Consider the following 44,131-nt stretch of genomic DNA (forward strand, 5'->3'; position numbering starts at 1 on the left):
GCCGACGGTCATGTGGTCCGCGATCCCGCCGAGGTGACGGCGGACGAGACCCTGCGCGCGCGGGTCTCCGAGGGGGAGTTCACCGTACGGGTACGGGTCGACGCTTCCGCGGCCGCGGACGCAGACACAGGCGCAGACACGGACGCGGACGCGGACCGATGAGCGGCATACGGACCCGTATGAACCCCCTCATGAACCATGAACAGGGACGAGCCGACAGGGATGGACACATGACGGGCGAGGCGGCGGCACCGGCGGACGAGGCGCTGGGCTACGAGCAGGCGCGGGACGAGCTGATCGACGTCGTCCGGCGGCTGGAGGCGGGCGGGACGAGCCTGGAGGAGTCCCTCGCCCTGTGGGAGCGCGGTGAGGAGCTGGCCAAGGTCTGCCGTCGCTGGCTGGAGGGCGCCCGCGCCCGGCTGGACGCGGCCCTCGCGGAGGAGGCCGCCCAGGACGCGGACGCGGCGGACGGCGGCGAGGAGTAGCGCGCGCGGAAGAGCGCACCCGCCCGCCCCGTCAGGACGTCTTCAGCGCCTCCGCCATCTTCGTGAGCTGTGTGAAGGACGCGGTGCCCGCGACCACCGTGGTGGCACCCTTGGCGCCCTCGTTGACCAGGGCGTCGTAGCGGCCGCCGGTGTACCGGGTCCAGGTGCGGCCGGCGATCTCCTGGGTGACCTTGGTGGCCCGGGAGCCCTGGCTGGCGTCGTCGATGAAGTCCTTGCGCTTGGCCGTGGACTGCTCGACGGCGATGTACTGGCCGTCGGGGTCCTGGAAGCCGAGGTGCCAGCGGTCGCCCTCGTCGGCGCGGTAGCGGACCGAGGTGGCCTTCCAGGTGTCGGGCAGGCCCTCGGGCGCGGCCACCGGGTAGGAGGCGGCGCGGCGTGCCGTGATCAGTTCCACGCGGTAGTCGACCCGCTTGATGTCGGGGGCGTGGTCGTCGTGCGGGACGAAGAGGTAGGCGACCGCCGCCGTCGCCACGATCACGATCAGGGAGAGGATCGTGCCCCGGACTGTCTTCTGCTTGCCGTTCGAGCCTGCCACGCCCCCTATCGTCGCAGGTGCCCGGAGCGCTCATCCGTGGGGTCCCCTGCTCATAGTGCCTACCCGGGGATAGAGTCATGGCCATAACCCTCATCCGGCCGTCGTCGTATCAGAAAGGTGCGCTCCGATGACCGAACATCATCACTTGCCGTCCGAGCTCGACGTTCCCTCCGAAGCTCCCGACCGCAACCTCGCCCTCGAACTGGTCCGGGTGACCGAGGCCGCCGCGATGGCCGCGGGCCGCTGGGTCGGGCGCGGTGACAAGAACGGTGCCGACGGCGCGGCCGTCCGCGCCATGCGCACGCTCGTCTCGACCGTCTCGATGAACGGCGTCGTCGTCATCGGCGAGGGGGAGAAGGACGAGGCCCCGATGCTCTTCAACGGGGAGCGCGTGGGCGACGGGACCGGCCCGGAGGTCGACATCGCCGTCGACCCGATCGACGGCACCACCCTGACCGCCAAGGGCATGCACAACGCGATCGCGGTACTGGCCGCCACCGAGCGCGGCGCCATGTTCGACCCGTCCGCCGTGTTCTACATGGACAAGCTGGTCACCGGCCCGGAGGCCGCCGACTTCGTCGACATCGACGCGCCGGTGTCGGTGAACATCAAGCGGGTCGCCAAGGCCAAGCGGGCGACGCCCGAGGACGTCACCGTGGTCGTCCTGGACCGGCCGCGGCACGAGGGCATCATCCGGGAGATCCGGGAGACCGGGGCCCGGATCAAGCTGATCTCCGACGGTGACGTCGCCGGTTCGATCCTGGCGCTGCGCGACGGCACCGGCATCGACCTGCTGCTCGGCGTCGGCGGCACGCCCGAGGGCATCATCTCGGCGTGCGCCGTGAAGTGTCTGGGCGGCACCATCCAGGGCAAGCTGTGGCCCAAGGACGACGACGAGCGGCAGCGGGCGCTGGACGCCGGGCACGACCTCGACCGGGTGCTGACCACCGAGGACCTGGTCACCGGCGAGAACGTCTTCTTCGTCGCCACCGGCATCACCGACGGCGAACTGCTGCGCGGGGTGCGCTACCGCTCGGAGACGGCGACGACCGACTCGATCGTGATGCGCTCCAAGTCGGGCACGGTCCGCCGGATCGACTCCGAGCACCGGCTGAGCAAGCTGCGCGCGTACAGCGCGATCGACTTCGACCGCGCCAAGTAGCCCGCGCGCAGCAGCGGCAGCCGGTCGGCGGCGGTCGTAGCACGTGCGCGTACGACCATGTCCACGGCCATGGGGGCGCTCCCGGTGCGGAGGGGGCGCCCCGCAGTCGTACCGCACGCTCCGGACGGTTTCCGCCGCGACAGGGACCGGACAGCGACAGGCGACCGGACAGCGGCGGGAGACCGGACGGCGGCCGGAGACCGGGAGCGGCGGAGCCGGTGTGTCAGCCTGCCGCCGCTATGCGGCCCGTGGCGCGGGCGGCGTTCTTCAGCTCCACGTCGCGCCGACGGCGGCGGGCCAGGACGACCCGGCGCTCGGCGGCGGTCAGGCCGCCCCAGACGCCGTACGGCTCGGGCTGGAGCAGCGCGTGCTCGCGGCACTCGACCATCACCGGGCAGCGGGCGCAGACCCGCTTGGCGGCCTCCTCGCGCGAGAGCCGGGCGGCGGTGGGCTCCTTCGAGGGCGCGAAGAACAGCCCGGCCTCGTCGCGCCTGCACACCGCCTCGGTGTGCCAGGGTGCGTCTTGGTCCCTGTCTCGCGTCGGCACCCGCTGGGCCGGAACGACGGCGATCTGCGGGGACGAAGGCGGCGGTTGCAGCACGGTCTACTCCTGACGACGGCTTCGCGAGCGAGAGACGATGCAGCAAGGCCTACCCGCTGTGCGCGGGCCTATGCACTCAGTTGTGAACCGGCCGTTTGCTCACAGGTGCTTGCGCACATGCCTGTCGAGTTTGCGCTGCACGCGGTCGAGGATGTCCGCGACGAGCTTGCCGCGCTTGGGCCGTGCCTCCACATTGCCGAGGATGGCCCAGCCGTCGACGTAGACGACGGGGGCGTCGGGGTCGGTGGCGTCCAGGGTGTCCACCTCGAAGTTGCCGAGGACGCCGCCGCCGGTGCCGCGCAGCGAGACGTTCTCCGGGACCCGGATCTGGACATCGCCGAAGACCGAGACGGCCTTGATGACGACCTGCTGGTACTCGAAGACCGCCTCGCTGAGGTCGATCTCGACGCTGCCGAAGAACGAGTAGGCGTGCACCCTGCGCCCGGCGCGCCAGCGGCCCCGGCGGGTCGCGGAGCTGAACACCGCCACCACGTTCTCGTCGGCCTGCTGGGGTATGTCCTCGGCCGGGCGCCGGGGGGCGTAGGCCGGTGCGGGGCGGCCCTGGTGGGCGGCGGGCAGGTCCTGGACGAAGACCTCCAGCTCACCCACCGTCTTCGCGTTCAGCACCCCCTCGACGCGCTCGGCGTGCTCGTCCGCGGTCAGGCGGCCCTCGGCGAGGGCGTCGCGCAGCATGTCGGCGATGCGGTCCCGGTCGGCGTCCGAGGCGCGCAACTCCATGACGGGGGGAGCGGTCTGCTTCTGAAGGTCCACGGAAGCAGCGTACCCAAACACGATAGATCGCGACACCCCTGGGGACGAGCAACTGAGCCTGACCTCACAAGCCCGCCCCGCGCGGCAGGTCCTACGCTGTTCGGTGCCCGTCGGCGTCGACGGGCGGCCGTCCGTAGAGTGAGGAATGGGCTGAGATGCCTGAGTTCGCGTACACCGATCTGCTCCCCCAGGGTGAGGACACGACCCCGTACCGGCTGGTGACGTCCGAGGGCGTCTCCACCGCCGAGGGGCCCGACGGGCGTACGTTCCTCAAGGTCGAGCCGGAGGCGCTGCGCAAGCTGGCCGAGGAGGCGGTCCACGACATCCAGCACTACCTGCGCCCCGCCCACCTCGCCCAGCTCCGGCGCATCGTCGACGACCCGGAGGCCAGCTCCAACGACAAGTTCGTCGCCCTGGACCTGCTGAAGAACGCCAACATCGCCGCCGCCGGTGTCCTGCCCATGTGCCAGGACACCGGAACCGCGATCGTGATGGGCAAGCGCGGCCAGAACGTGCTGACCGAGGGCGCTGACGAGGAGGCCCTCTCGCGCGGCATCTACGACGCGTACACCAAGCTCAACCTGCGCTACTCGCAGATGGCCCCGCTGACCATGTGGGAGGAGAAGAACACCGGCTCCAACCTCCCCGCGCAGATCGAGCTGTACGCCACCGACGGCGGCGCCTACAAGTTCCTGTTCATGGCCAAGGGCGGCGGCAGCGCCAACAAGTCCTTCCTCTACCAGGAGACCAAGGCCGTCCTGAACGAGTCCTCCATGATGAAGTTCCTGGAGGAGAAGATCCGTTCGCTGGGCACGGCCGCCTGCCCGCCGTACCACCTGGCGATCGTCGTCGGCGGCACCAGCGCCGAGTTCGCGCTGAAGACCGCGAAGTACGCCTCCGCGCACTACCTGGACTCGATCCCGGCCGAGGGCTCGCCGCTCGGCCACGGCTTCCGGGACAAGGAGCTGGAGGAGAAGGTCTTCGAGCTGACGCAGAAGATCGGCATCGGCGCGCAGTTCGGCGGCAAGTACTTCTGCCACGACGTGCGCGTGGTGCGCCTGCCCCGGCACGGCGCGTCCTGCCCGGTCGCCATCGCCGTCTCCTGCTCGGCCGACCGCCAGGCCGTCGCCAAGATCACCGCCGAGGGGGTGTTCCTCGAGCAGTTGGAGACCGACCCGGCGCGCTTCCTGCCGGACACCACCGACGCGCACCTGGACGAGGCCGGGGACGTCGTGCGCGTCGACCTGAACCGGCCGATGGACTCGATCCTCGCCGAGCTGACCAAGTACCCGGTCAAGACCCGGCTGTCGCTCACCGGCCCGCTGGTGGTGGCCCGCGACATCGCGCACGCGAAGATCAAGGAGCGGCTGGACGCGGGCGAGGGCATGCCGCAGTACCTCAAGGACCACCCGGTGTACTACGCCGGTCCGGCCAAGACCCCCGAGGGGTACGCCTCCGGTTCCTTCGGCCCGACCACGGCCGGCCGGATGGACTCCTACGTCGAGCAGTTCCAGGCGGCCGGCGGCTCCAAGGTGATGCTCGCCAAGGGCAACCGCAGCAAGCAGGTCACCGACGCGTGCGACGCGCACGGCGGCTTCTACCTGGGCTCCATCGGCGGCCCGGCGGCCCGGCTCGCCCAGGACTGCATCAAGAAGGTCGAGGTCCTGGAGTACGAGGAGCTGGGCATGGAGGCCGTCTGGAAGATCGAGGTCGAGGACTTCCCGGCGTTCATCGTCGTGGACGACAAGGGCAACGACTTCTTCCAGGACCCGGCGCCCGCGCCGACGTTCACCAGCATCCCGGTGCGGGGTCCGGGCCTGGCCTGACCGTGCGGTGGGCCGGGCGGGGTGCGACACGCCCTCGTTCGGCCCAGTGACGGAACAACCGCACCGCCCGGCACGCTGTACCCGGTATGAGCGAATACCGTATCGAGCACGACTCCATGGGCGAGGTCAGGGTTCCCGCGGACGCCAAGTGGCGGGCGCAGACGCAGCGGGCCGTGGAGAACTTCCCCGTCTCCGGGCAGCGGATCGAGCGCGCGCACATCGAGGCGCTCGCGCGGATCAAGGGCGCCGCCGCCAAGGTCAACGCGGAGCTGGGCGTGCTCGACGAGGACGTCGCGCAGGCGATCAGGTCGGCGGCCGACGAGGTCGCCGAGGGCACATGGGACGAGCACTTCCCGGTGGACGTCTTCCAGACGGGTTCCGGCACCTCGTCGAACATGAACACCAACGAGGTGCTGGCCACCCTGGCGACCGAGCGGCTCGGCCGCGACGTCCACCCCAACGACCACGTCAACGCCTCCCAGTCCTCCAACGACGTCTTCCCCTCCTCGATCCACATCGCGGCCACCGCCGCCGTCACCCGGGACCTGATCCCGGCCCTCGACCACCTCGCGGACGCGCTCACGCGCAAGGCCGAGGAGTTCGCCGACGTGGTGAAGTCGGGGCGTACGCACCTGATGGACGCCACGCCCGTCACCCTGGGCCAGGAGTTCGGCGGGTACGCGGCACAGGTGCGCTACGGCGTGGAGCGGCTGCGCGCCTCCCTGCCCCGGCTGGCCGAGCTGCCGCTGGGCGGCACCGCCGTCGGCACCGGCATCAACACCCCGCCCGGCTTCTCGGCGGCCGTCATCGAGGAGGTGGCCCGCACCACCGGGCTGCCGCTCACCGAGGCCCGCGACCACTTCGAGGCGCAGGGCGCGCGCGACGGGATCGTGGAGACCAGCGGGCAGCTGCGGACCATCGCCGTGGGTCTGACGAAGATCGCCAACGATCTGCGCTGGATGTCCTCCGGGCCGCGCACCGGGCTCGCCGAGATCTCCCTGCCCGACCTCCAGCCCGGCTCCTCGATCATGCCCGGCAAGGTCAACCCGGTCATCCCCGAGGCCGTCCTGATGGTCGCCGCGCAGGTCGTCGGCAACGACGCGACCGTGGCCACCGCGGGCGCCGCCGGCAACTTCGAGCTGAACGTGATGCTGCCGGTCATCGCGAAGAACGTGCTGGAGTCCGTCCGGCTGCTGGCCAACGTCTCGCGGCTGCTGGCCGACCGCACCGTGGACGGCGTCACCGCCCACCGGGAGCGGGCCCGCGAGTACGCCGAGTCCTCGCCGTCGGTGGTCACCCCGCTCAACAAGTACATCGGCTACGAGGAGGCCGCGAAGGTCGCCAAGAAGGCGCTCGCGGAGCAGAAGACGATCCGTCAGGTCGTCCTGGAGAGCGGGTACGTGGAGCGCGGCGACCTCACCGCGGAGCAGCTCGACGAGGCGCTGGACGTGCTGCGCATGACGCGTCCGTGACGGCGCCGCCGCGCGCGTGTGAACCCTGCCGCCCACCGCAGCGCCCGATGGCCTTCCCACCTAATATCTCTCCATGGCAGACGACGACGCGGCGGTGAGCGAAGCGGGAGCGGGCGGCCGGGCGGCCCGCTGGGCGCCCGGGAGCCAGATCCTGTGGCGCTACCGGGAGAACGGCGGCACGGGCTTCCACATCGCGCGGCCCGTGACCGTCGTCCGGGACGACGCCGAGCTGCTCGCGGTGTGGCTGGCGCCGGGCACCGAGTGCGTCAAGCCCGTCCTCGCCGACGGCACGCCCGTCCATCTGGAGCCGCTGGAGTCCCGCTACACCAAGCCGCGCGCGGTGCAGCGGGACCGGTGGTTCGGCACCGGGGTGCTGAAGCTGGCCCGGCCCGGTGAGCCCTGGTCGGTGTGGCTGTTCTGGGAGCCGGGCTGGCAGTTCAAGAACTGGTACGTGAACCTGGAGGAACCCCTGGCCCGCTGGGCGGGCGGCGTCGACTCCGAGGACCACTTTCTGGACATCTCCGTGCACCCGGACCGCAGTTGGCACTGGCGCGACGAGGACGAGTTCGCGCAGGCCCAGCGGGACGGTCTGATGGACGCCGAGCTGGCCGGACGGGTACGGGAGGCCGGCCGGGCGGCGGTGGCGGTGATCGGTTCCTGGGGTGCGCCGTTCCGCGAGAACTGGCCGCGGTGGCGACCGGATCCGTCCTGGCCGGTACCGTCACTGCCGCAGGACTGGGATCGTACGCCCGCGCATGTGTCCTCATGAGACCCTTGATGCGCCCCCGGTCGGGAAACGTAGGATCGTCCTCCGCAAGGGCGCAGGGAGGCACATGACCGGCGCAACGTGCGCAGCCGGTGCGGAGTCTGACCGTATGTCACCGAGGGGCGGCAGGACGTGAGCGAGGGGTACGAGGGCACGACCCGAGCGGGCCGCACAGGACCCGCCGGTGGCACAGGAACAGCCTCTGACCACGCCGGAAATCCGTTCCTGGGGCACGTATTCCGGGTATCGGGTCTTCGGCGGGACGAACTGCGCGCCCGGCGCGCAGCCCCGGACGGATGGATTCGACACGCGTGACGGAGCAGCCGACCTCCTTCGAACGCCCTCAGCCGGGCGCCGACCCCACGGAGCCCCGCGGGGCGGTTCTGCGTACCCCCGAACCGCCGCAGGCGGCCTTACCGCTGCAAGCGCGGCCGGAGGACGCGGCCCCCTGCCCGGCGGCGCGCGGCGCCGACGGTGAGCCCCCGGCCGCTCCCGTGCGCCCCGGTGCGGCGCCCGCCGCGGGCGGGCCGCCCGGACCGGGGCCCGAGCACTCCCAGCCGGTGGCCGCCGAACCGGACCCGCACCGGCCGCGCCCCGTCCCGGAGGGCATCCCCGCCCAGCCGGACGCGGCGGCACGCACCGCGGAGGACGCCGAGGCGCTCTCCGTGACGGCCGACGGCGCCGCCCCCGCGCCGGGCGCACCGGGCGGCCCCGACCGGCGCGCCCAGGGCGACTCCGACCGCCGTACCGGCCAGGGGCTGCCGCCCGGACGGCCGCTGCCGATGCGGCGCGACGGGGACCGGCTGCGGTTCGTGGGCGCGGCGACGCGGCGCATCGCGCGCGGCATGGACCTGGACGAGATCGTCATGGGGCTGTGCCGGGCGACCGTGCCGACCTTCTCCGACGCGATCCTGGTCTATCTGCGCGAGCCGCTGCCGGTGGGCGACGAACGGCCGGTGGGCCCGCTGGTGCTGCGGCTGCGGCGCACCGACCGGATCCCGTCCGAGCGGGACGCCGAGGTGGGTTTCCTGCCGGTGCCCGCGCCCGAGCAGCCGGCCGAGCTGTCCGTGGTCACCAACGAGCTGTGCGAGGTGCGGCCGGGCAGCGCGCTCGGCGAGGTGCTGCGCGGGGTGCGGCCGGTGTTCACCGACACCCCGTCCGCGGGCGCCGCGCTGGCCGAACTCCTCGGCGAGGGCTCGGAGCTGGCCGTGCCGCGCGGACAGCGCACGATCCTCGCCCCGCTGCGCGGGCGGCGCCGGGTCATCGGCGCGGCGCTCTTCCTGCGCCGCCCGGACCGGCCCGCCTTCGAGGGCGACGACCTGCTGGTCGCCGCCCAGCTCGCCACGCACAGCGCGCTCGGCGTCGACAAGGCCGTGCTGTACGGGCGCGAGGCGTACATCGCCGACGAGCTCCAGCGGACCATGCTCCCGGAGACGCTGCCCCGCCCCACCGGCGTACGGCTGGCGTCGCGCTATCTTCCGGCGGCGGAGACCGCGCGGGTGGGCGGCGACTGGTACGACGCGATCCCGCTGCCCGGCAGCCGGGTCGCCCTGGTCGTCGGGGACGTGATGGGACACTCCATGACGTCGGCGGCCATCATGGGCCAGCTGCGCACGACCGCGCAGACCCTGGCGGGCCTCGACCTGCCCCCGCAGGAGGTGCTGCACCACCTGGACGAGCAGGCGCAGCGGCTGGGCACCGACCGCATGGCGACCTGTCTGTACGCGGTCTACGACCCGGTCTCGCACCGCATCACCATCGCCAACGCCGGTCATCCGCCGCCGGTCCTGCTGCATCTGGGCGGCCGGGCCGAGGTGCTGCGGGTGCCGCCGGGCGCGCCGATCGGCGTCGGCGGGGTGGACTTCGAGGCGGTGGAGCTGGACGCACCGGCCGGCGGCACGCTGCTGCTGTACACCGACGGTCTGGTGGAGTCCCGGCTGCGGGACGTGTGGACCGGCATAGAGCAGCTGCGCGAGAAGCTGGCCGCGACCGCGCAGCTCACCGGCCCGGACCATCCGCCGCCGCTGGAAGCCCTGTGCGACGAGGTGCTGGACATGCTCGGTCCGGGCGACCGGGACGACGACATCGCGCTGCTCGCCGCCCGCTTCGACGGGATCGCGCCGAGCGATGTGGCGTACTGGTTCCTGGAGCCGGAGGACTCCGCGCCCTCCCGGGCCCGCCGCCTGGCCCGCCGGGCGCTGTCCCGCTGGGGTCTGGAGGAGCTGACCGACTCGGTGGAGCTGCTGGTCAGCGAGGTCGTCACCAACGCCGTGCGGTACGCCTCGCGGCCGGTGACGCTGCGGCTGCTCCGCACCGACGTGCTGCGCTGCGAGGTCGGCGACGACGTGCCGCAGCTGCCGCGGCTGCGGCAGGCGCGCGCCACCGACGAGGGCGGCCGGGGCCTGTATCTGGTGAACCGGCTGGCCCGGCGCTGGGGCGCGACCCGGCTGAGCACCGGCAAGGTGGTCTGGTTCGAGCTGCACCGCGGCCAGCCGTAGGGACACGGACGGAGAGCCGGGAGCGGGACACCCCCCGGGGGGTGTCCCGCTCCCGGCTCTCCGCCGTCGTGCCGCGGGTCAGCCGGCGGGCTGCCGGTCGTGCAGCTGGTGCTGGTCGTGCGGCTGTTGCTGCTCGTCCGGGTCCGGGGGGTTCCCGGCGGTGCTGCTGTCGGACGGGTCGGGCGCGGTCGGCGAATGCGTCGGCGACTGCGACGGGCTGTGGCTCGGCGACTGCGACGGGGAGTGGCTCGGCGACTGCGACGACTGCGTCGGGGAGTGGCTCGGCGACTGCGAGGGCGACTGCGACGGGGAGTGGCTCGGCGACTGGGACGACGTCGGCGGCAGGCTGGGCGTCTGCTTGGCCGCGCCCTGCGTGGTGTCCAGGTCGAACTTGCTGGTGTCGCCCATGACGCCGAAGGTGTACTCGGCCCAGATCTGCGCCGGGTAGCCACCGCCGTTGATCCGGCCGCTGCCCGGGATCAGGCCGGTGGCACCGGCCAGGCTCACATGCCGGTAGGGCGCCGCCGGCTCCTCGCCGAAGAGGCCGACCGAGGTGACCAGGCCGGGCGTGTAGCCGGTGAACCAGGCGGACTTGTTCTCGTCGGAGGTACCCGTCTTGCCCGCGACCTGCTGGTCCTCGCGCAGCGGGTTGTCGGCCACCGAGGTCTTCGCCGTACCGTCGTCGACCACGCCGGTCAGCACCGAGGTGACCGTGTCGGCGGCCTCCCGGGTGATGGCCTGGCCGCCTACCGCGTCCGGCATCTCCACCTTGCGGGTGCCGTTCTCGGCCGAGGCGACGATGGTCGGGGTGACCTTCTTGCCGTGGTTGTCGAGGGTCGCGTAGATCGCCGCCATCTCCAGCGGGCTGGCGCCCATGGAGCCGAGCGTCTGGGCGGGCACGGCCTGCATGCCCTTGGTGTCCATGCCGAGCTTGTCCGCGACGGACATCACGTTCTTCATGCCGACGTCGATGCCCATTTGCGCGAAGACGGAGTTGACCGACTTGTTCATCGCGGACTGGACGGTGATCTGGCCGTAGCTGACGTGGTCCTCGTTGGGCGGGCCGAAGCCGACCTTGCTGCCGTGGTCCACGGCCTGCCGGCCGCTGGTGCCGTCGTAGACGGTGTTGGCGTCGATCGGCAGGCCGTCCTGCGTCTTGGCCTCCTCGTCCAGGGCGGCGGCGAGGATCACCGGCTTGAAGGTGGAGGCCGGCTGGAAGTCCCGCCGGGTGGCGTTGCTGGAGTAGTGCTTGAAGTAGTCCTGGCCGCCGTACAGGGCGACGATCTTGCCCGTCCTCGGGTCGACGGAGACCGCGCCCGCCTGGACGTTCTTGTCGGCCTTGCGCTTCTTCGGGTCCAGCTTGCCGGTGAGCTGCTTCTTGACGGCGCTCTCCAGCGCGGCCTGCTTCTTCTTGTCGATGTTGACCGTGATGGTCCAGCCGCGGTCGACGACGGCCGCCTCGGCCTGGGCCTGGGTGATGCCCTGTTCCTTCATCAGCTGCTGTTCGAGCTGCTTGTTGGCCAGGTCGATCAGATAGCCCTTCTGGCCGCCGAGGCCCGGCGCGCCCCTGGGCTCCTTGGGCACCGGGAACTTCATGGTTTTGCGCTTGGCGGCGTCGAGCCAGTGCTGGCCGACCATGTTGTCCAGGACGTAGTTCCAGCGGGCCTGCACCAGCCGCTTGCCGTTGGGTCCGGCGACCGCCCAGTCGTACTGGCTCGGCGCCTGGAGCAGCGCGGCGAGATAGGCGCCCTGTTCGACGGTCAGATGCTGCGCGTCCACGCGGTAGTACGCCTGCGCGGCGGCCTGGACGCCGTAGGCGCCGCGGCCGTAGTAGCTGGTGTTGATGTATCCGGCGAGGATCTCGTCCTTGGACTCGCGCCGGTCCACCTTCAGCGAGATGACCAGTTCCTTCAGCTTGCGCGTGACGGTCTGGTCCTGGGTGAGGTAGTAGTTCTTGACGTACTGCTGGGTGATCGTCGAGCCGCCCTGGGTGCCCTTGCCGGTCAGCGTGTTGAGCAGACCGCGGGTGGTGCCCTTCAGGTCGATGCCGGAGTCGTGGTAGAAGGACTTGTTCTCGGCGGCGACAAAGGTGTGCTGGACTTCCTTGGGCACCTTGTCCAGCGACACGCTCTCGCGGTTGACCTCGCCGTCCCGGGCGAGGACGGTGCCGTCGCTGTACTTGTAGACGTTGCTCTGCCGCTCGGCGGCGGCGTTGCCCTGCGGGATGTCCACGAGCATGTAGAGCACGACGAAGGCGCCGATGCCGAGCAGGCAGACGCCGAGGACCGTGCCGAGGATCTTCTTCCAGGTGAACAGCCGGCGTATGAGGCTCTTCTTCGCCTTGGCGGGCCGGGCCGCCGCGCGCCGGGCCGCGGCCCGGCCGCCCGGGGCACCGCCCGCGGGACCGGTCCCGGCACCGGGCTGCGCGCTGCCGCCTCCGACGCCGGCCGCCGGTGTCCCGGACGAGCGCCTGGGCGCCGCGCGGCGGCCACCGCGCTGTCGCGCTCGTCTCTCTTCCGCTCGTCCCATGCGTCCGTCCGCTCCGCTTCCGTCTCGGCTGTCACTTGCGTACGACGTTCAGATCAGCTCAGAAAACTAACACCGCTCTCTGTGACAAAGGGCCCCCGATCCGTGCTTTTACGGACGTGACAATCAGCACCCGCCGTCAAGTGAACCGACGTCCGGGGCCGGTTGAGGGTTGCCGTGAGCCGATAAAGTGATATCACTTAGATAAGCAGATGCTTTCGCGTTCCGCTCCATCCTGGCTGTTCCCATCTGCTCCTGACGTCCACGAGAAACGGGGGATCCACCATGTCCGCACCCACCCCACCCGCGGTGACCACGGCAGACGCGCCCGAGATGCCCGCGCCGCGGGTCCGGGAGTTCACCGCGCACAGCATCAAGGGCGGCCTCGCCCTGCTGCTCGGACTGCTCGGGCTGTTGATCGCCGGTGCGCTGATCCCGGCCGGCGCCGCCGTGACCGGCACCGGCGCCAAGGCCGCGCTGATCACCGTCGGCGTGCTCGTCGGCGTCGCGGCGCTGTTCTCCATGTGCGGGCTGAACACCGTGGCGCCGGGCGAGGCCCGCGTCGTCCAGCTCTTCGGGCGCTACCGGGGCACCATCCGCGAGGACGGCCTGCGCTGGGTGAACCCGCTCACCTCCCGGGAGAAGATCTCCACCCGGGTGCGCAACCACGAGACCGCTGTACTGAAGGTCAACGACGCCTACGGCAACCCGATCGAGCTGGCCGCGGTCGTGGTGTGGAACGTCCAGGACACCGCGCAGGCGTCCTTCGAGGTGGACAACTACCTGGAGTTCGTCTCCACCCAGACCGAGGCCGCGGTCCGCCACATCGCCATCGAGTACCCCTACGACGCCCACGACGAGGACGAGCTGTCGCTGCGCGGCAACGCCGAGGAGATCACCGAGAAGCTCGCCGTCGAACTGCACGCGCGCGTGGAGGCCGCCGGTGTGCGGATCATCGAGTCCCGCTTCACCCATCTCGCGTACGCTCCCGAGATCGCCTCCGCGATGCTCCAGCGCCAGCAGGCCGGCGCGGTCGTCGCGGCCCGGCGGGAGATCGTGGACGGCGCGGTCGGCATGGTCGAGGCGGCGCTCAGCCGGATCGCCGAGCAGGACATCGTGGAACTCGACGAGGAGCGGAAGGCGGCGATGGTGTCGAACCTGATGGTCGTGCTGTGCGGGGACCGGGCGCCCCAGCCCGTCCTCAACACCGGGACGCTCTACCAGTGACCTCCGCGACGGATCCGTCCGAGGGAGCCGCCCCCCGGCGGCGGCCGCAGCAGCGCAAGCAGGTGCTGCTGCGGCTGGACCCGTCGGTCTACGACGCGCTCGCGCGCTGGGCCTCCGACGAGCTGCGGTCGGCCAACGCCCAGATCGAGTTCCTGCTGCGCCGCGCCCTCGCCGAGGCGGGCCGCCTGCCGGGCGAGACCGGCCCGCTGCCGCGCCGCGGCCGCCCCCCGCGCAACACCCCGCCGCGCCCGCAGTAGCCCTCCGGTTCCGCTCGGGGCCGTACCCCTTCCCGATAGCGCCCGCCGCCCGTAGCGGAACCGTGACAATAGGCCCTGACCTGGGCTTTCACCCCTTCGACCACCCTTCCAAGATCCTCTACACACTGGGCGTATACATGGTGTGTATACGCGGTGTGTAGAGTGCTCCGCATGTCCATCGGTCACACCCTCCTGGGTCTCCTGGAGTCCGGGCCACGCCACGGCTACGACCTGAAGCGGGCCTTCGACGAGACGTTCGGTCACGACCGGCCGCTGCACTACGGCCAGGTCTACTCGACGATGTCGCGGCTGCTGAAGAACGGCCTCGTCGAAGTCGACGGGATCGAGGCCGGCGGCGGCCCCGAACGCAAGCGCTACGCCATCACCGAGGCCGGCATCACCGATGTCGAGCAGTGGCTGGCCACCCCCGAGAAGCCCGAGCCGTACCTCCAGTCGACCCTCTACACCAAGGTCGTCCTGGCGCTGCTCACCGAGCGCGACGCGGCCGACGTCCTCGACACCCAGCGCAGCGAGCACCTGCGCAGCATGCGGATCCTCACCGACCGCAAGCGCAAGGGCGACCTGGCCGACCAGCTGATCTGCGACCATGCCCTGTTCCATCTGGAGGCCGACCTGCGGTGGCTCGAACTCACCGCCGCGCGCCTCGAAAAACTCCGTGAGGCGGTGACCCGGTGACTCCTCCCCCCGGCTCCCTGTTGTCTGCCGAGAACCTGTACAAGGCCTACGGCGCCACCCCCGCGCTGGACGGCGCCGACTTCTCCATCCACCCCGGCGAGGTCGTCGCGGTGATGGGCCCCTCCGGCTCCGGCAAGTCCACGCTGCTGCACTGCCTGGCCGGGATCGTCACCCCGGACTCGGGTTCGATCCTCTACGACGGCCGTGAGCTGTCCACCATGACCGACGCCCAGCGCAGTGCGCTCAGGCGCTCGGAGTTCGGCTTCGTCTTCCAGTTCGGCCAGCTCGTGCCCGAGCTGACCTGCGTGGAGAACGTCGCCCTTCCGCTGCGGCTGAGCGGCACCCCGCGCAAGGAGGCCGAGCGCGCCGCGCTGAAGTGGATGAGCCGCCTGGAGGTCGACGACCTCGCCAAGAAGCGGCCCGGCGAGGTCTCCGGCGGTCAGGGGCAGCGCGTCGCCGTCGCCCGCTCGCTGGTCACCGGCCCGCGGGTGCTGTTCGCCGACGAGCCGACCGGCGCCCTCGACTCGCTCAACGGCGAGCGCGTGATGGAACTGCTCACCGAGGCCGCCCGGTCCACCAACGCCGCCGTCGTGCTGGTCACGCACGAGGCGCGGGTGGCCGCGTACTCCGACCGCGAGATCGTCGTCCGCGACGGCAAGTCCCGGGACATGGAGCGCATCGTATGACCGCCCGCCAGTGGGCCCGTGATCTCAGCATGGGCGCCAAGTTCGCCTTCACCGGCGGGCGCGAGGGCTGGACCCGGGTGCTGCTGACGGCCGTCGGCGTCGGGCTCGGTGTGGCGCTGCTGCTGCTGACCACCGCGATCCCCGACGCGCTGTCGGTGCGCCACCAGCGCGACGAGGCCCGCTCCGACTACACGTACAGCCAGAACAGGCCGGCCAAGGCCGCCAACACCTTCGTCATCTCCGACATCGACACCACCTTCAAGGACAAGGAGATCCGCGGCCGCCTGGTGGAGCCGGAGGGGCCGCGGGCCGCGCTTCCCCCCGGGGTCGGCGCGTACCCGGCGGTGGGCGACATGGTCGTCTCCCCCGCGCTGAAGAAGCTGCTGGAGTCCGGTGACGGCGAACTGCTGCGCAAGCGGCTGCCGTACCGGATCGCCGGGACGATCGGCGAGGACGGGCTCATCGGCTCGCAGGAACTCGCCTACTACGCCGGGGCCCAGGGCCTCGCGTCGTACATGGACGGCTGGAAGACGGCCCGGCTCACCGAGTACGGCTCCCCCAACCACACGCCCGAGGCGCGCGACCCGGTGCTGATCCTGCTGGTGCTGGTCGTCTTCGTGGTGCTGCTGATGCCGGTGGCCGTGTTCATCACGGCGGCCGTGCGCTTCGGCGGCGAGCGGCGCGACCGCAGGCTGGCCGCGCTGCGGCTGGTCGGCTCCGACAGCCGGATGACCCGCCGGATCGCGGCGGGCGAGGCACTGGCGGGCTCGCTGCTCGGACTGGTCTTCGGCGCGCTCTTCTTCCTGATCGGCCGTGAGGCGGCGGGTTCGGTGGAGGTCGTCGGGATCAGCGTGTTCCCCAGCTACCTCAACCCGACGCCCGCGCTGGCCGCGCTGGTCGCCGTCGCCGTCCCGGCAGCGGCGGTGCTGGTCACCCTGCTCGCGCTGCGCGGTGTGGTCATCGAACCGCTCGGCGTGGTCCGCACGGCCAAGCCCTCGCGGCGCCGCCTGTGGTGGCGGCTGGTGCTGCCGGTGGCCGGTCTGGCGATGCTCGCCCCGATGATCGGCAAGGGGCGCGGGGACGGGAACTTCAACCAGTTCCTGGTCTCCGGCGGTGTCATCCTGCTGCTGGTCGGCGTGACCGCGCTGCTGCCGTGGATCGTGGAGGCGGTCGTCGCCCGGCTGGGCAGCGGCTCGGTCTCCTGGCAGCTCGCCGTACGGCGGCTCCAGCTCAGCAGCGGCACCGCGGCCCGCACCGTGAACGGCATCTCGGTCGCGGTGGCCGGTGCCATCGCCCTCCAGATGCTCTTCGCGGGCGTCCAGGGCGACTACACCAAGGCGTCCAAGAACGACCTGGACCGGGCCCAGATCCAGGTGCAGCTCTCGCACGGGGTCGCCACCGACCCGGCCGTCGCCGACTTCCTGGCGACCCGGGGCGTGACGAGGGCGGTCGCCCTGTCGGGCGCCAACGTCAGCGCCACCTCCCACACGGCGTCCGACGGGCCCCAGCAGAGCTCCGAGGTCACCATCGGCAACTGCGCCTCCCTGCGCGAGGTGGCGAAGCTGCCCACCTGCCGCGACGGCGACGTCTTCGTCGTCCGGGGCGTCGACTACGACACCGACACCCCGGCGCTCGCCAAGTCCGGCAAGAAGCTCTTCATGGACAGCTCCCAGGGCGCGGAGCCCAGCAGCGAGGTGCGCTGGACCGTGCCGCAGGGCCTGAAGACGGTGCACGCCATCAAGGACCCCACCGGCATGGAGCACGGCGGCTTCCTGCTGACCCGCGGCGCGGTGCCGGCGGCGGTCGCGAAGAAGGCCGGCACTCAGGTCTACGTCTCGCTCGACGAGTCGGTGCGCGACGCCCGCGACCAGGTGCGCAACACCGCCGCACGGGTGGACCGGCTGGCCAACGTGACGACCTGGACGCGCAACGACGTGTCCAAGAAGTTCGCCTCGATCCGCACCGGGCTGCTGATCGGCGCGGTCTGTGTGCTGGCGCTGATCGGCGCGAGCCTGCTGGTGTCCCAGCTGGAGCAGTTGCGCGAGCGCAGGAAGCTGCTGTCGGCGCTGGTCGCCTTCGGCACCCGGCGGCGCACGCTGAGCCTGTCCGTGCTGTGGCAGACGGTCGTTCCGATCACCCTCGGACTGCTGCTGTCCCTGGCCGTGGGCCTCACCCTGGGCACGGTCCTGCTGAAGATGACGGCCACGACCGTCGGCATCGACTGGCCGAGCGTGCTGACCATGACCGGTATGGGCGCGGCGATCGCGGTCGCGGTCGCGGTGCTCAGCATGCCGCCGCTGCTGCGCATGATGCGCCCGGAGGGCCTGCGTACGGAGTGACCTCCGTCCGGCGCACCGGCGCACCGGCCCTGGGCCCCTCCCCGCACCGGGGCGGGGCCCGGGGCCGTTCTCCCGGTCAGGCCCCGGCGTCCAGGACCCGGACCGGCAGGGCGCGCAGATCGGTGCGCAGGGCGGTGGCGAGCTGGGTGTACTCGGCGGCGCGGGCGGCGCCGGTGCGCATGGCCAGGGCGATCCGGCGGGCCGGGGCGGGATCGGCGAAGTAGCCGGTGAGGAGCTGGTTGCTGCGGGAGATCTCCACCTTGAGCGCGGTGCGCGGCAGCAGGGTGCAGCCCAGGCCCCCGGCGACGAGCTGGACCAGGGTGGACAGACCGGCGGCGGTGGTGGTCACCGGGGCGTCCTCGCGCCCGGCCTCGCGGCAGATGTCCAGCGCCTGGTCGCGCAGGCAGTGCCCCTCGTCCAGGAGCAGCAGGTTCAGTTCCCTGAGGGACTCGCGGGGTATGCCCTCGCGGCCGCCGAGCCGGTGGTCGAGCGGGGTGACCAGGACGAAGTCCTCGTCGAACAGCGGCAGTTCGGTGACGCCGGGGACACCGAGCGGCACGGCGAGCAGCAGCAGGTCGAGGCGGCCGCCGGACAGCCCGTCCAGCAGGCTCGCGGTCTGCTCCTCGTGGACCTGGAGGTCGAGGTCGGGATAGCGGTCGTGGACCAGGCGCAGGACCGTGGGCAGCAGATAGGGCGCGACGGTGGGGATGACGCCGAGGCGCAGCACGCCGGTGAAGGGCGCCCGGACCGCCTCGGCGTCCTCGATCAGCGCGCCGACCTCGTCCAGGACCGCCCTGGCCCGCACGGCGAGGCGTTCACCGGCGGGCGAGAGCAGCACCTTGCGGGTCGTGCGCTCCACCAGCGTCACACCGAGGGTCTCCTCCAGGGCGGAGACGGCACCGGAGAGCGCCGGCTGGCTCATGCCGATCGCGGCGGCCGCGTCCCGGAAGTGCAGATGCTCGGCGACGGCCGCGAAGGCGCGGAGCTGGGAGAGGCTGGGCAGGGGCCTGCGCCGTGCGGCATTACCGACAGTCACTGATAACTACCTCCGATCAACACGACCGAGTGTAGCTATTTCCGTAATCAATCGAGTCTGTGCCAACATCATCGAGGTCCAACCCATGGGAAACACGAGCAATACCCGTGTTTCTTCGCTGCAAGGAGAGCGTGTGCTCACTGTCGGTGACAAGTTCCCCGAGTTCGAACTGACCGCCTGCGTCTCGCTGGAGAAGGGCGCCGAGTTCGAGAAGATCGACCACAAGACCTACGAGGGCAAGTGGAAGGTGATCTTCGCTTGGCCCAAGGACTTCACCTTCGTGTGCCCGACCGAGATCGCGGCCTTCGGCAAGCTGAACGACGAGTTCGCCGACCGCGACGCCCAGATCCTCGGCTTCTCCGGTGACTCGGAGTTCGTCCACCACGCCTGGCGCAAGGACCACGACGACCTGCGCGACCTGCCCTTCCCGATGATGGCCGACTCCAGGCACGAGCTGATGCGCGACCTGGGCATCGAGGGCGAGGACGGCTTCGCCAAGCGCGCGGTCTTCGTCGTGGACCAGAACAACGAGATCCAGTTCTCCATGGTGACGGCGGGCTCGGTCGGCCGTAACCCCAAGGAGGTCCTGCGGGTCCTGGACGCGCTCCAGACGGACGAGCTGTGCCCGTGCAACTGGAGCAAGGGCGACGAGACCCTCGACCCGGTCGCGCTGCTGGCTGGTGAGTGAGGCATGTCCCTCGACTCCCTGAAGGCCGCCGTCCCGGACTACGCCAAGGACCTGCGGCTCAACCTGGGCTCGGTCATCGGCAACAGCGACCTGCCCGCGCAGCAGCTGTGGGGCACGGTGCTGGCCACGGCCATCGCCTCGCGTTCGCCGATCGTGCTGCGCGAGCTGGAGCCGGAGGCGAAGGCGAACCTCACGCCGGAGGCGTACACGGCCGCCAAGTCCGCGGCCGCCGTCATGGCGATGAACAACGTCTTCTACCGCACCCGGCACCTGCTGTCGGACCACGAGTACGGCACCCTGCGCGCCGGGCTGCGGATGAACGTCATCGGCAACCCCGGTGTCGACAAGACCGACTTCGAGCTGTGGTCCTTCGCCGTCTCGGCGATCAACGGCTGCGGCATGTGCCTGGACTCGCACGAGCAGGTGCTGCGCAAGGCGGGCGTCGACCGCGAGGTCGTCCAGGAAGCCTTCAAGATCGCCTCGGTCGTGCAGGCCGTCGGTGTGACGCTGGAGGCGGAGGCCGTCCTCTCCGAGTGAGGGTCGCGCACACGTCCGAAGGGCCCCATCCGCTGTGCGGGTGGGGCCCTTCGCCGTCCGTACGGGCGGGCGGTGCTACGGGAGCGGCGGTCCCAGGCGCAGGGTCAGACCGTCGTCGTCGGCGCCGTGTTCCCGGACCGTCCAGGTGCGGGCGGGCAGCCGGGTGCCCGCGCGGGTGGTGTACGCCTCGACGGCGAGGGCCGCCTCGCCCGCCGCGGAGACCAGTACCTCGGCCGCCGCCTCCTCGCCGTCGGCGAAGCGCAGCCGCAGCCCGCAGGGCCGCGCGGAGGTGAGGCCGTCGACGCGCACCCGGGCGCCGGGGAAGAGATGGGTGTGGCCGACATGCGCCTCGGTCATGGGCCCCTGCCCTCCGTCCGTCCCGCGGCCCGGCCGCGCGGGGCGCGCGCTCCGGCGCGTCCGGACCCGCCGTCTCGCAGCCATCGTCACCCGGGGCCCGTCGGCGCGCACGCCGACGCTCCCGCTCCCCGGCCGCGCGCTACGTCCCCTCGGGGGCGGGCGGCAGGGTGCCCGTGGACGGCGGGGTGGTCCCGGGCGGCACGGCCGGTGCGGACGGCTCCGCCGGGGCCGCCGCGACGGGGAGGGCCGCCGGTGCCCCGGCCACGGCGGTCGCGCCCGCCGGCTGCCGCTGCGTCTGCCGCAGCGCCGCCTCCCGGGCGTACTGCCGCAGATAGCCGACCACCGTGTTGGTCACCGCCACCAGCGGCACGGCCACCACCGCGCCGCCGATCCCGGCGACCAGACCGCCCGCCGCGACGGAGAGCACCACGGCCAGCGGATGCACCCGCACCGCGCGGCCCAGGATGAACGGCTGGAGGATGTGGCCCTCGATCTGCTGCACGGCGAGGACGACGACGAGCGTCATCACCGCGGTGAACACCCCCTGGGTGACCAGCGCGACCACCACCGCGAGCGCACCGGACACCACCGCGCCGACCAGCGGGATGAAGGCGAACAGGAAGATGAACACGGCCAGCGGCACCGCCATCGGCACGTTCAGGAAGTAGATCCCGAGCCCGATGAAGATCGCGTCGATCATGGCCACGATCACCGTGCCGCGCACATACGCCGTCAGCGTGCGCCAGGCGCGCGGACCGGCCCCGGCCACTCCCGGACGGGCCGCCGCCGGCACCAGCTTCAGCGTCCACTCCCAGATGCGCCGTCCGTCGTAGAGCAGGAACAGCGTCGAGAACATGGTCAGCAGGATCCCGGTCAGGGCCTCCACGATGACCGTGACGCCCTCCAGACCGGCCGACGTTATCTGGTCGGTGTTGGCGCCGATGGCGTCCCTCAGGCTCTTGGCGATCTGGTTGATCTGCTTGTCGGTGACGTGGAAGGGGCTGTTCAGCAGCCACTTGCGCAGATCGTCGATGCCGGCCTGGATCTGGTTGGAGAGGTTGTCGATGTTCTCCATGACCTGCCAGGTCACGAACCAGCCGATCAGGCCCATGATGACGAAGCCGAGGATCGCGGTGAGCGCGGTGGCCGGTCCGCGCGGCAGCCCGTAGCGGCGCAGCCGGGCCACGGTGGGCTGGAGCAGCGCCGTGATCAGCAGCGCGGCGACGAAGGCCAGCACCACGAGCTGGACGGCGCTGATCACCTTCATCAGCACCCAGACGGTGCCGGCGAGGACGAGGACGCGCCAGCCGGCCTCGGCGGCGACCCGCACACCCCAGGGCACGGCCTGAGCGGGGTCGGGGCGGGCCGGGACGACCGTCACGTGTTCGGGTTCGGGTCCGGGTCCGGCGGCCGGTACCGGTTCGGCGGAGCGCTCGGGACCGGGCCCGGTGTGTTCCTGCTCCACCTCGGCCCGCCGCTCGTCCAACCGCTCACCCATCTCGCTCAGTCCGGCGCCGAGCCGGCCGAGCCATTGTGGAACTCGCGACATGATCCGTCCTCTTCCCCCGTCTCTGACCACCACGCCCCCTGGAGTCGTTGCGACAGACGCTACATGGCAAAAGCCCCTCCCCCTAGGACGGGGAGGGGCGGTGCGGGGTTGAGCGCGCGGGGCGGCTCAGTAGTTGTGGTTCACCATCCAGTACGACCACGCGCCGCACGGGCTGCCGTAGCGGACGTTCATGTAGTTGAGGCCCCACTTGATCTGGGTGGCCGGGTTGGTCCGCCAGTCGGCGCCCGCGGAGGCCATCTTGCCCGCGGGCAGCGCCTGGACGAGGCCGTACGCGCCCGAAGAGGGGTTGACCGCCTGGTAGTTCCAGGTGGACTCGTGGTTCACGATGTTGCTGAAGCACTGGAACTGGCCGCTCGGCACGATCTGCCGGGCGATCGCCTGCACCTGGGACACGGTGTAGGAGCCCTGGACGGGGAAGTCGGAGGCGTCCCGGGTGCTGCGGGTGGTCGCCTTCTCCTGCTCCTCCCGCTCCTTGGCCTCCTGGGCCGCCTTCTCGGCGTCCTTCTTCTTGGCGATCGCGGTCTCGGCGGCTGCCTTGCGGGCCGCCTCCTCGGCGTCCTTCTTGGCGCTGGCGTCCGCGGCGATGGCCTGGACGTCCGCCTGCTGCGTCAGGGACGCGGTCTGCACGGGGGCCTGCTGGCCCACCGGGATGTCCGCGAGGAGTGTGGCGTCGGCTGCCGTCGCCTCGACGTCGTTGTTCTGGGCGGTGCTGCCCGAGGCAACACCGACGACGCTTCCGACAGCGGTGACCGCGGTGGCGGAGGCCACTGCGAATCCCCGGACCGAGATCCGGCTCACACGGTTTCCTTCCAGCATCGCCCGCCTCGGTGACCCTGGCGGACGCGATCGTGCCCCTGGCACTGGCCTCCCAACTGCGGGGTCACGGAGGCACGGGCCCGGTGCGCAACTCCCCCTGCGGGAAGCGCCGCGTGCTGCTGCGGGCGGCATACGACGACGTTATGGAGTTGACGGTGGTGCTCAAGGGGCGCGATGCCGCTGGGGGCACAGCTGTGTCGTATGCGGGGGCCTGACAGGAAGGAGACTCTGCCGCAACCCGACGCCGCGAGGCAATTCTGCGTTGCGTGGGAAAGCTCACACCACGTTCGGCCCACGGAATATCGGGAATGGCCCCCGCACGACGGCGCCGCCCGGCTAGGCTCTCGGCCTTTGCCGGACGGCGCCGACTCCCCTGAAAGCGCCCCGGAACGGGCGAGGGGTGCGAAACAGCGTCAGATGTGCCCGTCCTCCAGCATCTCGGTCACCAGGGCCGCGATCTGCGACCGCTCGGAGCGGGTCAGGGTGACATGCGCGAAGAGCGGATGCCCCTTCAGTTTCTCCACCACGGCGACGACTCCGTCGTAGCGGCCGACCCGCAGGTTGTCCCGCTGCGCCACGTCATGGGTGAGCACCACCCGGGAGTCCGCGCCGATCCGGGACAGCACCGTCAGCAGGACGTTGCGCTCCAGGGACTGCGCCTCGTCCACGATGACGAACGCGTCGTGCAGGGACCGGCCGCGGATGTGGGTGAGCGGCAGCACCTCCAGCATGCCGCGCGCGGTGACCTCCTCGATGACCTCGCGCGAGGTGACCGCCGACAGCGTGTCGAAGACGGCCTGCGCCCACGGGCTCATCTTCTCCGCCTCGGTGCCGGGCAGATAGCCCAGCTCCTGCCCGCCGACCGCGTACAGCGGGCGGAAGACCATCACCTTCTGGTGCTGACGGCGCTCCAGCACCGCCTCCAGACCCGCGCACAGGGCGAGCGCCGACTTGCCGGTGCCGGCCCGGCCGCCCATCGACACGATCCCGATGTCCGGGTCGAGCAGCAGATCGAGCGCGATCCGCTGCTCGGCGCTGCGGCCCTTGATGCCGAAGACCTCGCGGTCGCCGCGCACCAGCCGGACGCCGCCGTCGGGAGTGACCCGCCCGAGGGCCCTGCCGCGCTCCGAATGGATCGTCAGCCCGGTGTGCACGGGCAGCGCGGCGGCCTCCGGGACCTGGACGCGGCCCTCCTCGAAGAGGACGTCCACCTGCTCGGCGGGGAGCGTCAGTTCGGACATCCCGGTCCAGCCGGAGGCGTCCGTGATGGCGAGTTCCGCCCGGTACTCCTCGGCGAGCAGGCCCACCGAGGACGCCTTGATCCGCAGCGGCAGGTCCTTCGAGACGACGGTGACGTCGTACCCCTCGGCCTGGAGGTTGCGGGCGACCGCGAGGATGCGGGAGTCGTTGTCCCCCAGGCGGTAGCCGGTGGGCAGCACGCTGGGGTCCGAGTGGTTCAGCTCGACCCGGATCGTGCCGCCGAGGTCCCCGATCGGGATGGGGGCGTCGAGGCGACCGTGCCGGACCCGGTAGTCGTCCAGCAGGCGCAGCGCCTGCCGGGCGAAATAGCCGAGTTCGGGATGGTGCCGCTTGGCCTCCAGTTCCGTGACCACGACGATGGGGAGCACGACCTCGTGCTCGTCGAAGCGGGTCAGGGCGTTCGGGTCCGCCAGCAGGACGCTGGTGTCGAGGACGTAGGTGCGCCGGTCTGGCTTGTGGCGCTTTGTGCTGGTCACCACGGAAGGACGTACCCCCTCGGATGAGGTCGGGGAGCGACGAGGTGGATGCCGGGCCGGGAGAGCGGGGGCATCGGGGCCGGTCGCCGGCCGCGATGCGCGGACCGGTGACCGGCCCGCCACGTCTTCGTCCGCGCTGTGACCGCACGGTCGGGCTGGTGCAAAGGGCCTCCCGGGCGGACGGCCCCGAGCCGCCCGCTGAGATCCGACACCCGTGGTTCGGGTGTCGGCCTGTCTGGCTTATGCCCTCGAACATGCACCGCCATGCAGGAGCACGGGACGGCGCATGGATGAACTCCTCGTGAAAACGGGTACGCGGCCTCGGGAGCGGCGTGTCGCGTCAGCCGCCGTAGCGGCGGTGGCGGGCCGCGTAGTCGCGCAGCGCGCGCAGGAAGTCGACCTTGCGGAAGGCCGGCCAGAAGACCTCGCAGAAGTAGTACTCGGAGTGCGCGGTCTGCCAGAGCATGAAGCCGGACAGCCGCTGCTCGCCGCTGGTGCGGATGACGAGGTCGGGGTCGGGCTGGGCCCGGGTGTAGAGGTGCCGGCCGATCATCTCGACGTCGACGGCCTCGGCGAGGTCCTCCAGGGAGGTGCCCCGGTCGTGGGCCTCGCAGAGCATGGAGCGCACGGCGTCGGCGATCTCCTGCCGGCCGCCGTAGCCGATGGCCACGTTGACCACTATGCCCTCGACGTCGGCGGTGGCCTCCTCAGCCTCCTTGAGCACGGCCTGCATGCCGGACGGGAGCAGGTCCATGGTGCCGACGTGGTGCACGCGCCAGCGGCCGTCGGCGGCCAGGGCGCGCACGACGCCCTCGATGATGCCGAGGAGCGGGACCAGCTCCTCCTGGGGGCGGTCGAAGTTGTCCGTGGACAGCAGCCAGAGGGTGACGACCTCGACGTCCGTCTCGGTGCACCAGCCGAGGAACTCCTCGATCTTCTCGGCACCCGCCCGGTGTCCGTGGACGGTGGTGGAACCCGCGGCCTTGGCCCAGCGTCGGTTGCCGTCCATGATGACGCCGATGTGCTTGGGCACCTGAGCGTGGTCCAGGTGGCCTTCCACCCGGCGCGCGTACAGCCTGACCAGCAGGCTGCGCAGCTTGTCGCGCAGGTTCACGTGTTCGTCAGCCCCTCCGTATGGATCGGACAGGCGCGGCCGGGGGTGTTCCCTGTCCGTGCGGCGGCCTGGTCCGTATGGCGGTCCCCGGGGGCGAAGCCTACCCCCGGCCACACCCAGGGTCCCCCAACGGGCCGCCCGCCGCCCCCGGATGCCCGGCGGCCGCGGGGCCGGGTTCCGGACAGCGGGACGGCGGCTCCGGCGGCGGGTCCGACGACGGGTCGCCGGCCGGGGGACGGCGCTCCCCGGACGGGGAGGCGGCAGGCCCCCGGACATAAAACGGGCCGGTCCGTGGGGGGGAGACGGACCGGCCCGAGGGGGGGTTTCCACCATAACCCTTCGTAAGTGATGCTGCGTGCATCAGCGCGCCACAACTACTCTCCGGATTCGCCCGGCGACGTTTCGGCAGTGATGGAATCTGCCATTCCTTACCGGATCATGGCCGGTTCACAGCGAAATCACAGGCGAAAGCGACCGAATGAGCCAGAAACCGAAGGGTTTGCGCCATCTGGGGCCCGCGTGGCGAGTCGTCCTTGCTTACCCCGCACGGGCGACCCGGGTGTTCACACCCGCTTGACGCCCGGGGCGCCTCACCCCGGGCCGGCCGGACCGGACACGGCCGCCGCCATCAGGGGGCACGGCGCCGCGCAGCCCCCTCCACTGCGCGATGCCCCTCGCGCAGCTTTGCTCGCGCGAATTTCGTTGGTCTGAACTTACGCCAGACGGAGCAGTGACGGGAGGGAAAGACGATAACGATGTGGAAACTGTGACCGGTGTGAACGGCTCCGGACCCGGTCAGAGCGGCTTGCGCGCCTCGAAGAGATGGCGCGCGCTGTACGCCACGAACGGGCCGTCCGCCGCGATCCGCCCGTGCAACTCCCGCAGCCGGTCCTCGTACGCCTCGGCCGTGAAGCCGGGGACCATCCAGACCACCTTGCGCAGGAAGTGGACGACGGCCGCGATGTCGTGGAACTCCATGCGCAGCCGCTCGGCCCGCAGCGCGACCACGTCGAGGCCGGCCGCCTCCGCCTCCGCGCGCTCCCGGCCGGGGTCCCGGGCGGTGCGGGTCTCCTCGGGCTGCGGCCCCAGGAACCACTCGACGAGTTCGAAGACGCTGGCCGGTCCCACGTGCTGGGCGAAGTACGTGCCGCCGGGGCGCAGTACGCGGACGATCTCCGCCCAGTGCGGGCGGACCGGGTGCCTGCTCGCCACCAGGTCGAAGGCGCCCTCGGCGAACGGCAGCGGCGCGGCCTCGTCGGCGGCGACCACCACGGCGCCGCGCGGGCGCAGCAGCGCGGTGGCCTTCGCCACGTTCGGCGGCCAGCCCTCGGTGGCCGCGAGCAGCGCCGGGACCCGCGCGGCCCGCCCGAGCGCGAAGTCGAACACCTCTCCGCCCCCGGTCTGCACGTCGAGCACCGCGTCCGCACCGGCCAGCCGGTCCGCCAGCGACACCGCGTACCCCCAGGAGGGCCGCTCCTCGGTGGCCCGCCCCGCGAACCACGAGAAGTCCCACCCCTCGGTGGGCACGGCGGCGCCTTCGGCCACGAGGTCCTCGAACGAGCGGGAGCAGGTGTGCGGGAGGGGGTTCGGGCGGCGGGGGTCGTGGTCCGGTGTCATGACCGCGATCTTCTCAGGAGGGGGCGCGGTTCGCCGACCGGTTCACGGGGAGCGGGGGGCGGGGAGCGGGGGGCGGTGGCGGTCAGGGCACCAGCGGGCGCACCTCTTCGGCGGTGAAGCGGAGGAAGCCCTCGGGGTCCGGTTCGTCGGCCGTGGGCTGGAGGACCACCGTGTCCGCACCGGCGTCGGCGAGGGCGCGGACGGCCTTCGCCACGGCCTGCGCGTCACCGGCCACTCCCAGGTCGGGGACGGTGTCCACGCCTTCGTTGGCCAGTTCGGCGCGCAGGCGGCGCAGGGCGTCGGGGCCGGTGGTGGTGAGGAGGTTGACGACGACGCGGTGCGGCCCGGTGCGGCCCGCCGCCTCACGCCCCTCGTCGATGAGCCGACGGGCCCGGCGGACGCCCTCCGGCGAGGTCGCGACGGTGAGGATCGTGCCGTCGGCGACCTCGCCGGACAGCCGCAGCGTGCGCGGCCCGGTGGCACCGGCGAGGACCGGGACCTCGCTGCCCGGCGGCGGGGGCCAGTCCAGGGCCACGTCGGTCAGCCGGACGTACCGGCCCTGGGTGGTGAGCCGCTCGCCGCCCAGCAGGGCGCGCAGCGCGTCCACGTACTCCCGCAGCAGGGTCATCGGGGACTCGACGCGCGCCCCGGCCTGCTCCATCCAGTCCTGCACGCCGTGCCCCACCCCGAGGAGCGCGCGGCCCGGGAAGAGCCGGTGCAGCGTGGCCGCCTCCATCGCGGCCACGGCGACATTGCGCAACGGCACGGGGAGCAGGCCGACGCCGACCCGGACCCGCTCGGTCCAGGCGAGCGCGGCGGCGGCCGTGGAGATCCCGCCCTCCAGGAAGCAGTCCTCCCACAGCCACAGCTCCTCGATGCCCGCGTCGTCGGCGAGACGGGCCATCGACCGCAGTCGCTCGGGGGGCAGTTGGGGACGGAAGACAGCGCCGAGAACGGTCATGCGGGGTTCCTCCCCAGGGACTTCGCGGCTCATGCCGTCCGCGGCGCGAGGTGTTCCCGTCAGGCCGCGGCGGCTCCCAGGAGGACGCCTGTGCACGCCCCGGCGAGCATGAACGGGCCCAGCGGCATCGTCGCCCCGCGCCCCGCCCGGCGCAGCAGCACGAGGCCGAGACCGTACACGGCGCCGTAGAACAGCCCGGCGAAGCCGCCCGTGATCAGCACCGGCCAGCCGTACCAGCCGAGCAACGCCCCGAGCGACAGCGCCAGTTTGACGTCGCCGAAGCCCATCCCGGACGGGTTGACGAGGAAGAGGACGAAGTAGGCGGCGCCCAGGGCGAGCGCGCCCAGCAGCGCGTCCGGCCAGGATCCGGCGGCGGCGGGCAGCAGCGCGGCCAGGCCCAGCAGCGCCGCGCTCCCGGCGGCGAGCGGCAGGGTGAGGACGTCCGGGAGCCGCCGCACCCGGTGGTCGACGAGCGCGAGCAGGACGCCGACCGGCGCGGCCAGCAGCCAGACCACCGCCTCCGGGCGCGGTCCGGTGGCGGCGGTGAGCGCGGCGCAGACGAGGGCGGTGGCGGCCGCGACGGCCGGGGTGCTCGGCCCGTACCCTCCGCAGGGCCCGGAGGCGGGGGCGCAGCGCGCCCGCCCCACCCAGCCGCCCAGCGCCCCGCCGAACGGATGCCCGCCGGGGCACTTTGCCCGCCACGGCGCACCGGCCTCCACCGACAGCCGGTGCGCGGCGCGGGGCACCAGCAGCCCGGCGCCCGCGCCCCACAGGGCGGCGAGGACGATCAGGAGTACGCGCACGCGGGGACCCTGGCCGGGACGGGGCTGATGAGTCTGGCGGGGCTGTTCGCCGGGCGGCTACGGTCGGCGGGGAACGTACGCGGCGCAGCGGCGGTGAGGAGGCGGCCGACGGCATGGGGACGCGATGGCGGGACGGGCGGGGCAGCCTGGTGGTGCACGGGCCCATGGACGAGCTGGGCACGGCGGGCAGGGCGGGCACGACGGGCAGGGTGGGCGAGGCCGTGGACGGGCTCGTGGTGCCGCTTGAGCTGGCCACGTCCTACCGGGCCCGGACGAAGGGGCTGCTCGGCCGGGACCGGGTGGACGGTGCGCTGCTGCTCTCGCCCGCGGGCAGCGTCCACACGTTCGGCATGCGCGTCCCGATCGACGTCGCCTACCTCGACCGGCGGCTGCGCGTCCTCGCCGTCGTCACGATGCGTCCGGGCCGCCTGGGTCTGCCCCGCCTCCGCTCCCGGCACGTCCTGGAGGCGGCGGCGGGGGCGATGGCGGGGTGGGGGCTGCGGGCGGGGGTCCGGGTGGAGGTACGGGTGTAGGTACGGGTGTAGGTCCGGGTGTAGGGGCACAGGCACGGGCGGGGTCCGTCAGCTCTGGGTGCGGGGGAAGGTGACCTCCACCCGGCGGTTCTTCTTGCGGCCGTCCTCCGTGGAGTTGTCCGCGATGGGGTAGTCCTCCGCGTAGCCGCGTACGTCGAAGGTGACGTTCGGGTCGTTCAGCTCCTGGGAGAGGACGTCCTGGACGGCGTTGGCCCGCTGCTTGGACAGGACGACGCCGTGTTCGTGGGTGCCGAGGTTGTCGGTGAAGCCGAAGACGCGGACCTGGGGGGCGTGCTGCTTCTTGATCTCCTGCGCGATGGCGTCGATACGGGAGCGGGCCTGGTCGCTCAGTTTCGCGCTGTCCTTGGCGAACAGCACCTCCGCCTGGAGCGCGAACGTCACGTCGGTGTTGGTGTCCTCGCGGCGCTCCTCACCGCCTTGGTCCTCGACGACCGACTTGATGTCCAGCACCTTGGGCGCGGCGAGGGTGGCGCCTTCCGGGAGCTTGAGGTCCGGGTCGTTCGGGTCGACCCGGACGGGCGGCGACGCGGACGCCTCGGTGCCCGGCGGGACGCTCGGATCCGTACCGTCCGCACGGACCGCCGCCGCGCCGTAGAGCTGCGCGGTGAGCAGGAGAGCGGCCGCGGCGGCGAGGACGAGGGGGCCTCGGCGGGGCGGGGTGCGGGTGGGGGTGGGGGTCTGGGTCATGGTGGCCGCCTCACCCGGAGATCTTGATGGTGCCGCTGGAGAAGGTGGGGAGTTGGAGGGTGACGTCGGTGGTGGTGGTCGGGGGGGCGGGGAACTGCATGAAGACGGGAATGGTCTGGCCCGATTCGATGGTGGTGAGATCCGTCGTGGTCAACGGCCGCCCATCGGTGTCCCGCAGCACGTAGTAGCGCTTCTTCCCCTGTGAATCCACGAGGGTGGCACCGCCGAGCGACGTCCCGTGCTTGAGGATCTCCGTCTCGTCCCCCCGGAGGGCGACCGGGACCACAGCGGACTTGCCACCGTCGTTCTTCAGGTTCCCGTTCACCGTGACGAACCCTCCGGCATCGCGCGCGGCGGAGGTGACCTGGAGGAGGAGTCCGTCGGGTCCCCGCAGTTCGGCCAGCGGAGCCTCCGACTTCCCCTCCTGGGGATTCGGGTCGGAGCCGCCTGCCTTAGAGACGGACGCCGACGCCTGGGGGTCCTTGTGGCCGTCACCGCCGCTGCCGCAGCCGACAGCCCCGAGTCCCAGGCCGACCACGGCAGCTGCTACCGCCGCCCCCCTGTAAGCCTTCGCAGTGAACCGAGTCCTCATCGCTCTGTTTCCTTCTTCACTCATTCGGCTGTCGGTCGGCCAGGTGGACGTCGAAAAGGTCCCTGGGCTCCGGGAGGTCGGTGAGGTCTTTCGGGTCCAGATCCCAGTACTTGTTGTTCTCGCACGTGAGGCGCGGCAACGTATCAGGCGGGCTGTCCGCGGCCAAAGGAACGAAATCGCAGAGCGGTTCGATCACGGCCATCGCATGCCCTTTGGAGCGCTTGTTCTCGGTGATGGGGACAACCGACTTCCCCATCGTTTCGTCGGTCTCGACGTCGACCGCGTATGCCAACGGCCCCCGGGACGTGCAGTCGAGGACGTGAGCGTGGTTCCGCTGGGCCAGTTCCTGGGCGCGCGAGCACGAGAAGTCGGTTCCCTGGGCATCCCCGTGAAAGATCTTCTCCCAGGCGTCCGGATCCAGAACGGCTTTCACCCACTCGGCGGCAAGCCGATCCCGGGTGTCCTGGGCGGCCGCGAGTGCCGCCGCGTCGGCCGCTGTCTGAGCGTTGCTCCGGTTCACCGTCGCCTGGCCGACCGCGAAGTACGCGAAAGCGAGAAAGAGCAGGCCCGCCACCACCGTGATGTAGATGGGAAAGGCCTGCCCCTTGTCGTCGCGGTAGCGCCAGGCTCGTGTCAATTGCCGACCTTGGCGATCAACCCGGTGATCTTCCCGAGAATGGTCGAGCCGATGCTGGTGCCCGTGATCGCCAGCACGATCGCCACCACCACCGCGATGATGCCCAGATACTCCACCGCCGTCTGCCCCCGGTCGCCGGTGCGGCGGCGCATCGCCGCTGTGGTGGTGTTCTTCCAGCCCTGTACGCGGACCTTGGTCGCAACCGCGGTCTTCAGCATCAGGTTGCTCATGGTGATCCCCTCCGGGTTCGGGCTCGGTGCCGGTCGCGGCAGGGGAAGGGTAGGGCGGGGCGGAGGGCCGTTCCGAGGGTCCGTGGGCCCAATTCCGGGCCCAGGTCCCGGGCGTCGGCATCCCGGGTCACCCCCGTCCCTGCGACGGGGAGTCCGGGGCCGTGCCGAGCCACTTGGCGGCGGCCTCGGCGCGGCTGGTGCTGTGCAGCTTGGCGAAGATCCGGTTGATGTGGTTCTTGACGGTCTTCTCGCTGATGAAGCAGGCGGTGGCGATCTGCTGGTTCGTCATGCCAGATGCGATGAGGTCCATGATCTCCGCCTCCCTCGCGCTGAGTCGGAACCTCGCCCTGTCGACCGGGGACGACTGTCTCACAGTCGGTTGCACTTGCGAAAGCGATTCGACAGAAATAGTGGGGAGAGCGGGAGTTGAGGCCGGAAACTCGTGTGCAATCGCATCTCCCAGACTCTCCGGCAGGGAGCCGGCCGCCGGTGCCGGGCGCTGTCGGAGCTGGTCCAGCAGGGCTCCCGCCGCCGTGGCGGTGAGGTGGGCGCGTCCGTGCGTGATGTCCCTTACGGCGTCGACCAGTTGGTCGGCGGTGAACTCGCCGTGGACCAGGTAGCCGCCCGCGCCCCGGCGCAGTGCCTCCTGGACGACCTCCGGCTCACGGCTGTAGGTGAGCATCAGGACCGGGGCGACCGGTACGAGGTACGGCAGTGCGGAGATGCCGTCCACCCCGGGCATCCGGACGTCGAGCAGGACCACGTCCGGCCGGTGCAGGCGGGTGGCCTCCCACGCCTCGCGGCCGTCGGCGGCCTGGGCCACCACCGTGATGTCCTCCCGGCCGCAGAGCAGGGCCGTCAGCCCGGCGCGGACCACCGGGTTGTCGTCCGCGACCACGACCGTCAGAGGCCGGCGGCGGTCCGGTCCGGGTTCCGGGGACGGCGGCGGGCCGGGGGGCGGGGGCGGCGTCGCGGGCGGCATCGGGGCCTCCTCTCGGGTGCGGGCGGGGTCCGGAGGCGGTGCGGGGAGAGCTGGGCGGTCAGGGGCGGTCGGGCGGGTGGGGCGGGAGGAGCGGCAGGGCGTCCAGGGGGAGTTCGACGCGTACTTCCGTGCCGGTCCCGGGCCGGTCGGCCGGGCCCACGCACAGGCGGGCGCCGATCGCGGTGGCGCGTTCGGTCATGCCGAGCAGCCCGAAGTGGCCGCTGCCACGCAGGTGTTCGAGGGTGGTGCTCGGGGGCAGGCCCCGGCCGTCGTCGCGGACGGTGAGGCGGAGCAGGCCGCCGTCGACGTCCGCGCCGACCTCGACGCGGGTCGGCGCGGCGTGGCGGTGGGCGTTCTCCATCGCCTCGGCGGCGAGGGCGAGGAGGTGGCGGGCGACGGCGGGCGGCAGCGGGGGAAGCGGAGGCGGGCAGGTCTCCGGCTCCTGACCGGCGGCCGGGGGCGTCGTAGTGGTCGAAGTCGAGGCCGAGGGCGCGGGCGCGGGCGCGGGCGCGGCCATCGTCGTGGGCGTCGTCGTGCGGCAGGTCGTCGGCACGCCGGTGCGGGCGCTGAACGCCCGTGCCTCGGCCGCCAGTTCCGCGCACAGGTCCGTCCTGCGGTCCGGATCGTGCGCGCGCCGCAGGTCCGTGAGGAGTTCCCGTGACTCGGCGGCGGCGCGGCGGGCCGAGCGGGCGACCAGGTCGGCCTGCCGCCGGATCAGGGCCGGGTCCGGGCGGACCGCCCCGGCCGAACACGCCAGGCCGTCGGCGGCCAGGGCCACACCGTGCAGGGTCTTGGCCACCGAGTCGTGCATCTCCCGTGCCAGACGGGCGCGTTCGGCGTTCACGGCCTCGGTGACGGCAAGCCGTGCCTGGACCGCGGTCAGCGTGCGGGTGGCCTCGCCGAAGCGGAGGAGCAGCGTGCGCTGGGTGGCGCCGACCGCGCCCACGATCAGGCACAGGCCGGGGAAGAGGGCGGACTGGGCCAGATCGGCGTGCGGCTGTCTGGCGGCGATGTGCACCAGCAGGAGGATCAGCGACTGGAGCGAGGCGAAGAGCGCCGCGCCGCGCCAGCTGTAGACGAGGCCGGCCAGCAGCGGGGTGCAGACACTGACGTACGCCAGGACGCTGTCCGGTCCGGCCGCGATGAGCGGGAGCGCGCCGAAGAGGGTGTCCAGGACGAGGAGGGTGGGGTGCCGCAGGAGCAGCGGGCCGAAGCGCTCCCAGTCCCGGAAGAGCACGTAGGAGCCCATGAAGGTGACGACCACCGCGGCGCCCACCAGGCGGACGGCCAGGCCGGGGGCGGCGTGCACGAGGGCGACGGGGGCGGCCAGCGCGATCATCGCCAGGCGGAACGCGAAGACATGGCGGCACATCGCTTGCAGGGCGCTGATCTGGAGCTTTTCCGGCGCGAGGGGGTGCGGGGCGGGAGCCGTCGCCAGGGCGGGGACACCCTCGGGTACCTGTACCTCTGCTGGGACCGGGACCGGCGCGGGCTCGGGGTCCCCTCCCCCTCCCCCTCCCCCCGTTTCCGGCGCCATGCGCGGCGCGTGCCGGAGTAAGCCCGTGCGGAGGTGGCGTTCCTCCGTGGTCGCCGTGGTCAGCGTGGTCGGCGTGGTCGTACGCATCTGGCCCCTACTCCCCTGTGACGGAGCCGAAGTCCACGCCGGAGCCCAGGAGGAGGCCCGCGGCGAGGAGGATGAGGGTGGCCGGGACCATGAAGGTGGTGATCATCATGGTGGCCTTGGGGACCGCGCGGGCGGCCTTGCGGCGGGCGTTCTGCGCGTCGGTGCGGCGCATGTCCTTGGCCAGGGACACGAGCGTGTCGACGATCGGCGCGCCCAGTTCCTCGCCCTGCTGGAGGGCGGTGACGAACATGGCGACCTGCTCGGAGTCGTTGCGGCGGCGCAGTTCCGCGAACGCCTCGCGGCGGCTCATCCCGAGGTCCATCTGGCGCAGGGTGATGCGCAGTTCGTCCGCCCACGGGCCCTCGTACCGGGAGGCCACCCGGTCCAGCGCCTGGCGGAAGCCGAGTCCGGCGCTCACGACGACGGCGAGGACGTCGAGGAAGTCGGGCAGCGTGCGCTCGATGACGTCGCGGCGGATGCGGATGGCCGACCAGATGCCGACCTCGGTCCAGAACGCGCCGAAGGCGAAGAGGAGGAGCGCGACGACGTACTGTCCGCGCAGCAGGGAGATCAGGCCGCCGAAGCCGCCGAGGAAGCCGTAGACCGCGCGCCGGGCCGCGTAGCGGTCGATGGTCAGGCCGCCCGGGTTGCCCGCCAGGTCGATCTTGCGGCGGTAGCGCGCGACCAGCTTGGGGCCCATCAGGCGCAGTACGGCAGGGGCGTAGCGCATGCCCAGGCGGTCGATGACGGAGCCCACCGCGCCGGTGCGGGTGGCGCCGACCTCCAGGGCGAGGGCGAGGTCGCTGGGCAGCCGGGCGTCCGCGCGGTACATGCGGACACCGGCGAAGACGCCCGCGACGCCGAGCGCCGCCACCAGGGCGAGCAGCCATGCCATCGTCGGTTCTCTCCTTCCTGTCTTCCGGTGCTTCCGACTCGCCCGCCTCCGCGGGCCGTTCTGGCGCTATACGTCGATACGGGACATCCGGCGGATGAGGAAGAAGCCGACGGCGTAGAGCGCGAAGGCGACGATCACGGCGCCCTGGCCGAGCGGGGAGCCCGTCATGCGCTCCAGGGCACCGGACTTGACGCCGTTCATCAGGAAGAGCGCGCCGACGCCGAGCACGGGTACCGCGTACGAGGTCATGTTGACCTGGGAGAGCTGGGTGCGGATCTCGCGGCGGGTCTCCTTGCGCTCCTCCAGGGTCTCGGTGAGGTTGCGCAGGGCGCCGACGACCTGGCCGCCGGCCCGGTTGGACAGGACGAGGGTGGTGACCAGGACGACGAGTTCGCGGGAGGGCAGCCGGTCGGCGAGTTCGCCGAGGGCGTCGTCCATCGAGGCGCCCAGCGCGAGCTGGTGGGCGACCTTGCCCAGTTCCTCGCCCGCGGGGGCCTCCAGTTCCTCGGCGGCCATGCCGATCGCGGTGCGCAGGGCGAGGCCGGCCTGGGTGGCGTTGGCCAGGATGCGGGCGAGTTCGGGGAGCTGGTTGATGAACTTCTCGATGCGTTTGGCGCGCTGCCAGTTGAGGAACTGCACGGCGGCCCAGACACCGAGGAGCCCGGCGAGCGGCCCGAAGAACGGAGCCAGGGCGGCCTGGCCGATCAGCCAGAGGGCCGCCACCACGGCGAGCATGCAGGCGAAGAACTCGCCGGGGGTGACGTCCAGGCCGGTGGCGGCGAGCCGCAGTTCCAGCCGACGGCCGAGGGCGGTGCGGCGCAGTCTGCGGTCCAGGGAGCGGAAGCGGCGTCTGCGGCCCGTCTCGGTGCCGCCGGTCAGGGCGAGCCGGTCGACGAGTTCGGCGCGCTGGGCCCGGCCGGAGGTGTAGGCGTGCAGGCCGACGACGGCCAGGACGCAGGCCAGCAGGGCGACCCCGGTGGTGAGGGTGACGAGGGTGCTCAGTTCCATGGGGTGGCTCCTGACCGCCTGCTCCGGACGCGTCGTGGCGGGGTGGCCGCGGGCGTCGTGGGCGTGGGCGTCGTGGGCGTCGTACTGGGCATAGGACTCATACAGCTCACACAGCTCACACAGCTCATACGGCTCATACGGCTTCCCGGGTGGCCAGTTGGTCCGTGGACCGGGCGACGCCGAAGGCCGCGGGGACGGGCTGGCTCGCCATGTGGAGGCGGTCGGCGGCGCGGCGGGGCAGCGGGTGGTGCTCGAAGGCGCCGTGGATACGGCCGTCCGCGGTCATGGGCCGGGCGGCGAAGCGGGCCACGGTGGTCAGCCGGTACGGCTCGCCGCCGTGGCTGTCGAGCAGGGCGATCTCGGTGACGCGGCGGGCGCCGTCCGCGAAGCGGGTGAGCTGGACGAGGACGTCCACGGCACTGTTGATCTGGTCGTGCAGCGCCGGGAAGGGGATCTCCACCTCGGACATGGAGGCCAGGGTCTGAAGGCGCATCAGGGCGTCCTCGGCGCTGTTGGCGTGCACGGTGGCCAGCGAGCCGTCGTGGCCGGTCGACATGGCCTGGAGCATGTCCAGCGACTCGCCGCCGCGGACCTCGCCGACCACGATGCGGTCGGGGCGCATGCGCAGGGAGTTGCGGACGAGGTCGCGAATGCTGATCCGGCCGCGGCCCTCGACGTTGGGCGGGCGGGCCTCCAGGCGTACGACATGGTGCTGCTGGAGCTGGAGTTCGGCGGAGTCCTCGATGGTGATGATGCGCTCACCGTCCGGGATCAGCCCGGACAGGGCGTTGAGCAGCGTGGTCTTGCCGGTGCCGGTGGCGCCGGAGACGATGATGTTGAACCTGGCCTGCACCAGTCCGGCGAGCAGATAGAGCATGTGCTCGTCGAGCGAGCCGAACCCGATCAGCTCCTGGAGGGTGAAGGAGCGCGGGAAGCGGCGGATGGTGAGGACGGGGCCGGTCAGCGACAGCGGCGGGATGATCACGTTGACGCGTTCGCCGGACGGCAGCCGGGCGTCGACCATGGGGTTCGTCTCGTCCACGCGCCGGTTGACGGTGGAGACGATCCGTTCGATGGTCTGCATCAGCTGCTCGTGGGAGGCGAAGCGGAGCGGGAGCTGTTCGACCCGGCCGCCGCGCTCCACGAAGATCGCGTCGGGGCCGTTGACCATGATCTCGGTGATGGACGCGTCTTCGAGCAGGGGTTCCAGGATGCCGAGGCCGAGGGCTTCGTCGACCACCCGGCGGATCAGCCGGGAGCGCTCGGCCGTCGACAGGACCGGGCCCTCGCGGCTGATGATGTGCCCGAGCACCCGCTCCAGCCGTACCCGGCGCTCGGCGGGGGCGAGCGCGCTCATCTCCGCGAGGTCGATCTCCTCCAGGAGCTTCGCCCGGTAGGAGGCGACCAGATGGGCGTCCTCGCCCCGGCTGCCTTGCTCCTGCGGGGAGTTGATGCGTGCGCGCAGACTCATGGGGGCGGGGCTCCTCGTCCTCGGTCACTGGTCGAGCGGGGGTCGTCGAGCGGCATGGTGGCGGTCTTGCGGACCGTGCCGACCGGGTTCCACAGCGGGATGACGGAGGGGATGCGCACGGTGGCCGTGACGGTGACCGTGTCGCCCCCGGCGGCGGGCGAGCAGGTGGTACGGCCGGAGAGGCCGCCGCTGACCGCCGCCGCGCACGCCGCCTGCGCGTCGTGACCGAGCGAGGCGGCGCGCGCCCCCGCCCGTGCCGCCGTACCGGCCTGGAGGGCGCAGAAGGCGACGAGTCCGATCTGGATGGCCGCGAGGCCGACCAGCAGCAGGACCGGGACGAAGCCCAGGTACTCGATGGCGACCTGGCCACGGTCGGCGCGCGCGCCGCGCCGGGACCGCCGGATCCACGGCATCTCAGCGCTTCACCTCCTCCACGGCGGCGGCATGGCCGCTCACCGGGATGGGGAACCCGATCAGACCCGGCAGCAGGACGGGGACGCGCAGGTGCACGGTCGCCGTCACATAGCCGCTCCCCCGCCCTCCGCAGTCGATCGCGGCGTCGCCGTGCCAGGCGCCCGGCAGCGCGCCCAGGGCGGCCCGCTCGCACGCGCCCTGGTAGTCGCCGGTGGCCGCGGTGCCCACCCGGGCTCCCTCGTCGGCGGCGTTCCCGGCGAGCGTGAACGTGTATCCCAGCAGCACGCACTGCCACATCAGGACGAGCGTGACGATGATGGTGGGGGCCATGCCCAGGAACTCGACGGCGACCTGCCCGCTGTCGGACCGCAGCCGCAGCCTCGCCCGCGCACCGCCGTACGGCACCGGAGACCGCGCGCCCGCGCCCCGCGCACCGCCGTACGGCACCGAAGACCCCGCGCCCGCGCCCCGTAACCGCCCTCGCCCCCGCGGCACCCCACGCGTCGCCCCGCTCGTCCCCCTGCTCATCCCCCCGCCTCCCTGCGCCGCCGGAAACTGACCGAGCCCCGGTCGCCGCGCATCCGGCCGTGTCCCTTGGCGGTGGTCACCGGCCGCTTGACCAGGCCGAGTTCGGCGGCCAGGCCCCACAGGGCCTGCTTGACCGTGCTCCGGGCGTCCAGTTCGTGGATGCGGCCGGCGTCGACGAGACCCTGGAGCTCCTTGAAGTTGGCGGGGACGGCGGTCGCGGCCACCGGCGTGCCGGTGATCCGGCCGATGAGCGCGGGCTGGATCTCCGTGGCCCGGTTGTGGCGGTTGACCACGACGGTGGTCTCCTCCGCCTTGCGGACCTGGAGCCGGTCCCACATCCGCACGGTCCGCTTCGCGGCGCGCACCGCGATCACGTCCGGGGTGGTGAGCAGCAGCGCGGTGTCGGCGGTCTCCACGGCCGCCGCGCCCGCGCCGCCCAGCTGGGACCCGCAGTCCAGCACGACGATCTCGTAGCGGGAGCGCAGCGCGCCGACGATCTGGCGGGCGGCCCGGTCGGTGACCTCCTCGCCGCGTTCGCCCTCGCCGGGGGCGAGCAGCAGGGCGAGGCCGGTGTCGTGCCGGAAGACGGCGTCGGCGAGGACACGCGGCGAGATGTCGGTGATGGCGGCCAGGTCGACGACCGAGCGGCGGAACCGGACGTCCAGGTAGGAGGCGATGTCGCCGGTCTGGAGGTCCATGTCGACCAGGGCGGTGCTGTGGCCGGACGCCTGGGCGGCCAGGGCGAGCTGGACGGCGGTCAGGGTGGTGCCGACGCCGCCCTTGGCGCCGCTCACCGTGACCACGCGCCCGCCGGCCCCGCCGGACAGGTCGGCGCCGTGTCCCAGGTGGCGCCGTACGCCCACCGACCACTGGGCCACCGCCTGGACCCGGCTGGCCAGTTCCTCGTAGCCCAGCGGCAGCGGGACCAGGCCGCGGGCACCGGCGTCCATGGCGGCGGAGAACAGGCCGGGGCTCGCGTCGGAGGTGACGAGGATGACGCCGACGGACGGGAAGCGCAGCGCGACCTCGCGGATGAGCTCCAGCGCGGGGACGGGGCCGACGCGTTCGTGCACGACCACGACCTCGGGCAGTTCGTCGACGGATTCGGCGGCCAGCCGGGCGAGGGTGTCCACGAGCTGGGTGGAGTCGCCGACGGCGGCCAGCGGTTCCGCGTCGGGGAGCTGGCTGAGCAGGGTCGTGAGGGACCGGACCGCGTCCGCGTCGCCGGCTGCCGGGAGGATCCTGGTGGGCATGGCTGCGGGCCTCTCACTTGTCGTTCGCGAGTTCGTAGGTCCGGTCCTTGGCCGGCACGTCGGTGTCGCCGCCGGGCGCCACCAGTGCGAGCCGGACCCGCTGGGCGAAGGACTCGGCGTAGGTGATGCGCTGGGCGTCGATGGTGGAGAGCGCGAAGGTGATGGGCACGGCCTCGGTGGGCTGCCGGTCGCGGCTGTCGGCGCCGGGGTCGAGGGCGGTGATCCGGCCGACGTCCAGGACCCGGGCGTTGGTCACGATGATCTTGGACTGGGCGGGGTCGCCCTGCCGCGCCCCGGGGAAGGTGGCGTAGACGTTGACGGTGGCGCCGGGGGTGATCTTGCCGGCCACACCGGTGGCGGCGTCGATCATGATGGCGACCTCCTGCTGCCCGGGGCGCAGCGCGGGCTGGTTCACGATCATGTCGCTCTGGAGCAGCGAGCCCTGGCGCAGCGTGGTGACCGCGATCTTGCCGCGGACCTGGCCGAGGTCGGTGACGGCGTTGGGCGACAGCCAGCGCTTGGGCATCCGGATCTTCTCGAACTGCCCCGCGCTCAGCGGTGTGTACGGCTGTACGTCGGCCTTCAGCTGGTACGCCGTGACCTCCGGGCCGACCTTCGACCTGACGTCGCTGATGAGGGAGAGCACGCCGGCGAACGCGCCGAGGGCGCACAGCACGGACAGGAGCAGGAGTATCACGCCGCGGCGCTGACGGGAGTTCATGAGCCGTACGACCTCGTTGGGGGGTTCGTTCGAGCGGATTCGACGGGGTGCGGGTGGTGCCCGGTGGTGCCGTACCGGTGCGGCCGTACGGTCCACCGGTACGTCGGCCGGGGGCGCGGGCTCACCCGGCGGGCGCGCGGCTCTCTCGGGTCCGGTACGGCTCGTGCGCCTCGTACGCCCCCGGCGCACCCTGCGTACCGGAAGCGCCGCGCGCACCGGACGTACCGGAAGCGCCGTATGCGCCGTACGTACCGGACGCGCCGTACGCGTCGGACGCGCCGTACTCCCCCTGGCCGTCCGGCCGTTCCCCCGGGTCGGGCGGTGCGGCGGAGCAGAAGACGCAGCGGTCGCCGATGACGTCGATGCCGCACCAGTGGCACACGCTCTGCCGTACGGAGGCGACGAGTTGGTAGAGGACCGACAGGTCGGGCAGATAGCCGCAGAACTCGATCAGCTTCCCGGTGCCCCACCAGGCGGCGGACTCACCCGGCAGGGCGGCCTCGCGCAGGCCGAGCGCCCGCCAGGCCGGGGCGAGATGGGCGCCGATCCAGTCGGACTGGAGCTGGCCCTTCGCGACCAGCATCCAGGTCGCGAAGTCCGGTCCGGCGAGGGTGGCTTCGGGGCCGATGCGCACCAGTTGGGCCTGGGGATGGGCGAGGACGCCGAACTGGCTGCCGGGCACCCAGGACCTGGCGTGCGCCTTGAGGTCGACGGGGACGCGGTCCAGGCGGGTGACGGAGTTGAGCACGGCACCGCAGTGGACGTAGTGGGTGAGCAGGCGGGCGGCCGAGGCCAGCACCCCGGGGCCGAGGTCGCAGGAGGCCAGCTGGCGTAACTGGCGGGCCAGCACGGCGACTCCGAGCGGCGGCAGGTCGGAGCGGTAGAGGGCGATGCGGTCGCTCTCCAGCAGCGAACGCACCGTGTGCAGCCGGCGCTCGGCCCCGGCGGGCAGGGCGCGCGAGTACACGACGATCAGGTGCGGGTGCTGGTCGAGCAGGGTCCGTATGCCGTCGAGCGTGCGCTCCAGGGGCTCCCGGGCCAGGTCCCCCAGGACCGCTGCGGGCACGGTCCGTTCGTCCTGGGCGGGCAGTGCCATGTCCGCGCCGGTCACCGCGATCGCAGTTGACACGCCAGCTCCCCGTCTGCCGCCGGTCGGCCCGCCGGTGTTGGTCCGGCGCACCGAGTTGACTTCACTGCGTGACTACGTGAGCACTGTAACCACGCGCCTGTGACCGGAGAACAGCGATTCGCCGACCCGATGGCATGCGTTGCCGCACAAGTCATTTCAAACCCGGGCAGGTTGTGCGCCCGGAGCCGACCCGAAAGCGTGGCGGCGCGACGGTCGGTTGACTCCCGCCGCGCCGGGCGGAGGGCACGGAGCGGACGGTTCCGGACGCCTCGCAGGGCACGGATTTGGTCTGGACCTCTTGACAATGCAATTGGTCTGGACCAACTTGTACGACCAGCAGCGGCACCGCAGTTCATGACTTCCCCTCCCGCTCTCCCCCTCTTCCTTCTCTTCCTTCCCGTACTTCCTTCCCGTTCTTCCCGCCCTTTGCTCTCTTCCCTCCCTTCCTTCTCCTCTCCCCCGGAGGCCCCAGTGGACCGCGCCCCAGGCACGCCCTCAAGCAGACGGCTCCGGCCGCTGAGCATCTGGTCCGGAGCCGTCACCGCGGCCATGGCCCTCTCCCTGGCGGGCACCGGCCAGGCCTCGGCCGCCGACGTCAACAACGCCAAGAACGCCGGTTTCGAGGCGGGTCTGAGCAACTGGACCTGTTCGGCAGGCAGCGGTTCGACCGTCTCCACGCCGGTGCACGCCGGTTCGTCCGCGCTGAAGGCCGCCCCGGCCGGGCAGGACACCGCGCAGTGCACCCAGAAGGTGGCCGTCAAGCCCAACTCGACGTACACGCTGAGCGCCTGGGTGCAGGGCGGCTACACCTACCTCGGCGCCACCGGCACCGGCACCACGGACGTCTCCACCTGGACCCCGGACTCGGCCGCGTGGAAGCAGCTCTCCACGACCTTCACCACCGGCTCCTCGACCACCTCGGTCACGGTCTATCTGCACGGCTGGTACGGCCAGGCGGCCTACTACGCCGACGACGTGTCCGTCTCCGGCCCGGACGGGGGCGGCGGGGGCGACCCCGACCCGACGGTCCCGTCGACCCCGGCGGGACTGGCGGCGGGCAACGCCACCTCCTCCTCGGTCGACCTGTCCTGGAGCGCGGTCTCGGGCGCCACCGGCTACAACGTCTACCGCGACGGCACCAAGGTCTCGGCGGTCACCGGCACCTCCACGACGGTGAGCGGACTGTCCGCCTCCACCGCCTACTCCTTCCAGGTCTCGGCGACCAACGCGGCGGGCGAGTCGGCCAGGTCGGCGGCGGTGAGCGCCACCACGGCGCCCGGCGGCGGCGACGGCAACCACGGCGGCAACCTGCCCAAGCACGCGGTGACGGGCTACTGGCAGAACTTCAACAACGGCGCCACCGTCCAGAAGATCTCCGACGTCCCCTCGGCGTACGACATCATCGCGGTCGCCTTCGCCGACGCCACGACCACGCCCGGCGCGGTCACCTTCAACCTCGACTCGGCGGGCCTGAAGGGCTACACGGTCGACCAGTTCAAGGCCGACATCAAGGCCAAGCAGGCGGCCGGCAAGAAGGTCATCGTCTCGGTCGGCGGCGAGAAGGGCACCGTCTCGGTCAGCGACCCGGCCTCCGCGACGAACTTCGCCAACTCGGTCTACTCCCTGATGCAGACCTACGGCTTCGACGGCGTCGACATCGACCTGGAGAACGGCCTCAACCCCACGTACATGACGCAGGCCCTGCGCGCCCTGTCCACGAAGGCCGGGTCGGGTCTGATCATCACCATGGCCCCGCAGACCATCGACATGCAGTCGACGGGCGCGGGCTACTTCAAGACGGCCCTGAACATCAAGGACATCCTCACGGTCGTCAACACCCAGTACTACAACAGCGGCGCCATGCTGGGCTGCGACGGCAAGGTCTACTCGCAGGGCACGGTCGACTTCCTCACCGCGCTCGCCTGCATCCAGCTCGAAGGCGGCCTCGCCCCCTCCCAGGTCGGCCTGGGCCTGCCGGCCTCCCCGAGCGGCGCGGGCGGCGGCTACGTCTCCCCGACCGTGGTCAACAACGCCCTGGACTGCCTGGCGAAGCTGACCAACTGCGGCACCTTCAAGCCCTCGAAGGCCTACCCCGACGTGCGCGGCGCGATGACCTGGTCCACCAACTGGGACGCCGCCGCGGGCAACGCCTGGTCCAACTCGGTCGGCGCGCACGTCCACGCGATGCCGTGATCCCCGCCTGAACCGAACCCCCCACAGTGCGGCGCCGTCACCGACGGCACCATCTGGGCTCCGTCGAGAGGTTCGAACCGCCGGTGGCCCGGAAACTGAGATCGCTCGGC

General features: G+C 72.0%; 42 protein-coding genes and 1 pseudogene (1 of these 43 running past the window's edge). 16 read left to right on the forward strand and 27 right to left on the reverse strand.

Annotation, left to right across the window (positions count from 1 at the left end):
- Positions 1–162, forward strand: the 3' end of a protein-coding gene (gene xseA, locus ACWDYF_RS34680; RefSeq protein ID WP_389473568.1) for an exodeoxyribonuclease VII large subunit. 1,107 nt of this gene lie to the left of the window's left edge; the window shows 162 of its 1,269 coding nt (coding positions 1,108–1,269); its start codon lies off the left edge, out of view; it ends in the stop codon at positions 160–162.
- Between the two features lie 68 nt (positions 163–230).
- Positions 231–485, forward strand: coding sequence for an exodeoxyribonuclease VII small subunit (locus tag ACWDYF_RS34685; RefSeq protein WP_064534994.1), 255 nt, complete (start codon positions 231–233; stop codon positions 483–485).
- 31 nt (positions 486–516) lie between these two features.
- Here the strand turns inward: ACWDYF_RS34685 and ACWDYF_RS34690 are convergent, their stop codons facing one another.
- Entirely contained in the window at positions 517–1,041 is a 525-nt protein-coding gene (locus tag ACWDYF_RS34690; protein ID WP_381738302.1) for a DUF4245 domain-containing protein, read from the reverse strand.
- A 127-nt stretch (positions 1,042–1,168) separates the two neighbouring features.
- On the opposite strand from ACWDYF_RS34690, the gene glpX reads away from it, so the two are divergent.
- Positions 1,169–2,203, forward strand: a complete 1,035-nt coding sequence (glpX, locus tag ACWDYF_RS34695; protein WP_018565175.1) for a class II fructose-bisphosphatase — start codon at positions 1,169–1,171, stop codon at positions 2,201–2,203.
- A gap of 223 nt (positions 2,204–2,426) precedes the next feature.
- Here glpX and ACWDYF_RS34700 read toward each other — a convergent pair whose 3' ends face one another.
- Both ACWDYF_RS34700 and ACWDYF_RS34705 read right to left on the reverse strand, forming a co-directional pair.
- The gene (locus ACWDYF_RS34700; protein WP_037888025.1) at positions 2,427–2,804 is read right to left on the reverse strand and encodes a WhiB family transcriptional regulator; all 378 of its coding nucleotides are present in this window, start codon (positions 2,802–2,804) and stop codon (positions 2,427–2,429) included.
- 99 nt (positions 2,805–2,903) lie between these two features.
- Entirely contained in the window at positions 2,904–3,575 is a 672-nt protein-coding gene (locus ACWDYF_RS34705) for a DUF1707 SHOCT-like domain-containing protein (RefSeq protein ID WP_389473572.1), read from the reverse strand.
- Positions 3,576–3,730: 155 nt separating this feature from the next.
- Between ACWDYF_RS34705 and ACWDYF_RS34710 the strand changes: the two genes are divergently transcribed.
- The 4 genes from ACWDYF_RS34710 (at position 3,731) to ACWDYF_RS34725 (ending at position 10,137) form a co-directional block, all read left to right on the forward strand.
- The gene (locus tag ACWDYF_RS34710) at positions 3,731–5,401 is read left to right on the forward strand and encodes a fumarate hydratase (RefSeq protein ID WP_381738306.1); all 1,671 of its coding nucleotides are present in this window, start codon (positions 3,731–3,733) and stop codon (positions 5,399–5,401) included.
- Between the two features lie 86 nt (positions 5,402–5,487).
- Positions 5,488–6,873, forward strand: a complete 1,386-nt coding sequence (locus ACWDYF_RS34715; protein WP_037888023.1) for a class II fumarate hydratase — start codon at positions 5,488–5,490, stop codon at positions 6,871–6,873.
- 73 nt (positions 6,874–6,946) lie between these two features.
- Positions 6,947–7,642 (forward strand): cytidylyl-2-hydroxypropylphosphonate hydrolase, encoded by a 696-nt coding sequence (gene fomD / locus ACWDYF_RS34720; protein ID WP_381738308.1) that lies wholly within the window; start codon positions 6,947–6,949, stop codon positions 7,640–7,642.
- 308 nt (positions 7,643–7,950) lie between these two features.
- The gene (locus ACWDYF_RS34725) at positions 7,951–10,137 is read left to right on the forward strand and encodes a SpoIIE family protein phosphatase (RefSeq protein WP_381738309.1); all 2,187 of its coding nucleotides are present in this window, start codon (positions 7,951–7,953) and stop codon (positions 10,135–10,137) included.
- 78 nt (positions 10,138–10,215) lie between these two features.
- Here ACWDYF_RS34725 and ACWDYF_RS34730 read toward each other — a convergent pair whose 3' ends face one another.
- Complete coding sequence (locus tag ACWDYF_RS34730) at positions 10,216–12,666, reverse strand: transglycosylase domain-containing protein (RefSeq protein ID WP_389473578.1); 2,451 nt, start codon at positions 12,664–12,666, stop codon at positions 10,216–10,218.
- A 282-nt stretch (positions 12,667–12,948) separates the two neighbouring features.
- Between ACWDYF_RS34730 and ACWDYF_RS34735 the strand changes: the two genes are divergently transcribed.
- The 5 genes from ACWDYF_RS34735 (at position 12,949) to ACWDYF_RS34755 (ending at position 17,868) form a co-directional block, all read left to right on the forward strand.
- Positions 12,949–13,890, forward strand: coding sequence for an SPFH domain-containing protein (locus ACWDYF_RS34735; RefSeq protein WP_389473580.1), 942 nt, complete (start codon positions 12,949–12,951; stop codon positions 13,888–13,890).
- Positions 13,887–14,147 carry a hypothetical protein gene (locus ACWDYF_RS34740; protein ID WP_389473582.1) on the forward strand — a complete coding sequence of 87 codons (261 nt, stop codon included), beginning with the start codon at positions 13,887–13,889 and terminating at the stop codon, positions 14,145–14,147. The genes ACWDYF_RS34735 and ACWDYF_RS34740 overlap by 4 nt, the downstream gene beginning before the upstream one ends.
- A gap of 171 nt (positions 14,148–14,318) precedes the next feature.
- On the forward strand, positions 14,319–14,843 hold the full coding sequence (locus ACWDYF_RS34745; protein ID WP_026252091.1) for a PadR family transcriptional regulator: 525 nt from the start codon (positions 14,319–14,321) through the stop codon (positions 14,841–14,843).
- Positions 14,840–15,529 (forward strand): ABC transporter ATP-binding protein, encoded by a 690-nt coding sequence (locus ACWDYF_RS34750; RefSeq protein WP_381738314.1) that lies wholly within the window; start codon positions 14,840–14,842, stop codon positions 15,527–15,529. The genes ACWDYF_RS34745 and ACWDYF_RS34750 overlap by 4 nt, the downstream gene beginning before the upstream one ends.
- Positions 15,526–17,868, forward strand: coding sequence for an ABC transporter permease (locus ACWDYF_RS34755; RefSeq protein ID WP_389473584.1), 2,343 nt, complete (start codon positions 15,526–15,528; stop codon positions 17,866–17,868). Before ACWDYF_RS34750 ends, ACWDYF_RS34755 begins: the two co-directional genes overlap by 4 nt.
- 76 nt (positions 17,869–17,944) lie before the next feature.
- On the opposite strand, the gene ACWDYF_RS34760 is transcribed toward ACWDYF_RS34755, so the two are convergent.
- The gene (locus tag ACWDYF_RS34760; RefSeq protein ID WP_051576094.1) at positions 17,945–18,904 is read right to left on the reverse strand and encodes a LysR substrate-binding domain-containing protein; all 960 of its coding nucleotides are present in this window, start codon (positions 18,902–18,904) and stop codon (positions 17,945–17,947) included.
- 133 nt (positions 18,905–19,037) lie between these two features.
- On the opposite strand from ACWDYF_RS34760, the gene ACWDYF_RS34765 reads away from it, so the two are divergent.
- Both ACWDYF_RS34765 and ACWDYF_RS34770 read left to right on the forward strand, forming a co-directional pair.
- Positions 19,038–19,592, forward strand: a complete 555-nt coding sequence (locus ACWDYF_RS34765; protein WP_381738318.1) for a peroxiredoxin — start codon at positions 19,038–19,040, stop codon at positions 19,590–19,592.
- 3 nt (positions 19,593–19,595) lie between these two features.
- Positions 19,596–20,129, forward strand: a complete 534-nt coding sequence (locus tag ACWDYF_RS34770; protein ID WP_381738319.1) for an alkyl hydroperoxide reductase — start codon at positions 19,596–19,598, stop codon at positions 20,127–20,129.
- A 75-nt stretch (positions 20,130–20,204) separates the two neighbouring features.
- On the opposite strand, the gene ACWDYF_RS34775 is transcribed toward ACWDYF_RS34770, so the two are convergent.
- From ACWDYF_RS34775 to ACWDYF_RS34810, 8 genes are all read right to left on the reverse strand, one after another.
- On the reverse strand, positions 20,205–20,486 hold the full coding sequence (locus ACWDYF_RS34775) for a hypothetical protein (RefSeq protein WP_389473587.1): 282 nt from the start codon (positions 20,484–20,486) through the stop codon (positions 20,205–20,207).
- A 139-nt stretch (positions 20,487–20,625) separates the two neighbouring features.
- Positions 20,626–22,035 carry an AI-2E family transporter gene (locus ACWDYF_RS34780; RefSeq protein ID WP_389473589.1) on the reverse strand — a complete coding sequence of 470 codons (1,410 nt, stop codon included), beginning with the start codon at positions 22,033–22,035 and terminating at the stop codon, positions 20,626–20,628.
- Positions 22,036–22,161: 126 nt separating this feature from the next.
- Positions 22,162–22,854: an aggregation-promoting factor C-terminal-like domain-containing protein gene (locus tag ACWDYF_RS34785; RefSeq protein ID WP_389473591.1), complete on the reverse strand. Its 693-nt coding sequence runs from the start codon at positions 22,852–22,854 to the stop codon at positions 22,162–22,164.
- Between the two features lie 431 nt (positions 22,855–23,285).
- Positions 23,286–24,611, reverse strand: coding sequence for a PhoH family protein (locus tag ACWDYF_RS34790; protein WP_381738327.1), 1,326 nt, complete (start codon positions 24,609–24,611; stop codon positions 23,286–23,288).
- A gap of 337 nt (positions 24,612–24,948) precedes the next feature.
- Complete coding sequence (locus ACWDYF_RS34795) at positions 24,949–25,722, reverse strand: isoprenyl transferase (RefSeq protein WP_018565154.1); 774 nt, start codon at positions 25,720–25,722, stop codon at positions 24,949–24,951.
- Positions 25,723–26,517: 795 nt separating this feature from the next.
- A complete protein-coding gene (locus tag ACWDYF_RS34800; protein ID WP_389473594.1) occupies positions 26,518–27,339 on the reverse strand; it encodes a methyltransferase domain-containing protein in 822 nt (273 codons plus the stop codon).
- An 82-nt stretch (positions 27,340–27,421) separates the two neighbouring features.
- Positions 27,422–28,300, reverse strand: a complete 879-nt coding sequence (locus tag ACWDYF_RS34805; RefSeq protein ID WP_381738331.1) for an LLM class flavin-dependent oxidoreductase — start codon at positions 28,298–28,300, stop codon at positions 27,422–27,424.
- Between the two features lie 59 nt (positions 28,301–28,359).
- Positions 28,360–29,103: a prepilin peptidase gene (locus ACWDYF_RS34810; RefSeq protein WP_389473597.1), complete on the reverse strand. Its 744-nt coding sequence runs from the start codon at positions 29,101–29,103 to the stop codon at positions 28,360–28,362.
- Between the two features lie 113 nt (positions 29,104–29,216).
- On the opposite strand from ACWDYF_RS34810, the gene ACWDYF_RS34815 reads away from it, so the two are divergent.
- Entirely contained in the window at positions 29,217–29,636 is a 420-nt protein-coding gene (locus ACWDYF_RS34815; protein WP_389473599.1) for a DUF192 domain-containing protein, read from the forward strand.
- A 48-nt stretch (positions 29,637–29,684) separates the two neighbouring features.
- Here ACWDYF_RS34815 and ACWDYF_RS34820 read toward each other — a convergent pair whose 3' ends face one another.
- The 14 genes and pseudogenes from ACWDYF_RS34820 to ACWDYF_RS34885 form a co-directional block, all read right to left on the reverse strand.
- Entirely contained in the window at positions 29,685–30,344 is a 660-nt protein-coding gene (locus ACWDYF_RS34820; protein ID WP_389473601.1) for an OmpA family protein, read from the reverse strand.
- Positions 30,345–30,354: 10 nt separating this feature from the next.
- Complete coding sequence (locus ACWDYF_RS34825; protein ID WP_389473603.1) at positions 30,355–30,936, reverse strand: hypothetical protein; 582 nt, start codon at positions 30,934–30,936, stop codon at positions 30,355–30,357.
- A gap of 16 nt (positions 30,937–30,952) precedes the next feature.
- Positions 30,953–31,573 (reverse strand): pilus assembly protein TadG-related protein, encoded by a 621-nt coding sequence (locus ACWDYF_RS34830; RefSeq protein ID WP_389473605.1) that lies wholly within the window; start codon positions 31,571–31,573, stop codon positions 30,953–30,955.
- Positions 31,570–31,803, reverse strand: coding sequence for a Flp family type IVb pilin (locus tag ACWDYF_RS34835; protein ID WP_389473607.1), 234 nt, complete (start codon positions 31,801–31,803; stop codon positions 31,570–31,572). Before ACWDYF_RS34835 ends, ACWDYF_RS34830 begins: the two co-directional genes overlap by 4 nt.
- A gap of 127 nt (positions 31,804–31,930) precedes the next feature.
- On the reverse strand, positions 31,931–32,785 hold the full coding sequence (locus tag ACWDYF_RS34840) for a response regulator (protein ID WP_389473609.1): 855 nt from the start codon (positions 32,783–32,785) through the stop codon (positions 31,931–31,933).
- A gap of 58 nt (positions 32,786–32,843) precedes the next feature.
- Positions 32,844–34,157: a sensor histidine kinase gene (locus tag ACWDYF_RS34845; protein WP_389473611.1), complete on the reverse strand. Its 1,314-nt coding sequence runs from the start codon at positions 34,155–34,157 to the stop codon at positions 32,844–32,846.
- Between the two features lie 259 nt (positions 34,158–34,416).
- A complete protein-coding gene (locus ACWDYF_RS34850) occupies positions 34,417–35,304 on the reverse strand; it encodes a DUF5936 domain-containing protein (RefSeq protein ID WP_018565143.1) in 888 nt (295 codons plus the stop codon).
- Between the two features lie 66 nt (positions 35,305–35,370).
- Positions 35,371–36,312 carry a type II secretion system F family protein gene (locus ACWDYF_RS34855; RefSeq protein WP_389473613.1) on the reverse strand — a complete coding sequence of 314 codons (942 nt, stop codon included), beginning with the start codon at positions 36,310–36,312 and terminating at the stop codon, positions 35,371–35,373.
- A 133-nt stretch (positions 36,313–36,445) separates the two neighbouring features.
- Positions 36,446–37,783, reverse strand: a complete 1,338-nt coding sequence (locus ACWDYF_RS34860; protein ID WP_389473615.1) for a CpaF family protein — start codon at positions 37,781–37,783, stop codon at positions 36,446–36,448.
- A complete protein-coding gene (locus ACWDYF_RS34865) occupies positions 37,780–38,196 on the reverse strand; it encodes a TadE/TadG family type IV pilus assembly protein (protein ID WP_018565139.1) in 417 nt (138 codons plus the stop codon). Before ACWDYF_RS34865 ends, ACWDYF_RS34860 begins: the two co-directional genes overlap by 4 nt.
- A 1-nt stretch (position 38,197) precedes the next feature.
- The gene (locus ACWDYF_RS34870; protein ID WP_234020896.1) at positions 38,198–38,527 is read right to left on the reverse strand and encodes a pilus assembly protein; all 330 of its coding nucleotides are present in this window, start codon (positions 38,525–38,527) and stop codon (positions 38,198–38,200) included.
- Between the two features lie 194 nt (positions 38,528–38,721).
- The gene (locus ACWDYF_RS34875) at positions 38,722–39,978 is read right to left on the reverse strand and encodes an AAA family ATPase (protein ID WP_389473618.1); all 1,257 of its coding nucleotides are present in this window, start codon (positions 39,976–39,978) and stop codon (positions 38,722–38,724) included.
- A gap of 13 nt (positions 39,979–39,991) precedes the next feature.
- Positions 39,992–40,699, reverse strand: a complete 708-nt coding sequence (gene cpaB, locus ACWDYF_RS34880) for a Flp pilus assembly protein CpaB (RefSeq protein WP_381738348.1) — start codon at positions 40,697–40,699, stop codon at positions 39,992–39,994.
- A 316-nt stretch (positions 40,700–41,015) separates the two neighbouring features.
- Positions 41,016–41,795: pseudogene (locus tag ACWDYF_RS34885) on the reverse strand (hypothetical protein); the annotation flags it as partial.
- Positions 41,796–42,299: 504 nt separating this feature from the next.
- Here ACWDYF_RS34885 and ACWDYF_RS34890 point away from each other — a divergent pair.
- Entirely contained in the window at positions 42,300–44,021 is a 1,722-nt protein-coding gene (locus ACWDYF_RS34890; RefSeq protein WP_381738350.1) for a chitinase, read from the forward strand.
- Positions 44,022–44,131: the final 110 nt, after the last annotated feature.

This window comes from Streptomyces sp. NPDC003284, assembly GCF_053589675.1.

Coding starts and splice junctions, on each gene's coding strand:
- ACWDYF_RS34805 (WP_381738331.1), bottom strand. CDS start 28,300: ATGACCGTTCTCGGCGCTGTCTTCCGTCCCCAACTGCCCCCCGAGCGA.
- ACWDYF_RS34860 (WP_389473615.1), bottom strand. CDS start 37,783: ATGAGTCTGCGCGCACGCATCAACTCCCCGCAGGAGCAAGGCAGCCGG.
- glpX (WP_018565175.1), top strand. CDS start 1,169: ATGACCGAACATCATCACTTGCCGTCCGAGCTCGACGTTCCCTCCGAA.
- ACWDYF_RS34775 (WP_389473587.1), bottom strand. CDS start 20,486: ATGACCGAGGCGCATGTCGGCCACACCCATCTCTTCCCCGGCGCCCGG.
- ACWDYF_RS34815 (WP_389473599.1), top strand. CDS start 29,217: ATGGGGACGCGATGGCGGGACGGGCGGGGCAGCCTGGTGGTGCACGGG.
- ACWDYF_RS34850 (WP_018565143.1), bottom strand. CDS start 35,304: ATGGCATGGCTGCTCGCCCTGGTGGCGGCGCTCGGCGTCGCGGGCGTC.
- ACWDYF_RS34870 (WP_234020896.1), bottom strand. CDS start 38,527: ATGGCCCCCACCATCATCGTCACGCTCGTCCTGATGTGGCAGTGCGTG.
- ACWDYF_RS34865 (WP_018565139.1), bottom strand. CDS start 38,196: ATGCCGTGGATCCGGCGGTCCCGGCGCGGCGCGCGCGCCGACCGTGGC.
- ACWDYF_RS34755 (WP_389473584.1), top strand. CDS start 15,526: ATGACCGCCCGCCAGTGGGCCCGTGATCTCAGCATGGGCGCCAAGTTC.
- ACWDYF_RS34835 (WP_389473607.1), bottom strand. CDS start 31,803: ATGAGCAACCTGATGCTGAAGACCGCGGTTGCGACCAAGGTCCGCGTA.
- ACWDYF_RS34820 (WP_389473601.1), bottom strand. CDS start 30,344: ATGACCCAGACCCCCACCCCCACCCGCACCCCGCCCCGCCGAGGCCCC.
- ACWDYF_RS34735 (WP_389473580.1), top strand. CDS start 12,949: ATGTCCGCACCCACCCCACCCGCGGTGACCACGGCAGACGCGCCCGAG.
- ACWDYF_RS34855 (WP_389473613.1), bottom strand. CDS start 36,312: ATGGAACTGAGCACCCTCGTCACCCTCACCACCGGGGTCGCCCTGCTG.
- ACWDYF_RS34825 (WP_389473603.1), bottom strand. CDS start 30,936: ATGAGGACTCGGTTCACTGCGAAGGCTTACAGGGGGGCGGCGGTAGCA.
- ACWDYF_RS34800 (WP_389473594.1), bottom strand. CDS start 27,339: ATGACACCGGACCACGACCCCCGCCGCCCGAACCCCCTCCCGCACACC.
- ACWDYF_RS34745 (WP_026252091.1), top strand. CDS start 14,319: ATGTCCATCGGTCACACCCTCCTGGGTCTCCTGGAGTCCGGGCCACGC.
- ACWDYF_RS34710 (WP_381738306.1), top strand. CDS start 3,731: ATGCCTGAGTTCGCGTACACCGATCTGCTCCCCCAGGGTGAGGACACG.
- ACWDYF_RS34715 (WP_037888023.1), top strand. CDS start 5,488: ATGAGCGAATACCGTATCGAGCACGACTCCATGGGCGAGGTCAGGGTT.
- ACWDYF_RS34875 (WP_389473618.1), bottom strand. CDS start 39,978: ATGCCCACCAGGATCCTCCCGGCAGCCGGCGACGCGGACGCGGTCCGG.
- ACWDYF_RS34840 (WP_389473609.1), bottom strand. CDS start 32,785: ATGCCGCCCGCGACGCCGCCCCCGCCCCCCGGCCCGCCGCCGTCCCCG.
- ACWDYF_RS34685 (WP_064534994.1), top strand. CDS start 231: ATGACGGGCGAGGCGGCGGCACCGGCGGACGAGGCGCTGGGCTACGAG.
- ACWDYF_RS34845 (WP_389473611.1), bottom strand. CDS start 34,157: ATGTGCCGCCATGTCTTCGCGTTCCGCCTGGCGATGATCGCGCTGGCC.
- ACWDYF_RS34730 (WP_389473578.1), bottom strand. CDS start 12,666: ATGGGACGAGCGGAAGAGAGACGAGCGCGACAGCGCGGTGGCCGCCGC.
- fomD (WP_381738308.1), top strand. CDS start 6,947: ATGGCAGACGACGACGCGGCGGTGAGCGAAGCGGGAGCGGGCGGCCGG.
- ACWDYF_RS34770 (WP_381738319.1), top strand. CDS start 19,596: ATGTCCCTCGACTCCCTGAAGGCCGCCGTCCCGGACTACGCCAAGGAC.
- cpaB (WP_381738348.1), bottom strand. CDS start 40,699: ATGAACTCCCGTCAGCGCCGCGGCGTGATACTCCTGCTCCTGTCCGTG.
- ACWDYF_RS34780 (WP_389473589.1), bottom strand. CDS start 22,035: ATGTCGCGAGTTCCACAATGGCTCGGCCGGCTCGGCGCCGGACTGAGC.